Source organism: Xenorhabdus sp. Sc-CR9 (assembly GCF_963897815.1).
Classification (GTDB): Bacteria; Pseudomonadota; Gammaproteobacteria; order Enterobacterales; family Enterobacteriaceae; genus Xenorhabdus.
Genome location: NZ_CAWQTY010000164.1, coordinates 1 through 47062 on the forward strand (window position 1 = coordinate 1; position 47062 = coordinate 47062).

General features: G+C 42.1%; 32 protein-coding genes, 2 pseudogenes and 1 riboswitch. Of the genes and pseudogenes, 13 read left to right on the forward strand and 21 right to left on the reverse strand.

Going from position 1 to position 47062, the window contains the following annotated elements; all coding sequences use genetic code 11:
- Positions 1-224: 224 nt before the first annotated feature.
- From htpX to ftnA, 9 genes are all read right to left on the reverse strand, one after another.
- Positions 225-1106, reverse strand: a complete 882-nt coding sequence (gene htpX / locus AACQ81_RS07715) for a protease HtpX (RefSeq protein WP_237386882.1) — start codon at positions 1104-1106, stop codon at positions 225-227.
- Positions 1107-1389: 283 nt separating this feature from the next.
- Positions 1390-1566 carry a group II intron maturase-specific domain-containing protein gene (locus AACQ81_RS07720; RefSeq protein ID WP_336885676.1) on the reverse strand — a complete coding sequence of 59 codons (177 nt, stop codon included), beginning with the start codon at positions 1564-1566 and terminating at the stop codon, positions 1390-1392.
- Positions 1567-1952: 386 nt separating this feature from the next.
- Positions 1953-4055 carry a carboxy terminal-processing peptidase gene (gene prc / locus AACQ81_RS07725; RefSeq protein ID WP_237386883.1) on the reverse strand — a complete coding sequence of 701 codons (2103 nt, stop codon included), beginning with the start codon at positions 4053-4055 and terminating at the stop codon, positions 1953-1955.
- Positions 4056-4074: 19 nt separating this feature from the next.
- Positions 4075-4782, reverse strand: a complete 708-nt coding sequence (gene proQ, locus AACQ81_RS07730; protein WP_237386884.1) for an RNA chaperone ProQ — start codon at positions 4780-4782, stop codon at positions 4075-4077.
- Between the two features lie 95 nt (positions 4783-4877).
- Complete coding sequence (locus AACQ81_RS07735) at positions 4878-5375, reverse strand: GAF domain-containing protein (RefSeq protein ID WP_237386885.1); 498 nt, start codon at positions 5373-5375, stop codon at positions 4878-4880.
- 682 nt (positions 5376-6057) lie between these two features.
- A complete protein-coding gene (locus tag AACQ81_RS07740) occupies positions 6058-6411 on the reverse strand; it encodes a YebY family protein (protein ID WP_237386886.1) in 354 nt (117 codons plus the stop codon).
- 86 nt (positions 6412-6497) lie between these two features.
- Positions 6498-7493, reverse strand: coding sequence for a CopD family protein (locus tag AACQ81_RS07745; protein WP_237386887.1), 996 nt, complete (start codon positions 7491-7493; stop codon positions 6498-6500).
- Positions 7493-7879: a copper homeostasis periplasmic binding protein CopC gene (gene copC / locus AACQ81_RS07750; RefSeq protein WP_237386888.1), complete on the reverse strand. Its 387-nt coding sequence runs from the start codon at positions 7877-7879 to the stop codon at positions 7493-7495. Before copC ends, AACQ81_RS07745 begins: the two co-directional genes overlap by 1 nt.
- A gap of 228 nt (positions 7880-8107) precedes the next feature.
- The gene (gene ftnA / locus AACQ81_RS07755; protein ID WP_237386889.1) at positions 8108-8614 is read right to left on the reverse strand and encodes a non-heme ferritin; all 507 of its coding nucleotides are present in this window, start codon (positions 8612-8614) and stop codon (positions 8108-8110) included.
- A 326-nt stretch (positions 8615-8940) separates the two neighbouring features.
- Here ftnA and AACQ81_RS07760 point away from each other — a divergent pair, with 326 nt between their 5' ends.
- Complete coding sequence (locus AACQ81_RS07760; protein WP_237386890.1) at positions 8941-9171, forward strand: DNA polymerase III subunit theta; 231 nt, start codon at positions 8941-8943, stop codon at positions 9169-9171.
- A gap of 45 nt (positions 9172-9216) precedes the next feature.
- On the opposite strand, the gene pip is transcribed toward AACQ81_RS07760, so the two are convergent.
- The 3 genes from pip to AACQ81_RS07775 all read right to left on the reverse strand — a co-directional run bounded on the left by pip (position 9217) and on the right by AACQ81_RS07775 (position 10906).
- The gene (pip, locus tag AACQ81_RS07765; RefSeq protein WP_237386891.1) at positions 9217-10170 is read right to left on the reverse strand and encodes a prolyl aminopeptidase; all 954 of its coding nucleotides are present in this window, start codon (positions 10168-10170) and stop codon (positions 9217-9219) included.
- A 78-nt stretch (positions 10171-10248) separates the two neighbouring features.
- Positions 10249-10620 (reverse strand): protein YebF, encoded by a 372-nt coding sequence (yebF, locus tag AACQ81_RS07770; protein WP_237386892.1) that lies wholly within the window; start codon positions 10618-10620, stop codon positions 10249-10251.
- Between the two features lie 103 nt (positions 10621-10723).
- Positions 10724-10906 (reverse strand): YoaH family protein, encoded by a 183-nt coding sequence (locus AACQ81_RS07775; protein WP_092551038.1) that lies wholly within the window; start codon positions 10904-10906, stop codon positions 10724-10726.
- A gap of 145 nt (positions 10907-11051) precedes the next feature.
- Between AACQ81_RS07775 and pabB the strand changes: the two genes are divergently transcribed.
- From pabB to mntP, 8 genes are all read left to right on the forward strand, one after another.
- Positions 11052-12422 carry an aminodeoxychorismate synthase component 1 gene (gene pabB, locus AACQ81_RS07780; RefSeq protein ID WP_237386911.1) on the forward strand — a complete coding sequence of 457 codons (1371 nt, stop codon included), beginning with the start codon at positions 11052-11054 and terminating at the stop codon, positions 12420-12422.
- Positions 12419-12988, forward strand: coding sequence for a CoA pyrophosphatase (locus tag AACQ81_RS07785; protein ID WP_237386893.1), 570 nt, complete (start codon positions 12419-12421; stop codon positions 12986-12988). The genes pabB and AACQ81_RS07785 overlap by 4 nt, the downstream gene beginning before the upstream one ends.
- 169 nt (positions 12989-13157) lie before the next feature.
- On the forward strand, positions 13158-14522 hold the full coding sequence (locus AACQ81_RS07790) for an L-serine ammonia-lyase (RefSeq protein ID WP_237386894.1): 1365 nt from the start codon (positions 13158-13160) through the stop codon (positions 14520-14522).
- A gap of 540 nt (positions 14523-15062) precedes the next feature.
- Positions 15063-16028 carry a PTS mannose transporter subunit IIAB gene (manX, locus tag AACQ81_RS07795; RefSeq protein WP_237386895.1) on the forward strand — a complete coding sequence of 322 codons (966 nt, stop codon included), beginning with the start codon at positions 15063-15065 and terminating at the stop codon, positions 16026-16028.
- A gap of 82 nt (positions 16029-16110) precedes the next feature.
- Positions 16111-16911, forward strand: a complete 801-nt coding sequence (locus AACQ81_RS07800; RefSeq protein ID WP_237386896.1) for a PTS mannose/fructose/sorbose transporter subunit IIC — start codon at positions 16111-16113, stop codon at positions 16909-16911.
- A 13-nt stretch (positions 16912-16924) separates the two neighbouring features.
- Entirely contained in the window at positions 16925-17773 is an 849-nt protein-coding gene (locus AACQ81_RS07805; protein WP_443089538.1) for a PTS mannose transporter subunit IID, read from the forward strand.
- A 107-nt stretch (positions 17774-17880) separates the two neighbouring features.
- On the forward strand, positions 17881-18339 hold the full coding sequence (locus AACQ81_RS07810) for a DUF986 family protein (RefSeq protein ID WP_237386898.1): 459 nt from the start codon (positions 17881-17883) through the stop codon (positions 18337-18339).
- Positions 18340-18414: 75 nt separating this feature from the next.
- A riboswitch (yybP-ykoY riboswitch) is annotated at positions 18415-18553 on the forward strand.
- Between the two features lie 143 nt (positions 18554-18696).
- Positions 18697-19281 carry a manganese efflux pump MntP gene (gene mntP / locus AACQ81_RS07815; protein WP_237386912.1) on the forward strand — a complete coding sequence of 195 codons (585 nt, stop codon included), beginning with the start codon at positions 18697-18699 and terminating at the stop codon, positions 19279-19281.
- Positions 19282-19395: 114 nt separating this feature from the next.
- Here mntP and rlmA read toward each other — a convergent pair whose 3' ends face one another.
- The 7 genes from rlmA to AACQ81_RS07850 form a co-directional block, all read right to left on the reverse strand.
- The gene (rlmA, locus tag AACQ81_RS07820; RefSeq protein WP_237386899.1) at positions 19396-20211 is read right to left on the reverse strand and encodes a 23S rRNA (guanine(745)-N(1))-methyltransferase; all 816 of its coding nucleotides are present in this window, start codon (positions 20209-20211) and stop codon (positions 19396-19398) included.
- 691 nt (positions 20212-20902) lie between these two features.
- The gene (locus tag AACQ81_RS07825; RefSeq protein WP_237386900.1) at positions 20903-26029 is read right to left on the reverse strand and encodes a type I polyketide synthase; all 5127 of its coding nucleotides are present in this window, start codon (positions 26027-26029) and stop codon (positions 20903-20905) included.
- A 48-nt stretch (positions 26030-26077) separates the two neighbouring features.
- A complete protein-coding gene (locus AACQ81_RS07830) occupies positions 26078-28567 on the reverse strand; it encodes a pentapeptide repeat-containing protein (protein ID WP_237386901.1) in 2490 nt (829 codons plus the stop codon).
- Positions 28568-28571: 4 nt separating this feature from the next.
- The gene (locus AACQ81_RS07835) at positions 28572-29075 is read right to left on the reverse strand and encodes a hypothetical protein (protein ID WP_237386902.1); all 504 of its coding nucleotides are present in this window, start codon (positions 29073-29075) and stop codon (positions 28572-28574) included.
- A gap of 15 nt (positions 29076-29090) precedes the next feature.
- Positions 29091-30365, reverse strand: coding sequence for a hypothetical protein (locus AACQ81_RS07840; protein WP_237386903.1), 1275 nt, complete (start codon positions 30363-30365; stop codon positions 29091-29093).
- Positions 30358-30786, reverse strand: coding sequence for a hypothetical protein (locus AACQ81_RS07845; RefSeq protein ID WP_237386904.1), 429 nt, complete (start codon positions 30784-30786; stop codon positions 30358-30360). Before AACQ81_RS07845 ends, AACQ81_RS07840 begins: the two co-directional genes overlap by 8 nt.
- Before the next feature lie 9 nt (positions 30787-30795).
- Positions 30796-34806 carry a hypothetical protein gene (locus AACQ81_RS07850; RefSeq protein WP_237386905.1) on the reverse strand — a complete coding sequence of 1337 codons (4011 nt, stop codon included), beginning with the start codon at positions 34804-34806 and terminating at the stop codon, positions 30796-30798.
- 483 nt (positions 34807-35289) lie between these two features.
- Here AACQ81_RS07850 and AACQ81_RS07855 point away from each other — a divergent pair.
- A pseudogene (locus AACQ81_RS07855) lies at positions 35290-35493 on the forward strand (IS110 family transposase); the annotation flags it as partial.
- Positions 35489-35718: pseudogene (locus AACQ81_RS07860) on the forward strand (transposase); the annotation flags it as partial. The pseudogenes AACQ81_RS07855 and AACQ81_RS07860, both read left to right, overlap by 5 nt.
- A 282-nt stretch (positions 35719-36000) precedes the next feature.
- On the opposite strand, the gene AACQ81_RS07865 reads toward AACQ81_RS07860, so the two are convergent.
- Together AACQ81_RS07865 and AACQ81_RS07870 are read right to left on the reverse strand one after the other, a co-directional pair.
- Positions 36001-37614: a cyclic peptide export ABC transporter gene (locus AACQ81_RS07865; protein ID WP_237386906.1), complete on the reverse strand. Its 1614-nt coding sequence runs from the start codon at positions 37612-37614 to the stop codon at positions 36001-36003.
- Positions 37615-38187: 573 nt separating this feature from the next.
- Complete coding sequence (locus AACQ81_RS07870) at positions 38188-39549, reverse strand: aspartate aminotransferase family protein (protein ID WP_237386907.1); 1362 nt, start codon at positions 39547-39549, stop codon at positions 38188-38190.
- Positions 39550-39999: 450 nt separating this feature from the next.
- On the opposite strand from AACQ81_RS07870, the gene AACQ81_RS07875 reads away from it, so the two are divergent.
- Both AACQ81_RS07875 and AACQ81_RS07880 read left to right on the forward strand, forming a co-directional pair.
- Complete coding sequence (locus AACQ81_RS07875) at positions 40000-43269, forward strand: non-ribosomal peptide synthetase (protein ID WP_237386908.1); 3270 nt, start codon at positions 40000-40002, stop codon at positions 43267-43269.
- A gap of 26 nt (positions 43270-43295) precedes the next feature.
- On the forward strand, positions 43296-47062 hold a 3767-nt coding region (locus tag AACQ81_RS07880; protein WP_237386909.1), incomplete at its 3' end, for an amino acid adenylation domain-containing protein.

Consider the following 47062-nt stretch of genomic DNA (forward strand, 5'->3'; position numbering starts at 1 on the left):
TATTAGCTTGAACATCTATATCGTAACGGAAAGGTGTTTTTCTTGGTATAACCCTTGGTCTCCACCCGCATAGCGGGTGGTTTTATGTTTAAGAAGCTGACGCTACTTAAACTGGCTAAAGCCATAAAAAAAGCCGGAACTCATAATGAGTTCCGGCTTTTTCCCACCCGCGAATAAAATAACCGACAGTAGTTCAATCTTCTTTTAATAAGAAGACTATGGCATTACTTTATATATTCACCACTACGCAGAGCTTCAATGCGCTTATCCAATGGTGGATGAGATAAGAACAATTCACTGAAACTCTTAGACTTACCATTAATACAGAATGCCATCATGCGCCCTTCTTCCTGAGGCTCATAACTGGTTTTGAGACGCTGCAATGCTGCGATCATCTTTTCACGACCAACTAGTTTCGCTGAGCCAGCATCCGCATGGAATTCACGGTGACGAGAGAACCACATGGTAATAATACTTGCCAAAATACCAAATACGATTTCCAGTACCATAGAGAGCACCATATAAACAATTGGATTACCATTGCTGCTTTCGCTTTCATCATCATTACTGGAAAGGAAGCTTGCCGCAGCCTGCGCAATAATGCGTGAAATGAAGATAACAAATGTATTCACAATGCCCTGCAATAAGGTCATCGTTACCATATCACCATTAGCAATATGACTAATCTCATGAGCAATAACAGCTTCCGCTTCATCACGACTCATATTATTCAGTAGCCCTGTACTAACAGCAACCAGAGAAGCATTACGGCGTGCTCCTGTGGCAAATGCATTAATATCAAGGGCATCATAGATAGCCACTTGTGGCATCGTAATTCCAACCTGATCAGCCTGACGACGTACTATTTCCATCAACCAAACTTCAGTTTCATTGGAAGGTTTCTCGATAACCTGACCACCAACAGAACGCAGGGCCATCCATTTTGACATTAATAAAGAAATAAATGCACCACCAAAACCAAACAAACCAGCCATAATCATAAGGCCAGTAACACTACTCCGCTGAACTCCGGTAAGTGAAAGTATTATTCCAAACACTACCATGACAGCAAGGTTAGTGAGAAGAAACAAGGCTATTCTCATCATATAAATTTGCTTCCTTTAATTATCAAACAGTTCAATTAAGAATTAAGTCATAAGATGGGGATTTAGCCCATATTATTCAAGTTTTTTAAGATGTTAAGCGATGAAATCAACATAACTTTACAATATAATTGAGTAGGAGGCGGGATCACTCCCGCCGTCCTCTCACGCCACCATACGTACGGTTCCGTATACGGCGGCTCATGTTAACGCGGGAACTGCCGTTGCTGTTCCAACAGTGATATTAAGCCAAACCTTCTGAACCGTGCGGTCTTTATCGCCTGATTCATATGGGTGGCTCCCGAGTTCCACCATGTGCCCCGTTGGTTACATGCTGATTCCATGCTCGTTTTTCCTTTAACCCTGCCCGCATTAGCATTTTGGCTCGGGTATAAGGACGCTTCCACTGCCGCCACAACAGGCAACGCAGTTTGCGGTTGATCCAACTGTCCAGCTCTTCCAGTACATCGCGATTTTCAGTCGGCTTTGTTTATCCCGGGTCACACTGTATCCCAGGAATTTACGTTCCCAGGGACGGGCAACCGCACTTTTCTTCTCATTCACCTTCAGCTTTAACCTGTCGTTCAGGAACGCGTTGATATCGCTGAGCAGGTGTTCGCCTGCTTTCCGTTCGTCAGGCCCGCATTTTGCTTTCGGCTTCCTTCAGATTTCACCTCACGATGAACACCCTTGCCGTTCAGCTAACACTTCTCCTTGCCGGGTGTGTAGAGGACTTACACCTCCAAGTCGTCTGTTAACCACCACAGATAACAGACAGCGCCTTGCCCAACGCACACAAAAAAAGGCCAGCTATCAAGCTGGCCCTCTATTAATAACGAAGTTTAAAAACTATTTCGTTATAGCCGCTTCAGCAGGCTGATGCGCAAGATCCAGCGCAATTTTTACCGATTCATCTAAATAAGGGTCTGGCCCTTTATAGTCTTTTGGTAAATCATCAAGAGACTTGAGCTGTTTTTTTCCTTCACGTTTAAAACGCTCATTCATACGATTCAACTTAATTGTATCGTATTCCTTATTTTCTTTCTCTCTTTGAGCATAATTCAAAGAGTAAACGCCTTTACGATCTTTGATAACTTTATAGTAAGCAATATCTTGTTTGATATATTTAAATTCAGGATCATTAACCGTACGTTGATTATGCAATTTAGTCAGTAATGGAACTAATGTTGAAATCACCTTTGAGGAAGTATAATGCGCAGGTTGAATACTGTCCCATGGTAACGCATTGTCTTCTTGGCTCTCACCTATTTCAGAAGTATCTTCCCCTGTCGGCATGATGATATCAGGCGTTACACCTTTGAGCTGAGTGCTGCCGCCATTCACCCGATAAAACTTCTGAATAGTGTATTGTACAGAACCAATCTCTGGCCAATCAGGCCTTAGCATCTGATCATATATTCGATTCAGAAACCGATATTGCTGAACTGTACCTTTACCAAAAGTAGGTTCACCGATAATTAATCCACGACCATAATCTTGCATTGCAGCAGCAAAAATTTCAGACGCTGATGCACTTCTATTATCAACTAAAACAACTAATGGGCCTTTATAATATACGGCTTCATCCGTATCTGATTCTTCTTTAACTCGACCAGTATTATCCCGGATCTGAACAACCGAACCAGTAGAGATAAATAGGCCGGATAGCGATACAGCCTCTGTTAACGCCCCACCACCATTACTGCGCAAATCGATGACAATCGCGGAAATTTTTTGTTTAGTGAGCTTCTGTAATTGTACTTTTACATCATTAGTCAGACCAACATAGAAACTCGGTATGTCAAGAACACCCACTTTTTCCTTGCCGACCGTTTTTACCGACATTTTGACCGCATTGTCTTCAAGACGGATGTTTTCACGAGTTAGGGTCACAATATGATTTTTTGCCCCTTTCGTACTTGGAATGATTTCAAGACGGACTTTACTGCCTTTTGGCCCTTTGATCCGAGCGACAACATCTTCCAGACGCCACCCTACAACATCTACTATAGGCTTGCCTACCTGACCAACACCTATGATTTTATCTCCAACTTTCAGCAAATTACTCTTGGCAGCAGGGCCACCAGCAAGTAATGAGCGAATGGTGACATATTCATCTTCATATTGTAAAACAGCACCAATACCTTCGAGAGATAGGCTCATTTCTGAGTTAAACTGTTCTGTATCACGAGGAGATAGATAACTAGTATGAGGATCTATTTCACGAGCAAAAGACATCATGATCGTTTGAAAAACATCCTCACTCTTGCTCTGTGTGAGACGTTTCAGTAACATCCGATAACGTTTAGTCAGTTTTTCTTTGATTTCTTTATCATTTTTTCCAGATAATTTGAGGTTTATCCAATCAAATTTAATCTTAGCGTTCCAAAGGTTATTTAGTTCTTCAACACTCGTTGGCCACGGCACCTTAGAACGATCTGTTTCAATCGTGTCATGGCTATTCAAATCAACAGGCTGCTCTAAACGAGAGAGAACATATTGATAGCGCTCAAAACGACGCTTTTGCATTAAATTAAACAGGGCATAAGGAAGCTTTAAATCACCCTCTTCAAGCTCTTTTCCTAATACGCCTTTTTGATCTGAAAACTGTGCAATATCTGATGCCAGAAAAACATTATGCCCATAATCCAGATGATTCAGGTAACGATCAAAAATTTTCCCTGAAAAATCTGCATTCAGATAAAGTTGGCGATAGTGAGAACGAAGAAAGCGAGAAACAATCCGCTTACTCACTGTGGAATGTTGTGGTTCCGGTTTTAAATCTGGCAACTGATTCAGATTAATAGTAGCTGTATTGTTACCATTAACAACACTGTCACTAATGGCAGTACCATTACTGACCGACTTGCTACTATCACTAATAGTGTCCGCATACCCTGTACTAGAAAATGATAGACCTAAAACGAAAGCCAAAATAATGAGTTTGTTCATGCCCGAGTTGGCCTCCGTATCAGAACTTTAAGTGTTCTGCGCGTACAATCATTGCCAAGCCAGTAGGTAACTGCACTCTTACACCATCTTTGGCAATTTCTAGCACAGAAGCATCCATTATGCTTTTTCCTACATTTACTTTGATTGTCTGTCCGACTTTCAAAGAGGATACGTCTGTGACTGAGTTCAACTCAGGTTGTGCAATTTTCTTTGTGGTTTTATCTGCTGATTTAGGCGATTGTTGCAGACGGTTTTGCGAACGAGATGGACGTTTTGCGCCATCACCTGATGCTTGACGGCGAGGAGCCGCTTTTTTACTTACAGGGCGTTCACTTTTCTTGTCAGATACGTTTTCAGTTTCACGTTTCTTAGCACGTTGCTCAGCTCGTTGAGCTTGTACTCGCGCTTTTGCTTCAGCTAATTGCTGGCGTGCATGTTCAATATGTTCAACTTCCAGCTCACCACATATATTTCCATCAAGGTCAACACGCTGAGCTCCCTCTTTGACACCATAGAGGTAACGCCAACTGGAAGTATACAAGCGCAGAGCAGAACGAAGTTGTGTTTTACTTAAACCCTCTTCATTCTGAATACGTTCAACGATATCCTGGAAGATACCAATCTTCAAAGGACGTGCTTCACCTTCTGCTACGAAACAAAGCGGGAAACGCTCGGCCAAGAAAGCAATGACTTCTTTACTACTGTTCAACTTAGGTTGATTTTCCATGAAATTTCCTGATTACAACGGTTTTGCCAACCAGCGCAGGCATGAACAGGCGACATTATAATAGCCTTACTGATAAATGCCACGTTATACGTATGTTAAGTTACGTTCTGTTGTAGATATTTTGACACAACACATTGTCTTAAATGCTCACAAAACCTGATAACTAGGGCTTTCAAGCCGTTTTCATCATTCTCATCGAACCGACCAAAAACCGTACTATCAATATCCAAAACACCAATGATTTTTCCATTGATTTCCAAAGGAAGAACAATCTCAGCATTGCTGGCTGCATCACAGGCTATATGACCGGGGAAAGAATGAACATCAGAAATACGCTGTATACTTTTATTTTTAACAGCCGCCCCACATACTCCCTTTCCCAGAGGGATGCGAACACAAGCGTTCTTACCCTGAAATGGCCCTAAGACTAGGGTATCATCATCCACTAAATAAAATCCAACCCAATTAACAGTATCTAAACGTTCATATAACAATGCGCTTGTATTGGCAAGAGTAGCGATAAAGTCGTATTCACCTGACAACAGTGCAATCAAACTATTCTCTAACTCTTGATAAAATTCATTCTTGTCCATACGCCCCTATGCGATAGATTAAAATTTAACACAATTTAAACAAAAGATTCACACAAAAGATTTTTACTCTCTTTGACAAACTCTTTCCGAAAATAATTTACCACTATAATATAAACTCTTTCAGGATATCGTTTATTTATCTGAATTTAAATTTTCTTTAATTATTTTTACCAGTATTCTCTGATAAAATTCAGGTATATATCACAGCTTATATTCAAAATTAGTCTGATTTGCAGCCATAAATGCGCTTTTGTTCATACTCTTGTTCTAAAAACCTCACTGAATAGGTTCTCAAAATAGTGATACATTCAAATGATAAGGCTTCCTTACTCCTCGGTTGACGAGGAGTAAGGAAGCAATCTGCCTACAATTTTGGAATGCTATTTAGCATTCTGAATGATCATTTTAATCGCATCATTATATGCATAAGAAAATAAGATAATTTATTGAAAAAAGAGTAAAGATGTCCCTTCCTCGTGACAAACAAAAAAAGGCCGAGTTCACTCCTCTACTCGGCCTAGGGAAAATGACTCTTATTCAAAGAGACTAGAGCTAAAAATTATCATTGAGACGTAGAACAACTTACCAATTAAAGAGTAGTTGACATACTATGATTTACCAAATTTTTACTCTTATAAGGTAATGATTGCTCTTCTTTACAACAATGGAATCAACTAAGCATTTACTTTTTATCGTTTGATTGATCACATAAAGCTAATGCTGCTTTCTGAAATGGCTCAATACTCATCTTTTCAGCTGGTTGTTCAGGATTGTCTAAGAGGATCGTGTCTAGTGATGTTGCAATAACTTTATTAGATTTCATCAGTTGCGTTGCCCGATCATTCAATGGGTATTGCATCAATGTACTAGGATTTATAACAAACAATGCCCCACCCGAACGACAATCAAGCATAACTTCTTCACGGGTGAATGCCCATTGTTTACCAAATTGTAGTTTACTGACAGTTTGTATCGGGGCAGCAATCCCCTGAAAAGAAAGAAGAAAAAAAGGCAGAGCCCACAATACTCGTTTCATTACCATTCCCCCTGATAAACACATGCTGTAATTTTATCGCTAATTCATCTGTTTATATACCCAGATTTACATCAATCATCCAAGAATCACGCAGGAGGTTGTGTTGCAAAAACAGCCACACATAATAGTGCTGATGTTCCTAAGATAATTTCCAGCCAACTATTGATTATTAATAGCTGGTAACACCTTTGCTGCCTCAATTTAGGAACTAACATGTAGCGGTTGAGCAGTGCTAAAAGTACCATACCAGCGACCAGAACTATCTTCAGCCATAACATGGATTGATATTCAGAAAGGGCACGACTGAAAGTCGGCCATCCGGGAATTAAGATAACACTACTCACAATTCCTGTTATTATCACCAGAAAAACAGCGAAATGCCCATAAAAGGAAAACTTCCTCATCGCCGCGATGCTTTCCGAATATAATCTAATTTCCGAATATTGATCAACAGCGATATTCTCACTATTATCTGCATTCCCTGCGCTTGTCTTGTCTGCATATGCACCATCGCGATATTGATTTGATTCTGATGCCTTTTTAATACGAAAAAACTGTAGACACAGTAAAAACGGCCATAATCCACCAAACCAATAACCCGCACTCAGCAAATGAACAATCTGATTAGCTTGCAGTAGTAACCCTAAATGACCTTCATGCATAGCTGCATGGCCGATAAAAGCATGGCTGGATAATAAAATGACTGAACAACCCAGCAACAAGAGATTTTTGATTCTGGCATCGGAGAGGAACAACGCCCCAGCAGCAAGTATTGCAACCAATAGCTGCCATTTCCAAACCTGCCCAAAAGAGGTATTCAATACAGCTAACCAAATTTCAGGCATATAAACATCTTGCCAGCCATCTCCCATCAGCCCAGCTTGAACGATAAACCAGACGATTGAAGTTATTAAAGCCAACACAGTGCTGATTAAAATAACAACTTTTAACCACTCCCTTATCAGCGTTGAAAAATGGCCTGAAACAAGCATCATCGTGAATAAGCTAAGGCCAAACATCAGCATGACAACGACAAAATGAGAGAAACGGCAAAATAGGTACAGAGCTTCTAAAGAGATCATTATTTTACAGTAAAGTTGTAAACACCTTTAGTTTTATGACCATCGACAGAAAGTACACTCCAGTCAACTCTATATTCTCCGGAGGTAAGTTTACCTTCAACTGGCAGGATTAATTTAGTTTTGGTTTCAGGATCAAGTTCCAGCTTACCGGTTTTAACCTCTGCCTTTTCTGGACCAATTAATTTTATCTTACTGAATCCAAGTTCAATACGCTCTGAAAAACTTAGGGTTATAGCTTGTGGAACAGCTTCAACAGTTGTGTTTTCTGCAGGAATCTGATCTTTCAAATGTGCATGAGCCAAAGCCTGTTGACAGGACATACCGACAAACAGAACCACAAGAGTAGATAATTTGGCCCAGAATGAACGGATGTTAAGAATAGACATATAGATAACCCTTTAATATGTACATGAATTTTTATAGTTACACGAAGGGATTCTATATCAAAAAATCGCTTTAATCTGCGATCATTGATGAACAATGTCTTGACCTGTGAAGCACTACGCAAAAATGGGGACAAAAAATGAAAAGAACCGTAATTTTTGCTTCAACGATACACGTAAAACAAGAATTACGGTTAAAAAACAGTGCTAATTAACTTAATTGACTATTCATCAGGCATGTGCCGGTGCCATAGATAAACTTTTCAGATCTTTATCAAGTAAGAACAACGCCTTGCCGCCTTCCCCCACCATATCCAATTTATCCAGAATAGATTTGAACAGTTTTTCTTCTTCATGCTGTTCAGCGACATACCATTGCAAGAAATTAAACGTAGAATAATCCTGAGTCATCATCGCTACATGAGCAAGTTTATTGATCTCTTCTGTGATCAATTTTTCATGCTCATAAGTTTGATTGAACACATCAGAAATAGAGTTAAACTCAACAGGAGGAGCTTGAATAGCTCCCAGGACAGGCATTGAACCAGTATCACCCAAATAATCAAACAAACGCTGCATATGCTGCATTTCTTCCTGAGAATGAGTTTTTAAAAATGCCGCTGCACCTTCATACCCTTTGTCACTGCACCATGCACTCATTTGCAGATATAAATTTGCAGAGTAAAATTCCAAATTTAATTGCTCATTCAATTTTTTGATCATTTCTTGTTTTAACATCAGCCAACCCTCCTAATAGTTCATTAAACTCAGGCTATTATGCCAATTAAAAACATATAAGACAAAAACAAAATAATAATATTTAATTAGTTGATAATTAATGTTTTTATTAAATTCATTAACAAGAATAAATCTCATTAAATATAAGAAAATAAGAATCAGTTTTATTTATTTAACTCCCCATTAAAAAATCCTTTTAATAAAAATGAGAATTGATATTATTTATATTTACCCGATTTTTTTTAAACTTTTTTAAATCACTTGCTAAACAAAAAAGAGTTGATTAATTTTCTACTTTGAGAAGTAAGTTTTCAGAGAGGCCATAAATGGGACATAATTTAGCCGAGCTATCTAAAAATGAGATGGATAAGGTCAATGTTGATTTAGCAGCATCCGGTGTTGCTTTTAAAGAACGCTATAACATGCCTGTCATTCCTGATACTGTAGAGCAATCACAACCGCCACATTTGCGAGAATATTTTCGGCAGCGCTTGCAACACTATCGCCAGCAATCACGATTTATGTCGCGCTTACCTTATGAACCCAGAAGCCGCTGAGGGAATATGGGAAAGATAACCACCACCCAATGGTGGTTATCTCAGTTATTTTCCAACAAATTTGTCCGTTGCCTTAATTAACTGATGTAAAATACCCGCTTCATCGAACGAATGGCCTGCACCTTCCACAACATGCAATTCAGCCTCCGGCCACGCTTTTGCCAGATCCCACGCATTCTGTACCAGACATGCGATATCATAGCGACCATGTATAATAACGGCAGGGATATGTCTGATAACGTCAATATGATCCAATAATTGCTGAGTTTCATCCATAAAACCGTTATTGATAAAGTAATGATTTTCTATGCGGGCAAATGCTAAAGCAAATTTATCTTCTGCAAATGAATCCGCATTATCAGAAGGTAGTAACGTTACCGTTTCACCTTCCCAAAGACTCCATAAACGTGCAGCTTCCAGCTGTACTTGTAGGTCATCACTTGTCAGCCGTTTGTTATAAGCCGAGATCACATCTTTGCGTTCTTCTTCAGAGAGGATAGATAGTGTACGTTCCCATTTCTCTGGAAAAAAATGAGAAGCCCCTTCCTGATAATACCAATGTAACTCTTGTGGCCGAAGCAGGAAGATCCCCCTTAACACTAATTCAGAGACACGCTCAGGATGTTTTTCAGCATAAACCAAAGAAAGTGTCGAACCCCAGGAGCCACCGAACACCAACCACTTTTCAACACCCATTAGATTACGCAACCGCTCAATATCATCTACCAGATGCCAAGTCGTATTATTTTCCAGACTAGCATGAGGTTTAGATTGTCCGCAGCCACGCTGATCGAACAACATAATATGATAACGTTCAGGATCGAATAATTGCCGATGATAACTTGAAATACCACCGCCGGGGCCACCATGAATGAATATTGCTGGCTTACCTTTTGGATTACCACATAATTCCCAATAAATCTGGTGCCCATCCTCTGTATCTAAATACCCTGTTTGATACGCATCATAAGCAGGATAAAGTTTCCGTTGTTCCGTCATAAGTCCCTCTCACAGTTTAACCAAAACGGGATACTTCCTAGTATCCCGTACGTATTTAAAGATAATATGACAAGCTATTTACTTTATTTCACGATAACTAATAGTTTCTTTTTGACAATCAACAGTGACATTGTAACTTTTATCCTTTTTTGAACCTCGGACGATAAGTGGAACCCGCAATGCATTTTTATCGCCAGTAATATCGTTGACATTTATCCATGCAATCGGTTTTGCAGTCCCTAACTGCTTTTTGTCTGTATCCCAATGTACTATACGATGTTGCAAAAAATCTTGCTTAACTTGCGCTGCAATTTGATCGTTGGTTAAATTTTTACAAGAAATAAACTTTGCCACTCGCTCATTCTCAGCAGCTGTCGTAACAAATGAAACAGACAACAAAAACCCTGCACCCAATAACCCGATGCAGTGAATAAACTGACTTGCCTTCATATTAATTACTCCTATTACCATCCAAATCATATGGACTCTAAGTCGCGATAAATTAACATGTAGTAGAAAGTAATTATGTGAGTCTGTTAAAAATACGTTACAACTATTTTTCATCATCCTCAAATAAAACATGGATATGCTCATTATCCCGATGTTTTTCACGCAATTCTTGAGCAACGATAGCAATAGCTTCTCCACTTCCCATTCCTTCTGAAATGAGCTGATGAATCCTTTCTACAGCAAGTTGCTGTTCTTCATGGGATAATGCTGGCATACCTGAAAACATAGTTATAACCTCAAACGTAATAATTTAATGGCAGGCTGCGATTATAGTATTTTTTATCTTAAGTCAGGAGTGAGATTCTATGTTAATCTCCACGCAGAGATACATTATTTACTGCGAACTGCCAAACGCCAACACTGATTCCATCATGAATATTGCATTACAGAAAAAACAGCTCCCTTATTCACCTGATCTTGCTACCCAATATTTTGCCCCTATTTCTACTTTTTCCTGGGCAATGTTATTGCACTCCGGAGCCGCAAATCACCTGCATAACCGATTTGATATTCTTGTCGCCGATCCTATAACAACGCTTGTTACTTGTGGCGAATCGACTGAGATTCATCATGGTGATGATACGTATCTTTCTCATGAAGATCCTTTCCTGCTATTGAAAAAGTATCTTCATAACTTTGATATTAATCCGCAATTTGATCCCGAACTGCCTTTTCAGGGAGGAGCATTGGGTATATGGGGCTACGATCTTGGAAGACGGGTTGAAAAATTACCTCAAATAGCTGCGAATGGGCTGGACTTTCCTGATATGGCTATCGGGATCTACAATTGGGGACTGGTTATTGACCACCAGCAACAGAAGGCCACCTTGCTGAGCTATCAAAATATTGATGAAAGACTGATATGGTTAGAGTCACTGCGGGAAAGCAATAAAAAAGACTTTTCCCTGAAAAATCAGTGGCAGTCCAACATAACAGAACAGCAATATCACGAAAAAATCGCTCAGATCCATCGTTATCTTCGGGATGGTGACTGTTATCAAATTAATTTGGCACAGCGTTTTCAGGCTGATTATCAAGGGGATGAATGGCAGGCGTTTACCCAGCTCAATGAAAGTAATCGAGCACCCTTTTCTGCCTTTATTCGTTTACCTGAACACTGCATTATCAGTGTTTCACCTGAACGCTTTATTCTGCTGGAAGATCAGAAAATCCAGACCCGTCCAATCAAAGGAACACTGCCCCGGCTGCAAGATCCTATAGAAGATCAATTGCAGGCAGGAAAATTAGCAAACTCACGCAAAGATCGCGCTGAGAATCTGATGATTGTTGACCTGTTAAGAAATGATATTGGCCGGGTCGCCACGCCGGGTTCTGTTAAAGTTCCTGAATTATTTGTCGTGGAACCGTTTCCAGCCGTGCACCATCTAGTCAGTACCATTACAGCAACCTTACCTGATAAATATCATGCCGCTGATTTACTTCGTGCCTGTTTTCCCGGCGGTTCAATCACTGGGGCACCCAAAATTCGCGCCATGGAAATTATTGAAGAATTAGAACCCCATCGCAGACATGGCTATTGCGGGTCTATTGGCTATATTAGTTTCTGCGGTACAATGGACAGCAACATCACCATCCGCACTTTACTGACAGAAAAAGGAAAAATTTACTGTTGGGCGGGAGGTGGTATCGTTGCAGATAGCATTGCTGAGAAAGAGTATCAGGAAACATTTGATAAACTCGGGCGAATCTTACCTCTATTAGGAGAACTTCAGACACAATGACATCACTTTCTGACTTCATTCATCGGTTTCAATTCCAGCTTCCTGCACAACCAACGAATTTGGCGAGCAATCAGCGGAATGCAGCAGTATTACTGCCGATTATATGTAAGCCAGAGCCGTCACTGCTGCTGACACAACGTTCTCAAAGCCTCCGCTCTCATGCAGGTCAAATTGCTTTTCCGGGCGGAGTCACTGATCCTGACGATAACTCATTGATTGCCACAGCGTTACGTGAGGCAGAAGAAGAAGTCAATATCCCACAAGACAAAGTACAAATTCTGGGTCAATTAGCTCCTTTGGATAGCAGTGGGGGTTATCGTGTCACGCCGATCATTGGTCTGATTCCGCCTCTAATACCTTTTCGGACAAATCCGACAGAGGTAGCCAGAATTTTTGAAGTCCCATTGTTTGATGCACTCTCCCTCCGCCATTATCGCTATCTAGATATAAAACGTCGTAACCAGCAGCATCGGGTCTATTTTTACTGGCATCAAGAACAAATGATCTGGGGATTAACCGCAGCGATTATTTATCAGCTGGCACAACAAGTTCAAAAATCGCCCTAGATTGGATGTAAAACAACACAAATATGCTCATTAATTATTCAAGATCATATCAATTGCTATTATAATTAAAAAAAAACTGTAAACTCCTTTATCAACACTACTAAATAACAGTAAAGTAGCGCGCTTTAATATAAATAACTATATCTCTTTCTTCTTAAAGGAGTCTGGCGTGATTAGCGTTTTCGACATGTTTAAGGTGGGTATTGGCCCATCCAGCTCTCATACTGTTGGTCCTATGAAAGCAGGCAAACAATTTGTCGATGATCTTGTAAACCAAGGAGTAATGTCCTCTATCACGCGTGTAGCTGTTGATGTATACGGCTCACTTTCATTAACCGGGAAAGGTCACCATACGGATATCGCTATCATCATGGGTCTGGCGGGTAATATGCCAGCCACTGTTGATATCGACTCAATCCCAGGTTTTATTCGTGATGTTGAGCACACTCAACGTTTGCCGCTGGCAAATGGTTTACATGAAGTCGATTTTCCTCGCGATGGTGGTATGAACTTCCGTAGCGATAATCTGTCACTGCACGAAAATGGTATGCAAATTCATGCATTCGCAGGTGACGAAAAAATTTACAGTAAAACTTACTATTCTATCGGCGGTGGTTTTATTGTCGATGAAGAACATTTTGGCAAGCCATCCCAAAATACCAAACCTGTATCTTATCCATATAGCTCCGCTGCTGAGCTACTGATGAACTGTAAAAAAACAGGTTTATCCATTTCTGGCCTGATGATGAAAAACGAGCTGGATTTACACAGCAACGAAGAAATTGCTGAGTATTTTGAAGATGTGTGGGCAACCATGCAAGCTTGTATTGAGCGTGGCCTGAACACAGAAGGTGTATTGCCTGGCCCATTGCGTGTTCCCCGCCGTGCAGCAGCATTACACCGTATGCTGACATCATCCAGCAATTTATCCAATGACCCAATGAATGTTGTTGATTTAATCAACATGTTTGCATTAGCCGTCAATGAAGAAAATGCTGCCGGTGGCCGTGTTGTTACAGCACCGACCAATGGTGCATGTGGTATCGTTCCTGCTGTTTTGGCCTATTACAATCACTGTATCGAGCCAGTAACACCGGAATTATACATTCGCTATTTTCTGGCTTCTGGCGCTATCGGTATCTTGTATAAGATGAATGCCTCTATTTCTGGTGCAGAAGTCGGCTGTCAGGGTGAAGTTGGTGTTGCCTGTTCAATGGCAGCCGCAGGTCTTGCTGAATTACTTGGCGCAAGCCCTGAACAGGTTTGTATCGCCGCAGAAATTGGCATGGAACACAATCTCGGCCTGACTTGTGACCCTGTTGCAGGTCAAGTACAGGTTCCATGCATTGAGCGTAACGCGATTGCTTCAGTCAAAGCGATCAACGCATCTCGCATGGCACTTCGCCGTACCAGCGAACCGCGTGTTTCTCTCGATAAAGTGATTGAGACCATGTATGAAACAGGTAAGGATATGAACGCGAAATACCGTGAAACCTCGCGCGGTGGTTTGGCGATAAAAGTCCAATGTGACTAATATTAGCTATCATTCACTCTCACTATAATGAGTGATACTGTTACCTATTTTCGCTACAACAAATCTTATCTGAAAAAAATATCCCTCCCACTTAGGAGGGATATTTTTTGGCTGAAACGGATCAATAAAGTATATTATTTTTCTTTTTTCGATAAACACATTACTATTTTTTTACATAAAAATTAAGAAAATGTTACCGAAAACAGTTTAAAAGATCTAATAAACCAAAAAATAACGCATAATAAATCAATAATTGACCAAATGACAGTTTTAAATCTCGTTTTAATCTCTCAAAACAGTCTGGCTTAATTTTTCTGACTGATAGCAATTTTCTTGAAGGCTTCAAATGATAATCTAACGACATATTTTCTTATGTAACGAAATATCAAACCATAAGGAATGAAATATTGAGATAGATTCTCGATAAGACTTTATGTTTGCAACTATCATATTTATTGATAAGAGATGCAATACATTAGAAATATTGAGCATGATCTTGCAGTAAGCCTGAATTCAATTGTTATAAAAAGGGGAAAACAAGTGAGTATAGCCATTATTATTGGCACACATGGGGCTGCGGCAGAACAATTGCTTTATACCGCAGAAATGTTGATTGGTGAACAAGAGAACGTTTCTTACATCGACTTCGTACCCGGTGAAAATGCTGATACATTATTTGATAAGTACAACAAAAAACTGGAATTACTTGATACAAATCAAGGGGTTTTGTTTTTCGTTGATACTTGGGGTGGTAGCCCATTCAATGCTGCAAACCGTATCGCAGTTGACAAAGATAACTACGAGATTATTACTGGTGTAAACGTCCCAATGCTGGTTGAAGCCTTTATGTGTCGTGACGATGATCCATCCATGGAAGAACTGGTTTCAGTCGCATTAGAAGCAGGCAAAGAAGGTATCCGCGCCCTGAAAACGGAACAAGACGAAGAACCGACAAAACCAGAACCACTCAAACCAGCAACACCTGCCACCGCACCTATATCAGCCCCTTCTGCGGGCGGCCATATGAAGATAGCCCTTGCACGTATAGATGATCGCCTTATACACGGCCAAGTTGCTACTCGTTGGACGAAAGAAACTAATGTCAGACGCATTATTGTAGTCAGTGATGAAGTTGCTCAAGATACCGTGCGTTCTACTCTATTAAAACAAGTTGCACCTCCTGGTGTCAGTGCGCACGTTGTAGACGTTGCTAAATGCGTTCGCGTTTACAACAACCCTAAATATGCGGGTGAACGGGTCATGTTGTTGTTCACCAATCCAACAGATGTTCTGCGTATTGTAGAAGATGGAGTTACTCTCGAATCTGTAAATATCGGTGGCATGGCTTTCCGCCAAGGAAAAACCCAGATTAACAATGCTATTTCCGTTGACAATTCTGATATTGAAGCCTTCGGAAAACTAAATTCTCGTGGCATAGAACTTGAAGCTCGCAAAGTCGCCAGCGATACTCGTCTGAACATGATGGATCTACTCAAAAAAGCTTAAAAAAACAGATACTATTTTTTACTAACCATTACTCAATAACAAAATTCTTACCAAATTACAATTTGGTTACAGGAGAAAAACAATGGAAATTACCGTTGTTCAGCTTGTGTTGATATTCATCGTTGCCTGTATCGCAGGTATGGGTTCCATTCTTGATGAATTTCAATTTCACCGTCCATTAGTTGCTTGTACATTCATCGGTTTGGTACTTGGTGATATGAAAACCGGCATCATCATTGGTGGTACACTGGAAATGATTGCGCTTGGCTGGATGAATATCGGCGCCGCAATCGCACCCGATGCTGCATTGGCTTCTATCATTTCAACCATTCTGGTTATCGCTGGCGGACAAGACGTTGGCGCGGGCATCGCTCTGGCTATCCCTCTGGCTGCTGCCGGTCAGGTTCTGACCATTATCGTCCGTACCCTAACCGTTGGTTTCCAGCATGCAGCGGATAAGGCGGCAGAAAACGGTAATCTTCGGGCAATCAGTGCCATTCATATTGCAGCCCTGATGCTACAAGCTATGCGAATTGCCATCCCTGCACTAATTGTTGCTATCTCTGTAGGAACTTCAGAAGTTCAGCACATGTTGAACTCCATTCCACAAGTTGTTACCAGCGGCCTAAATATCGCTGGTGGCATGATCGTGGTTGTTGGTTATGCAATGGTGATTAACATGATGCGCGCAGGTTATCTGATGCCATTCTTCTACCTTGGCTTCGTAACTGCCGCTTTCACCGACTTCAACCTTGTTGCATTAGGTGTCATTGGTATCGTTATGGCAATTCTGTATATCCAGCTTAGCCCTAAATACAACCAATCACAGACAGCCGCTACTGCTGGCAATACCTCAAACAACCTTGATAACGAATTAGATTAAGAGGATGAACAACATGTCAGAGACAACAAAGATCGGTCAGAAAAAACTGACACAAAGTGATATCCGTGGTGTTTTCCTCCGCTCCAACCTATTTCAAGGATCATGGAACTTTGAACGTATGCAGGCGCTTGGTTTCTGTTTCTCAATGATACCAGCTATTCGCCGCCTGTATCCTGAAAATACAGAAGAAAGAAAACAGGCACTGAAACGACATATGGAGTTCTTTAATACTCATCCTTATGTTGCAGCACCTATTCTCGGTGTCACGATGGCAATGGAAGAACAACGTGCCAACGGAGCCGACATTGATGACGGAGCAATCAACGGTATCAAAGTTGGTTTAATGGGTCCTTTAGCAGGTGTCGGCGATCCAATATTCTGGGGAACAGTACGCCCAGTATTTGCTGCCCTTGGTGCTGGAATCGCCATGAGTGGTAGCCCTATGGGACCTATCATGTTTTTCATCTTGTTTAATTTAGTTCGATTACTCACCCGTTACTTTGGTGTAGCATATGGCTATAAAAAAGGATTGGATATTGTTAAGGATATGGGTGGTGGCTTCTTGCAAAAAATGACAGAAGGAGCGTCAATTCTCGGCCTGTTTGTCATGGGAGCCTTGGTCAATAAATGGACCAAGGTAAATATCCCGCTGGTAGTTTCTGAAGTCCCTGATCCAATCACAGGCGAAATGAAAGTGACTACAGTTCAAACCATTTTGGATCAATTAATGCCCGGCTTGATGCCATTATTGCTCACATTCGGTTGCATGTGGTTGTTGCGTAAGAAAGTCAACCCTCTCTGGATAATCGTAGGCTTTTTCATCCTTGGAATTGTTGGTTTCCGTTTTGGTTTCCTCGGCTAAATCTGATTTTCCAGCATAACTCAAATAATTGGGGAGGTTTTTTCTCCCCAACTATTACAACAAAAGTATGATAAAACATCCATCTACTATGAAAATAGGGATTAAAAATGAGTTTGAATGATTTCATCTTATTAATTTTAATTGTGTTAATGCTCGCTTTTGCGATTTATGATGAATTTATTATCATCCAGCTCAAAGGGAAAACGCTGTTAAATATAAAATTGAAAAGAAAGCAGCGAACTGATGCATTAATTTTTATTATTTTAATTGCAATTATTATTTATAATAACATTTCGTCACACGGCAGTCAGTTCACTACCTATTTGTTATCATTTATCATTTTGATAACATTATATCTGGGTTATATTCGCTCACCAAAATTACTTTTCAAAAAATACGGCTTTTACCATGCCAATCGTTTTTTTTCATATGAAAATATCAAAGCAATGAATTTATCTGAAGATGGTATTCTTATGATGGATTTAGAACATCATAAAATATATATCTCCGTAATAAAACTGGATGATTTAGAGAGAATCTATCAATTTCTCATAAGCAACAGATAATGATAACTATTATCAATTTCATATTAGAAATATAACAAATATTTTTTGCCTTTCACTCTGGATATGGTAGAGTCCATTTCAGTCATTGGGGAGTAGCCTGTTCCAGAAAATTTCTGGAAAATTCGTATCAACATACTCGTTTTAAAATAAAACGTGGTACGAATACCTGAAGCGTCTAATTAATGTATATCCAATAAATTTCTAATTACAGCGTAGCTAACAAAGCTGTAACCTGAAAGACAACGGATATAGATATAGAGGCTCTAAATCGGTTGGCAAGACCATAGACACATAACAACACCATTAGGTTGGGGGTGAGTTATGTGTATATGGAATCACCCAACCGAGGCTGTTTTGATGAATTTATATGCTACATTTATTCTCGCACTGGCACTTTCTATGGATGCTTTTGCTGCTGCAGTAAGCAAAGGCGCTACTCTTCACCGCCCACATTTTCGGGAAGCCATTCGTACAGGCATTATCTTTGGTTTGGTTGAAGCCTGCACCCCACTAATCGGTTGGTCATTAGGATTATATGCCAGCCAATATATTATGGAATGGGATCACTGGATTGCCTTTTCATTATTATTTCTTCTGGGCTGTCGGATGATTATCGAGAGTTTCAGGAATGAGCCAGATGTTCCTCAGAAAACCTCTCCTCAGCGACATAGCTCGGTAACATTAGTTCTCACTGCTATTGCTACCAGTCTGGATGCTATGGCAATTGGTGTCGGCCTTGCCTTTCTACAAGTAAATATTTTACATACCGCAATGGCGATCGGACTAATGACAATGGTTATGGCTACACTAGGAATGTTAATCGGCCGCTACATTGGCCCTCTGTTGGGTAAAAGAGCTGAATTAATGGGTGGATTGGTATTAATTATTATAGGTTTCAATATATTATTTGAGCATCTCGAACTATTTATGTATGCACAATAATTTTATCACCCAATAAACCTGGGGAGGTTCATATTTCTATCCCACTCTGGGGTAAGCCATAATTAATCTACTCCAGATTTATTGTTTAATAATCTAATTACAAGATTACTACTATCAAATACGTCGATACATCTTCAACGTAAAATCTGCTTCGCAATTAAATTGCTTTTTCAACATCAAATGCGTTTTAACTTCTTCTGATGCCCGCCAAGCAAATGGAGTCATCTGCAATAAATCATGGGCTTGTTCGCCATTCAATGACATTTCATAAGCTAATGTTTCCGTGGAAATTAATTCGAATCCATCCCATTGTTCACAATTATCGGGATGCAGATGTACTTCCTGATAAATCAATTCTTTCAATTGATACAAATGACGTGAGCCTGGTGTCACCGTCAGAACGATCCCATGCTGTTTCACAACACGAGCTAATTCTGTTGCTTTACAGGGAGCATAAATCCGTAAAACACCATCCAAAGAGTTATCAGCAAATGGCAGGCGATGACTGGATGCCACACAGAAATTAACATTGGGATACCGTTTAGCACCATAACGAACGGCAACTTTTGCCACATCTAATCCATACACCACCAGATTTCGATGAAAATTTAACTGTTCCTGTACCGCAGCCGTGTAATAACCTTCACCACAACCAATATCCAGTAATATTTCCGCATTTTCCGGTAGATACTCATTAAGTAGAGCAATAGATTTTTGTTGTAATGCACGATAATGACCAGAATGCAAAAATGCCCTTCTCGCCTGCATCATCTCTATACTATCACCCGGCTCTTTCGAGCGCTTATGCTGAACAGGCAGTAAATTAACATACCCTTCTTTTGCGCAATCAAACTGGTGGTTGTTTTCGCAGCGCCATTGACGGTGAGCAAACAGTAATGGTAAATGACATAAAGGACATTGGTAAGACATAACATTCCGATGGGATAGGAAAAAATCAGGGTGTACTATATCATGTTTTTGGACCCATGTTTTTTTGATCCCATGTGTTCTAAGCCCCTGTTTTACTAAATTTAGTGTCTTTGGTTATCACAAAATAACATTTGCTTAACAAATGGAGTAATAGACACCTTATTTCTTAATATATACCCTTCGTTTTTCAAGTTGCCTCTTTAGTTGGCTGCGCTCATTCATCCCAGTCATCGTTTTTGCAAATATACGGTTATCTATACTCCCGGAGATTAATGAGAGGCTCCTGCCTCTCACCAGGGACCAACCTCTGGCTGGGCAAATTCGTTCCCGACGAATTTGTCGCTCCGTTGCCACCGCGACGCATCTTGAAATCCATTGGGTATAAACAATCCACTACAAAAAATTACTTTAAATACAGATAATAGTACAGATATTATCTATTAGATTACCTATTCCCATTTTATTGCATTAGTGTTGTAATCCTTGTCCAGGAAACTGAGCTTGCAAGAATGGAAGCAATAACAGGCCTATCATTACTGCACAGACAGAAATAGTAATAAACAATGTCACTTGGTAAAACTCGTTCAAAGGGAATGGGCACTAATCCCCTAGTCCGATAAGTTTCCTATTGAAACTTATCGTAACTACGTATCTCTGAATTGGCTGTTCTTAAACAATTCGAAGGTTATTCCTACTTCGCAATTGCCTTAACTTGCAATCGATATGTAATCAATGATGCAAGTTCAGCCAGCGGCTTATCACTTAACAACAATTCCAGCGGAATATCCAAACGTAATTGTTTGTTGATTTTTTGTACCAACATTAAACCATTCAATGAATCAATACCGTTGTTAGTCAAAGGTAGATCGGGATGGAATACTTCTGCTGACGTCCCAACAATCTCACCACAAAAGGTTTGTAGCAAGCTAACGACATCGTCCAGATCACTCACTGCAAGCGCCGCTTCTATGGGTAAAGTCTGAACCACATTTTCTTGCTGAATATCACGCAATAGCGGTAGGTGACGCATCTGGCTGGACAGTAAATTTGTCCAATTCGTCAAGAACGGCACCAGTTGCGGCTCAATCCGAGCAAACAAGCGTTCTAAAACAGCTAATCCTTCCTCTGAACCAAATGGCTGTAAGCCACTATTTTCCAGTATTGGCAGCGTTCGACTATCCCGCAAAGCGATCCCCGCTTCCCATGGCCCCCAATTAAGGCTTAACGCAGGTAAACCTTGCTGACGCCGTAAACAGGCCAGACTATCCAACATAGCGTTAGCCGCTGCGTAAGATGCCATACCCGGTAAAGCCAATAATGCCCCCAACGAGGAAAACATAACAAAATGCTCTAAAGGTGCATCAGCCAACGCTTGATGCAATGTCCAGGCAGCTAATGCTTTAGCGACAAATACTCTATCAAACGCCTCGGGGCTGAGTTCACGATATCCCTGATCTTCAACATGCGCAGCACAATGAATCACCCCACGCAGCGGCTGGCTGGCTTGTTGTCGATACTCAGCCAAACCAATGTTGGTCATTTCCACATCACCGAGATCAATCGGCAGATAATTAGCCTCGATCCCTTGTTGATGCAGAATTTTCAATAACTCTTGATCAGCCGTATCAAGGGCACGACGACGCCCGATCAATAACAAATGTCGAGCACCATGCTGTACCATCCAGGGGATCAATTGACGCCCCATATCACCAAAAGCACCAGTCAGCAGATAGCAGCCATCTGGACGAAAACGCACTGGTGGTAGCACGGGTATTTCAGGTAATGGCACAAGGCGTAGCACATAACGCTGATCATGGCGCAGAGCTAATTGATCCTCGCCATCATCTATCAATAGCGCGTCCCACCATTTGGCTGGAGCCGTGGTACTGTCAATATCCAGTAATCCACCCCATAATGCAGTTGCTTCCTGTTGACCAATAACGCGCATCATTCCCCATAATGCGGCGGCAAATGGATCGGGCTGATCCTGCTCAGTGATTTGATGAGCACATTGAGTCACTATCCACAAACGTGGTTTTATCGACCGTTCGGCCAGCGCCGCACACAAATGGATCAACGAATGATAAGCCATCCGCGGAGCCTGCAACGGCCAGAGGATCAGGATCCTTTCGGTTTCAACAGGAAGAGTATCAACTAACTCTTGAGTTTTCTGATAACTGTCAGGCAGACCAGAATACAACGAGGCACACCCACCACGGCGTTGCAACTCATCAACTAACTCTTCTGCCAGAGCGTTTTCACCCCCAAGGATAGCCCATTGCGTCACAGACTCTGTTGGTGGCTGAGCGGGCAGTTTACGCCACTGTGGTTGGCCGACAACCAGATTTTGCAGTTTGGCAGACAAACTGTTTTTTCTATTACCAACAAGCTGAACGCAAAACCCGCTGATCTGACAAAGCAACATACCGCTATCAGTATAGACGTCAATATCCCCAAGCCATTGTTGTTGTGTCTGCTTAGTATTTCGGGCATGGGCATGAACCCGACCTGACAATTTACCATTGATACGCAAATGCTGAATACTGACCGGGATACGGAACTCGTTGGCAGGAATTGGCGCGTGAATATCAGCAGACTGAATCGCCAACAATGATTGGAAGATGCCATCCAAAGCCGCTGGGTGAAAATTCATTCCCTCCGGTGCAGGTGGTAATTCAATCTCACAGATTGTTTCTTCTTTACCAACAAACGCATGGCGCAGAGTACAAAAAACACCACTATAACTGAAATGCAGATGTTGAAATGCCTGATACAACATCTCTTGGTTCCACATGCAAGGATAGCGATCATTTACCGCTAATGGAGGAATAGCACAAGCAGTAGCACCCGGTACAACGATGTCCACCTGTGCACTGGCTGCAAGTTGGTAATGTACACTCTCATCCAGATTACGGGTAATGTGTACTTGCACTTCCATTCGCTGGCGATCTAGCTGTGTCTTTAACCTGAATTCTATGCCTGGCTCTAGCAGTAAAGCCGATTGCAACACAATATTATCAAGCGCTAATCCAACGTCAGGAAAACAGATACGAGCCGCCGCCAACATGATTTCAATATAGCCCGCAGCCGGAAACATTGCATTTCCCATGACAACATGATCGAGTAACCAAGGCACTTGTTCTACAGCCAACTCAGCTTGCCAACTCTCGCTGCCCGGCTGAGCTTCGCCCAATAATACACCGCTCAATATACGTAATCGGCGGCGACGGCTAATCTCTGGCTCATACCAATAAGATTGCTGATGCCAGGAGTAAGTGGGTAGATCAATTGGGCAAGCGGTAGGCATCAGAGTCCGCCAGTCCGGTTCAACCCCAGCTTCAAACAGCTGTCCTAACAGTTGTGGCCAGTTTTGCCCTGAGCGACAAGCAAACACCTGTCCTCGATAAGGCTGGCTCCAATCCTTTAATCCTGCACTCAGTAGGGATTTAGGTGAAATTTCCAGAAAATGGTGGAAACCCGCTTTGAGCATGTTTTCTATCGCATCGTCAAAATGGAATAGCGAGACGACATTGTCAGCCCAATGCTCGGGACTCAACTTCCCATTAATCAACTCCCCAGTGACTGATGAAAACACTGGCAGCAAAGGTTCTGCCGCGGGAACGGTTGCTGCATCCGCAGTCAACCCAGCCCTGATTGACTCTATATAATGGGAATGAGAAGCAATTCTATAATTGAGCCAACTACTGGCGATACGCTGCTGCTTTAAGCGCTCAGCAACCGCGGTTAATTCACTTATAGGCCCGGACAATAAGCAACGGTCGATACTATTACGCCCAGCTATCACCACGGCAGGCTCGGCACCGGGAGCTGACAAATGAGGTAATATCTGCTCAACTGTCGCTGCTACGATTAATAATCCGCCGCCTTTATTCAACACACGTTCCAGATAATGATAACGCTGATGTAACAGTGTCAGCGCCTGCGTCAGATCATAAATTCCCGCCAGATAACAAGCCGCCATTTCACCGGAACTATGACCAAGTAATGCTGCTGGTTTGAATCCCCACTTCTGCAACTGCGCAGCCATTGATATCTGCACGGCAAACTGCATTGGCGGCTCTGTCAATTCATCGGCAGAGATCAATGCCGCATATAAGGAAGGTGCAGAAAATCCTGTCCAAATTGCCTCACAACGCTCGAATTGTTCAGTAAACTCAGGAAATTGCTGAAACCAGGCTATAGAATCTTTCCAATCTTCACTGCCAATACCCGCAAATATCCAAGCCAGACGATCAACTTTTTTATGATTCTGCTTCGACGACACATTCAGATTAGTCAACTGCTGCTGTAACTGTTCTCGGTTACTGAATGCTACCCCCTTACGTAACGGAAAGCGGTGACGAGTCGTCGCCAGGCTATAACATAAATCATCAAGGGCAATCTCCGGCTGCCGTTGCAGCAAATCAGCAATGCACTGCGCTTGTTGCTTCAGAGAAAACTCAGACTGCGCAGACAATGGCAGCATGAAAGCTTGCCCTTGCGTCGTCCGAAGTTGTGCGGAGGATTCTGCATGATTACTTAGTACCACATGAACATTCGTTCCGCCAAAACCAAAGGAATTCACCCCAGCTATCACTTTTCCTTCAGGCAATAGGGTTAACTGCTGTGGAACTTGCAATCCCAATTCAGTAAAACGAATGTTGCGGTTAGGGGGATCAGCATGTAAATTGCCCGGCACTTGCCCTCGTTGTAAACACAATACCGCTTTAATTAATCCAGCAATACCTGCTGCGGCTTCCGTATGACCAATCACCGATTTACACGCGCCAATTAATAATGGGCGATCTATTGGATCTGGCCGACACACCAGCCCCAGTGCTTCTGCTTCTATCGGATCGCCTACCGCGGTCCCAGTACCATGAGCTTCAATATAATCAATCTCTGCTGGAGAAATCCCCGCCTGAGCACAGGCCATCCGAATTACTCGTTGTTGTGCCGCACTACTTGGCTGGGTAATCGTGGGAGTATGACCATCTTGATTTGCTGCCGAACCGTGGATTACCGCCAGAACGGGATCGCCATCCTGTAAAGCTGCGTTTAACGGTTTCAGCAAAACAGCGCCTACCCCTTCACTACGCACATAACCATCAGCATTAGCCGAAAAGCTATGACAGCGGTTGGTGAGTGATAAAAAACCGGTACGACTTTCCACTACGGAAAAATCAGGCATCAGCATTAACTGGCTGCCACCCGCTAGCGCCAGTTGTGATTCTCCGCGCCGCAAACTTTCACAAGCCAAATGTACTGCCAACAAGGACGATGAACAGGCGCTATCAATAGTCAGAGACGGACCTCGAAAATCAAACATATGGGATATCCGATTCGACAACATGGTTCCCATCGCACCGGTTGAGGTATAACCGGTAGTCTGACGCAAATCAGTAAATTGCAAGTGCATATAATCATGAGTGAAAGCGCCGATATAAACACCAACCTCCTGACCCGCCAACGACTTTGGCGCTATTCTCGCCCGTTCCAGCGTTTCCCATGTCACCTGCAACATCAGACGATGCTGTGGATCGAGAAAAGGCGCTTCTGTATTACTGATATCAAACACCGCCGCATCAAAACCAGCAACATCAGCGATAAATCCGCCTTCTCGCGCTACCATTCTCCCTGGCAAATTGCGATCCCGGGCACTATAAGCCTGAGTTGACCAACGTTCAGGGGGAACTGGGGTAATCGCGTCACTTGAACCACATAACAGCTGCCAGAATTCCTCTGGGGAGCTAACACCCCCCGGAAAACGGCAACCCATACCGATAACAGCAATCGGCATATTTTCGCTTCTCATCATATTGATATCCATAGTGGTATTCTTTACTCCGATTAGTCGTTTGCCAGATCATTGTTTTACTTGTCGACACCAAGCCCCTGGGCTGGGAATACATCCCGGTGGATGAGGGGGCAATCCCGGTGTCATCAATGATTGATAACTAATACCCGTATTGGGTAACTGATAACGCAAACCACTTGGGCAGGTGGTGGCACCATCCATCGCCTGAGTGATATCAATTGTCACCCCAAAAGCGACATTAACCGGTTGTAATGTATTGTCAGCCTCAATGCGAATGATACGTAATGGCGATCCACCACAAACTTGCAGATGGTTATTGCCGACCCCACTCACCCGAATCACAATAAAGTTACAATATCCTCGGTAACTCAGATCGGTGTTCTGCGGCTGGTTGGAGATAACCCAATATTGATCATTTTGTTTTTCGCTGATTTTAGCATTAGGCAGCAGGCTATAGCCGTTATCAGTAAATACCTGCCGCAATTCCGTTGATATCACGCCACTATCTAATGAACTCATCAGCTCAAGCGCCGCACTGAACAAGGGAACGCCGGTAAACTTCTTACCAGCTTCCTCAAGCGGCAAAGCTACCGCGCCATTAGTCAGATTAGCGCCGGTCAATTTAGCTTCAGTAAAGATAGTGCCCTGAATTGAAGCAAAGGCCAGAGATGCCGGTTTAAGACCTTGAGTTGGTTCCAACATTGCCTTGCTGAAGTTGGTATTCACCAGATTAGCATAGGCCAAATTTGCACCATATAACCGTGCCTGAGTGAAATTCATTGTCGCTAAATTAGCATTCGACAAATTGACTTGTTCCAGATTGGCGTTATCGGCTCTGGCATCGCTGCCGTACCAATGCGCACCGGACATATCAACCGCATACAGATTAGCGCCCGTCAGGATAGCATTAGGCATAAATGTGTTGGCAAGAATTGCCGCATTACCACCATTATCTTGAGCAACGTTTAATTGCCCGTTCTGATAGTGAATAAATAACGGTCTACCCTCATGTTCAACCAACCAGTTTTGGCCCGGCTGACGAACCAACACCTCTGCCTGACCGTTGATCAACATCTTTCCCTGATACAGCATTTGACGTAATTGTTCGGGCAGTTGCTGATGATCCAGCGATTGAGCATCAGCTTCATCCAAATGTGTCACTGTGGATAAAGCGCCAAATTGAGCGCCAGTTAAATTAACATTCTTCAGACTCGCATTGGACAAATTCGCCCCTACTAAGGAGACATTCCCCAAGACAGTGGCACCAGCCAGATTGGCACCGACCAGAACGGCACCATTAAGTGACGTATTATCCAGATTTACTTTCTGCATCGACGCCATCAGGAATATGACTTGATCCAACTTTTGACCGCTCAGATTAACTCCATCCATCTGCGCCTGAGTAAAATCAGTTTTGGCGGTAATCGTGGCATCAACCAGATCCATCCCTGTCAGCACCGTTGCTAATAAGGTACTGTCGCTAAGGTTAAGCTGACTATAACCGGTGGTTAACGATAACCGGGCGTTGGTCAGATTAGCGCCACTGAAATTAACATGATTGATATTCGCCCCAGTAAAATCCGTCCCTACTAATGTGGCTTGACTAAAATTCGAAGTCTGCAAAGTGGTATTTTGTAAATTTACCAGCGTCATGATCGCCTCGGTAAAGTTGCAGGAAGCCAGACTGGCACCGTTTAGATCAACATTGACCAGATTCGCCTGCGATAAATCAGCATTCTCCATTATCACCGAAGGTAACAACGCACCAGAGAAATCCGCCCCCGGCGCTTTTAGACGATTCAATACCGGTTGACCGCCACTGCTTTTACAGCCGCGAAAAATGGCATTTGGCAGCTCAGCATTAGGCATATTGGTATCGCTACCCACTATACACTTTTCAAAAAGCGCATTTTTACCATGAACATGCGTTAGATCAGTCTTACTTAAATCACAACCACTCAAATTGCAATCATCAACTTTGACATTAGTTAAATCAGCGCCAAGCAATGTGGAGCCACGCAGATCGGCATTGGACAAATCGACAGCCATCATCACCATTTCATTTAAATTCTCTCCGGCGAGATAGGCAAAACGCAGATCTGATCCCATTGCCCCCCATTCTTTGAGGAATTCCAAGTCCTTTGTCACGATAGTACGAGTAAATTGGGCTGACAGAGGCGGACTGCTAGTGACTGCCTGCCAAATCAGCCCAGATTGTTGCGCCACCAAATAGCTGTCACCACTGCTACTAATACGGCGCAGGCGAAATCCAGATCCTCCTACCTCTTCTAACCGGATCTCAGCAACCGTACCATCGCGCGGTTGATTAGCTTGAGGAGTATTACCGCTCGCAGCCAAATATCGACCATTGCCCGCCTGTAACCAAAAGCCAGTAACGCCATAAGCATTAATTATTTGATTAATCGCCCCTGATTGCTTGGCTGACAGCCCAAGCGTACCATCCGCCTGAACAGTAATCAGTTGGCCAGAAGCCGCTGCAAATTGCCATTTGCCAGCAAAAGATCTGGATTCGCTCATGTCATTATCCTCGCAGCAAGTGATTTACAGAAACCTTTCCAACTCTCCCAGCCTGACCACCACTGGCGCTAATCCCTCCAATACCATATCCTCCATCGGGTGCATGTGAACCATCTCCATTTACCCCACCACGCCCGGCGATCCCTCCTGCACCACTAGGCTGACCGAGTCCTCCACTCCCGCCATTAGAAGTGGCAGATACCGGTTTTGGTAAGCTAGTCTGGTTATATCTGACCCAAACATTACCGCCATCACCGCCATTATTGCTAATGCGTGCTACGCTCTGTACGTCAAAACGGGTACAACGCAGGGCAAACCACCAGCTAGAACCGGATTGACCATTCAGGCCACTCTGACCAGATTGACCATCTCCACCAGGGCTACCGGCAGTGGGTGGCTTACGACGAGAAGCATTCTGGCCATCAGCACCTCGTTGACCATCAACGCCATTGGCTCCATCGGCACCATTCACACCGTTAGTACCCAAAATTTGAATATCTGCGACCATAACTCCTCCTTACGGTTATTGTTTTTTGCCTTTGACATAAATTGCACCAATAGCACCGGCTTTTCCGTCAGCTCCTGTGGAGCCCGATGAACCACTACTACCTGGGGCACCACCGGTACTACCTGTACCACCACCACCGCCAGCACCACCAGAGCCACCAGTGCCGCCTTTACCACCAGTGCCGCCAATCGCTCTGGACTGGAACGTCGCACTTCCGCCTTCCTGGTAATTAAAATAGATGTTACCGCCGTCACCCGCATTACCACCATTACCACTGTTACCACCGTTGCCGCCATTACCCCCTTTGCCACCCTTTCCAGCGCTACATTCGCTGGTAGAAGCACCGCCATTCCCTCCTTTTCCACCACTACCACCATTACCGCCGTTACCGCCATTACCACCATCACCGCCTTGTGTCAGCATATTCACAAAGCCGCTAAGAGTCCTTGTATTAAAATAAACATCATCCGCATCCTCACCTTTTCCGCCATCACTTCCTCTGGCGCCATCAGTGCCATCGCTACCAGCGGTACCGTTCGTAGCCTGCATTGCGCAAGAGTTTTTATTATCTTTGCCAGCACTGCCATTGCTGCCGTCTCTTCCACCAGAACCATCGTTTCCCTTCCCACCATTGCTTCCGTTACCTCCAATAACTATAAGGTGTGGGTCATCATTATCATCTGGAGTTGGATCGGGGTTTGGGGAATTAACTATGACGGCTTCGTCCGCTATAACGGTACCATTGGTCCGATAAATAATCTTACCTCCGGGTTCAATCGTTATCTTATTAAACGTCAAAACAACAGGTTCACCATGGCTATTTTCATCTCCAGTAATCAATGGGTTACTAGCGGCAACAACAATATCTTTACCACTGTATAACGCGACTTTCATCGGAAAACGTTTAGCGTTCAGAATATCCTCATAATCTTTGACTAAAGGAGAATATCCATAGATATAAGCACGGAAAGCTTTACATATATCAACATGATTACCGGTGACATTCGCCAACCGTTCAGCTGAATAGGGTTCAGGTAGCGGATGATGGGGTTCCATTCCGCCCGGGCCATACTCACTGTCAGGCACCCCGCCAAGCTCCTTCAACTCCTGTATGGTTTGTACGGTAAAAAACGCGGGTGGCACCGTGGCTATTTTCGGATCGTGAGAAAATATTACCGGCCCGTCAAAGTCCGAAGTTTTCAATTGTTTTGGCTGCCGCTCTGCATCGGTCAAATGATAATGTTCACGCAACATAGCCAAAGTTTCGTCAACAGATTTCATTTTATTCATGGGTATTCTCCTGAGTTTGGGGATAAGTTTGCACATTTAAGATCACATTAGCGTCACATCTCAGTTGTCCACCCTGTTCAAGCACCAGCGTGTCTACCGCTACCACAATCGGCTGTGAATTTGAGCTGCTAATTTCCAAAATCCCACCATTAGCAATCACCAATTTTCCAATCACAAAAACATCAACGGTTGCCGGAAATGCTATCGGCGCTTCAACAGGGGGGATACCAGAAAGGATCAACAGCTCTGCTGCTGACGACACATTTGACTGATGAGATGGGGCCAGTGGCTGCGGATCATCTAGCCGTAAAGAGCCTTGCGACGAAGATTGAATAACGACTGTCTCCGTTACATCGCTCTCTGAGAGACCTAATAATTGCAAGACCGCTTTAAATCCTGAACTATAACTTTTTAATAACATATTTTTCTCCTAGAAACTGTAGACAGAAATAATCTGCAAATTATCGCCATCTACTGTAGAAATGACCGGGTAACGGGTATCAACATCGGTAATGATGAAATAACCATTGTTATTGATAGTTTCGATAGTCGCCTGATGACTAAGAGGGTGTTTGTTCTCAGCAAAAACTGCACGGATTTTGTCCATATCGGGTTGCTGGAATATCGGTAATTGATCGATACCTAAATAAAATATCGGTGTGGTTGGTTTCCATTGGCTGATCTGTGGTTGAGTACGTTGATTTTCCCCCAGGAACTTGCCGTAATTCATCGCCACCAAGGTACGGAATGGATCTATCGCCAAATGTGCCGCCACAATATGCTGGCGTTTAGTCGGATCAGGTACCAATGTCGAATCAGGGACAGTGACCAAGAACTTACCGTCAGGCTCATAGATATCAAGGATATAATCCGTTGGATCACGCCCTTGATTACGGTACGACAAGACATAAATATATCCTTTAGACTCGACCGCCACATCCAAATAAGTTATTCCGTCTGGCTTATTCAGCGGCATGTAGGACAGATAATCAGCGACTATAATTTCAGCCGGATTGGTTACATCAAGGGTTAACAACCAAGAGCGGGCACCAGCAAGATCATCAATTTGCCATTTGACACCTTGACCGATAGCAATGACCCGCACGTTACTCAAATCGTTATATACAGATACCGTTGGCCCTTGAGCAGTCAACGTGTAAGTTGCAGGTTTCTGCGGATCATATACCAACCAACTCTGCCCTTGCTGTATCACATCAACCGTTGTGCTTCCAACTGGGTCAATATTACCGTCTGCGGTCTGGTTATAACTCAGATAGATCCCGTCCTCAGCAAAGGCAGCAATAATCTGCTCATCCAGCACTCCGGCATCCAGTGAATGAATAAAGCTCGGATCACTGTTACTAAACAAGAATGTCAGCCCTTGTTCACGAAATGCTTGTTGTAATGCTGGAGAGAACACCTGAGCATCCAGTGTTGCCTGGTACTCAGCAGTAGGCAGTTTAAACAGTGTTGCCCCTGGAAAACTTGGGAATGGGTTCCCTTTAGTATCGAACGCCTGAATACGGGTATTGATTGTTTCCAATAATAAGATGCGACCATCTGGCGTGACAGTCAGGGCAATTGGCCCATGCATTAGCCCTTGTAGAATCCCCTCGCCAGAGACAATCTGGGCCGCAGGTGCTTGAGCATCCTGGTAACCCTGATCACCCAACGGCAGGATCTGCATCTTGCTGTATTGCCAACTGACTGCAATAACATAACCGCTCGGATGAACCACCATTGCATCCAGATGAGGAATCGTAAACGATCCCCAAGACAGCGGATTATCCGTCAAACTAAAATCATGTTTGCCGTCGCGCAGGTCCACTCGACGCAAGTGATATTCGCCGAATCGTGAGTCAATAATAAAGTTATAAGGGGTGATGGTTTTGTCGTCCGGCCCTTCGCCAAAACTGTTATAGCTGATCAGGGGTTGTACTTTGAAACCCACTTCAGATAATTTCAAACGCTCATTCAGCGTGTCGTTGCTCAAAGTGGAAATGTTTTGCAACACATACATCTGACCGCTATTTGGAGGGCTTGATGGATCTTCCAGTGGGATATTCTGACCGGAAGCCTGGTAGCAATAACCCACCTGATAATCGGAATTCAGTATTGTCATATTGACCAGCTTGCAGATGTTATTACCTACATTGCTGCAATTGGTTGAAGACTGGGTTTCCAACGGCACACTGCCTTCAATCCACTGATACTCTTTTTTATCGCTATCGTAAGACAGCTGTTCCCAATATTCGTATTGCGTCACCTCAGTCAGAGGCACCAACATCTCTTTTATATTGCCACTGACGTGCATAATGCCTTCATTAGGATCGTCTGGTTGCGCATTCAGCAGCTCACTGACGTAGCTCCCCGCTAACCAACCAGTAGCAGAATAAACATTAGCCTTAATTTTCAGGGTTCCACCCCAACCAACCGAATTGAAATTAAAAATTAGCGGCGTATTGGAACCAGTTGTAGGTAATGGAATAGTCTGGGTATAGTAGGTGCCGTTGGTATATTCGACTGTCACCTGACACTGTACTCCCACCGGCGGCCAGATTGCGGTTTCCGGACGCCCCTTTTCACCATGAGCCGGATCGGGATACAGGGTAAAAGCCAACGTCATCTGGCGCTTGATATCCACTTCCAAAGTGGCTGGCGTAGAGAGCAATTCCCCTGTAGTCACTGCAATCTGAGCCAAATCTAGCGCAATTGCAGCAATCCTAAACGCCCAACCCACCACAGGAACCGCCTGAGCCGCTGCACTGGCTGCTATCTGAGCTGTCACATAAGTGGCTAACGCTTCCAGTCCTTTTTTAGCCAAAATACCAATGGTAATACTGGCTAAACTGGTGAGTACTTTTTTAGTATTGAATAACGCTGAACCGACAGCGGCACCACCGCCAATCAATGGGAAAGCAATACCTGCTAATATGGCAACGTTATCTTTATTAGAAATAAAATCTTTATACCACTGAGTATTGGTCACTGCGGCGCCAGCCAACATCATCAGAGACGGAATACCGTACTGGAACATACCGGTTAAAATCACACCCGGCCAAACAATTGGGTTATCCCAACGGGAAGTTCCCAAACCGCCAAACAAGAACTTAGCGGCTTGGGCTTCAGCCGGCCAAGGCAAACCAAAATTAGTGGGATCAGTAGGCATCGGAATTCCCATGATCGTATTGACATTAGGCAACACCCCAAGGGCTTTTTGTGATGACGTTTCGAATAATGCCGCCAATTCTTTAGGGAAATAAAACGGCCAATCACCATCAACTGTTGGATTATCGATCGGCTGTTTCATTTCAGTGTCTTTAAAGAATTGAATATAAACACCAAGCTGACGTAAATATTTATTTTTAAAATCAACGGAAAAATAGCTCTGGCCGGGATCGTAACGGATGCTGTCAGGATACACATCCATACCATGATTAGGTGTGCGGTTAGTGGCTGTCCAAATTTGGCTGGTATTTTGCGGAGCACTCGATGCTGAAGCTTGATCTTTGAATTCGGTAACGTCGAGAGACGCACTTTGGCTGACACTCCAGTTATGATTTTGCAAACGGGTATCATTATGTGAAGTTTTCAGCGCATTAGAGGCCGGCGATCCTGAATAATTCTCTGTTTCATCCGATAGATTATATTGCATCACCGGATCACCTTCGGCGAAAATCACCTGCCCATCTTCACCAACCCAGTCAAATTCGTAAACCATCTTGTTGCCATCAGGGTCAACCAATTGGCCATAAGTAGCAAAACCGCTTGTCTCTGTCGCAGGTCCCTGACTCGATATTGATATAGACAATTCATAAACCCGGTTATATTGTTGTGGGTCTATTTCCTGCGGTGGGGTAATATGTGCATTCATCACAATTGATGCTGCATAAGCCTGACTGTTAGACAATTCCGGGTGGGAAAACACAATAGAACAGGCAACCTCCCATGGTGTTTTCACTTCATTAGCCGCAACCAACAAATCGCTACAATGAATAGGGTTTCGTGCTAAATGTTGGCTATTAACACCGAGAGCGCTAAGTTTACCTGGCAAAGCCGCCGCTATATTATTTACGGCCAGTTTTTCTATGTTACGTTTGGCATAACGACGTAAATGAGCATTAGGGATATGGTAAGAAAGATGGTAAAGAACCGGTAACGAAGAACGATAAGGCCCGGATTTATCACCAACCACTTTAATTAGCGTAACGTGATGAGGTAAAAAATAGTGTTCAGGTACCTCCGCGAAATGGCTAATATTGTGTGAACCGTAACGCAGAACCATATCTATTGCAGGATTTTCTCCAGCTGCTCTGGCTAAACTTGACTCATCATGTTCTTGTAACGGTATATTATATTCACCAACCCAAAGGTTTAATTGACTGGATTGAGTACGTAAATGGCCTTGAGCTAGGTCAAAATGTAGAATATGTGTTTTCATTTGGATTTTATCTCTCTAAATGACTATTTTTGTTATCACAATAAATACCCAATAACCGTATACCCCGAAAAAATAATCCCCATGAGAATGAACACATCCTCCTATAAACTTATTTTTTAAATGAGGAATACCTAAAAATAAGTAGAAAAAGATTTATCTATTTTACAAAAATCAATTGAATGTGACATTTAAGCTATACAATTAATAATATTAATACGATTTCAAGCTTTTTTCATCACTTAAAAAAGATGTTCATCAGTTAAAAAAGATATTCATGTGGCGCATAGCTAGCTTTCAATGTTAGCTAATTAATGGTTTCAATTTTAAATCTTTATTTTCCGATGTTATTAGTATGAATTAAATTAAGAGTAAAAATAATCATCTAAAATTATAAAACCTATCTTCAATAATAAAGCCAACCTTTAAATAAATTACTCTTATAAATTAAGAGGGCGTTCATAATTCTGTGTCACGTTAATTTAGCGGTTACCTGCATATCTGATAACTCTGCTTAATGAATAATATCAGCGCCTTGCCGATCTTGATACTTATATTGGTGGTATTGAAAAACAACTGACAGCAGTCGCTAAAGAGAACGAAATCTGTAAGCAATTACTGGAAATACCCGGCATTGGACCGTTAACTGCCACAGCGACGGCCACCACGATGGAGGAAGCCTCGGCGTTTACCTGCTCGTGAATTATCACAAGAATTGACGGGTTCTCTTTACGGTGACAGTAAGAATATCTCTGTCAGGCACTGGCCGACGATTTAGCCCAGAATGGTATCACTTTCATCACGAAAAGGCGCCGTAACATGAAAGCACAGAAACAAGTGGAGTGGGATAGTATAATGTTATTAAAACGGTTTATCCTCGAAATCATTAATGGACAATTGAAACTTATTTCTCAAAGACGATTTCCCCGTGGCGGCTTAAAACGAAATTCGGGTTAACTTAGTATATCTGTGGCTGAAAATTTGCAACAGTGCCAGTGCCCGAAACCGCACGGAAGCCTACCATCAGCTCTACCGTACCCCTAATAGGATTCAGAGTCTTTTAATAAAGACTCTGAACAAGCTCTAAAATAATCACAAGAACAGCATCGTACCGCACTACAAACTCATGGATGGATAAGGCCCAATATACAAAAGCGACATATCATCCACTCATCGCTTAATGTAGCAGAACCCCAATTAGTCATTAATTTTCCCATCTTCTAACCTGATAACACGATCAGCAACATAGAAATAAAAGTCATCATGGCTAATAACAATTACAGTTTTACTACGAGCTTTTAGTTCAGGTAAAAGTTCAGTGTAGAATAATTTTTTAAACACAGGGTCTTGATCCGCAGCCCATTCATCAAATAGATATACTGGACGATCTTCTAAATAGGCGGAAACTAAAGCTAACCTTTTTCTTTGTCCTGTCGAGAGTTCAGTGGTGGAAAATTTACCATCAATAATTTTGACCTTATGACTCATATTTAATGCGTCAATATAATAAATTGCTTTTTTTGCAGTATCTTTATCTGCATTTAATAATTGATCAAATAAGTGGTAATTGGAAAAAACGACAGAGAAATATTGACGATAGTATTCATTATTAGATTCATTCACCTTCACACCATTAAGCAATATAGAACCAGATTCTTGCTCAAATAAACCAACTAACAGCATGGCAAGAGTAGTTTTACCACTGCCATTACCACCGACAATAAAAATAATATCACCTTGATTTATTTTTAAATTTAAAGGACCAAGTTTGAATTGACGATCTTCTTTATCTGTAATGTAGTGGTGTATAACATCTTTTAGATCAATCGTTAAAGGCTTTTCACTCAGGAATGGGTCTGGTGTGTTAAGTTCAAAATTTTTGTGCTTTAATTCATCCAACTGACTGCCAAGTTGATTCATTTTATTTAATGAAATTTCAGCTTCTCTGATTTCTGGAATTGCTCCGATAACCTCGCTAATTGGACCAGTTAAGAATAAAACAATAAGTGCTACTGTCACCAAACTGGCTGGTTCCTGAGGTAACCAGATAGGAACAACAAACACAATAATACCAATAATGATATAGAAAGCCACAGAACTTCCATTCAGTACCCAAGCATAGCTATTGGTGGCTTTAATACAAATATCTTTGAACTTTCGTGCGTCCTCCGATATGACGTTATCGACAAACATATTTCCTTTTTGTTTATTCAATTTCAGTTCTTTACTTCCATCAATTAAACCCTGGAAATTTAAATATAACTTATCTACCTGATCACGCATTTGACTCATTAGACGTATAGGGCGCTTTTCAAGCATATAAAAAATATACATTGAAAATAAAGAAAGGATAGTCAAAATAATAAATAATTGCCAGGAAATAAACGCCAGATAACCCAGACATGCAATGATCAATGTTATATTTCCGATCGCTGTTGGCGCTAACATAAAAGATTGCACAAAGACATCAACATCTTTAGTTAAAACTGCCAATAAACCATGCCTGCCGAATTTTTGAGTCTTTTTAAAAGATGCTTTTAATATTTTACGACTCAAATCTAAACGTAATGAATAAATTGCTGATTGAGTTAAATGGGATAGCGTGACTTGTGATAAAGTTTTAGTGAAAAAAAAGATAATACACGCACAAAAAAAATCCCAGATTAGAAGTTGAAAACTAACGATTTCTGTAACTCCTTTACTTATTATACCAACAACAGCCGCACCAGAAAAACCACTAACTAGAGCACTTATGGTTGATAATAAAAATAAAATCCAAGATTGACGATACAGATAAGATATTAGAGTCATAATAAAACCATTAAAAAAATTGTAGTTGAAGTAAATTACATCCTTATTGAGTAACTTGCAATACTATTTATTTTTATGATAAAGTAAAATTGGGAACATTAAATTAAAAAATAAATTAATACAATAGTAATGTTCAGGGCAGGATTCTAATTTGCGTAAAAATTATCCATTTCGCACATATTGATAATTTCTTACATTCAATACGATTTTATTGATAGGTTTTGATATCTGGATTGTGTATTTATCGAGTTTTAAGAGTATTATTTTTATCCATAATAACCATATAAAAAATGTCTGATTCCGCCCTGTAGTAATGTTCTATGATATTTTCTTTTCTATACTAATTTAACTGCAAAACGCGTGTGGTAGCTTCCCGCTGTACGAGAAAATATCAGGCATTAGTTAATTCTCGCATAGCGTAAAAATCATCATTAGCAGGTGGTATTACAGTTATTACAGAATTACTCATGATATATGATTTCTCGATAATAGAAAATCGTGCGTATACGATATAATGATGTATCGTTGAAATTTTATATCGTTACGCATATCAAATAGTTTATCTAAAAAAGATTAACATGATTTTTCGTTAATTAAATTCTCATAGCAAGTAAATACTTTTTCAAGAATTAAAAGTGATTCATTTACTGTTTCAATGCCTACGTTTAATGGAGGCAATAATCGAATGACGGTATCATTTCGGCCTCCAACTTCTATAATTAACCCATTTTGCAATGTTAATTCCTGTATTTTTTTTGCTCCTTTTTCATCGGCATCTTTACATTCGGGATCCAATATCTCTACCCCTAACATAAGCCCTTTCCCTCGAATTTCGCCAAGAAATGGAAATTTAATTTTCAATGTATTCAGTTTATCAACTATTATTTGAGACATTTTTACTACATTATCCAATATTCTTTCTTCTTTAATTATTTTTATGGCATTAACCCCTGCACTAAAAGCAAGTTGATTTCCTCTAAATGTGCCAATATGATTTCCTGCCATCCAGTTCTTTAGCTCTTTTTTATAAAACATTAATGATGAAGGAAGTCCTATTCCACTGGTGCCTTTTGATGTGATAAAAATATCAGGTTCTATATCATACTGTTCGAATGCATACCAAGTCCCAGTTCTACCACAACCCGTTTGAATTTCATCAATAATGAGAGGAATGTTGAATTCTCTTGATAATCGATAAACTTTAGAGACAAAAGATTTTTCAGCAACATAAAGTCCGCCTTCTCCTTGTACTAACTCAAGAATAATTGCGGCAATGTTTCCAAGACCTGAATTTGCATCTCTTAATGCAGATTCTAAAAACATTCCAGCATCAAGTTGCTGTGAATTCATAACCCAGCTAGTTTGGGAGTGTGATTCTGAACCAAATGGAAAAAAATGAACGCCTGGCATTAGCCCCAAAAAATTTTTTTTCATTTGGCGATTGCCTGTTACTGATAAAGCGCCGTTAGTACATCCATGATACCCACCTCTAAAGCTAATAATTTCCTGATGTCCTGTTGATATTTTGGCTAATTTAATCGCAGCTTCCACTGCATCAGCTCCCGTAGGGCCGCAAAAATGAAGTTTGTAAGAGTTACGAAGATTTTCAGGCAACATATTGATATGAGCTTCAGTAAATGCTTCTTTTATTGGTGTAGGAAAATCTAAACCGAGAGTTAATTTTTTTGCTTGTTTGTATACTTCATCAACTAACTCAGGGTGGGAATGCCCCAATGGTAATGAACCTGCTCCGAGTAAAAAATCGATAAATATATTGCCATCGATATCTTGTACATAAGAGCCATATGCCTTGTCTAAGGCTATTGGTAATCTTTTCGGATAAGATATTGCATCGGATTCCCATTGAATTTGTTTCTGTAAAGCGGCTTTTGATTTTGGTCCAGGAATTGCTGTTTTAATTATTGATTTATCCATTATCCACTCTTATTAAAATTTAAGTTTTCAATCATTCATGCTAGTACTGGATTAACGCAATACATCTATTTTATTTTTCACTACTATGTTGTAAATAATTTAATTTATTAACTAATTAGTTAATTTATTAGTCAATTGATTCATAAAAAATATTTTAACCTTTAATTGTTACGCGTTAATCAAATAATATGACTATGTGTTTTTGTTATTAATTATTGCTAATAAATGCTTTTGTGTTATCTGTTTTAACTTGCTTTGAAATTAAATTCAAAATAGCATCTTTCTTTACAACATGTTTTTCCTGAAAATTATTAATTTTACTCACCATAATAATATGTAAGGAGAAATTATTAATAACTAATTCATCTAATTATTTCTCTATATAACTATGAGTGGAGGTTATAGTTTTATTATGTCAGTTATTATGAACATGAAAAACGGAGCTACAAAGTGAACCATCCTGAAAATATGAAACCATTTTCCTTATCTGAAGCTCAGAATAGTCGTTGGTTTCAATATCAAATTAATCCAACCCAACGCGGAAAAAATAATAGTGCATTTTGTGCGCGGGTTAAGGATTTAACTGTTGAACGTTTAGAAACTGCAATCAATCATCTGATAAAACGGCATCCTATGTTACGGTCTAGCTTTGGGTTATATGATGGCAAGTTAGGATACCGTATTGCAGAGCATGTTGAGATACAGATCCAACGACATGATGCTAAACATCTAGACGAAAATACTCTTCAACAGCAAGTACGCCAAGATTGCTGGCATCCTTTCGATTTGGAATATCCATTACGGGTTTATGTCAGTTGGTATCAATGCCATCCCCAAGAAAGCATCATGGTACTCACTTTTGACCATCTGGCAGTTGATGGTTGGTCTTATTGGTTATTATTAGAGGAATTAGGCAATATATTATCTTCACAAGCCTTAGAGCCAATATCAGAGCATAGTTTTCAAGACTATGTTACATGGCAGCAGCAATGGCTGAATAGTGACAGAGCAAAAAAACAACAAAGTTTCTGGTGTAATAATTTAGCGGGCCATCTGAATACACTACAGTGGCCAAACATTAAATGGCCAACAGAAAACGACACGCTTAAAAATACCCCTGCACCATTGACGGATAAGATCACAATTTCCCGTCTAATTCCAGATATATTAGCCAATAAACTCCATGCTATGGCTTCTAAATATGGGAACAGTTTATTTGCTGTTTTTCTGGCTGCGTACCAAATCTTATTGAATCGCTATACAGAGCAGGACGATATTATTATAGGCTCAATGATGCCCGGGCGAAGTCGTGCACATTGGGGAAAATTGGTCGGTGAATTTGTTAATCCAGTCGCATTACGTGGTCAAATTAACGGTGATATGAACGTTCGTGAGCTTATTCTGCAAGCACAGAAAAGCATTCGTCAGGCCATTGAGAATCAAAAATATCCCTTTGCTAAGATACTGGAACAACTCAAGTTACAACGCCATGCAGAAACGCACCCCGTTTTCCAGACTTTGATAACTTTTCAACAGCCTCGATATATTGGTGACCTATTATTGTTATGGATGGACGAAGATAATAATACGACGGTACATTGGGGAGGTGCAGAATTACAGCCTTTCTCTTATCCCCTTTATGCTGATACCCCCGTTTCTTTGATGCTTAATATATTGGAGGTTAATACACAAATTCGGTGTTATTTCCATTACGATCCTCAGTTGTTCGATACTGAGTTAGTCCATCAACTCATGACAAATTTCTTCGTTTTACTTACTGCAATGGCTGATAACGAACAACAGAAAATTGACCATTTGCCACTGATGGATGAACAGGAACGTAAACAAATTCTTTGTAATTTCAATACAACAAATAAAGCTTTTCCTCAACAAGCATTGATTCACCAATTAGTGGAACAGCAAGTCACACATAAGCCAGACGCAATTGCCCTGATGTATGAAAACCACCAATTAAGTTATGCTGAATTGAACCGGCAAGCCAATCAATTAGCTCATGCTTTAGTTGAATTTGGTGTTTGCCCAGATGACCGTATCGCCATTTGTATGGAACGTAGCCCAGATATGGTGGTTGGTTTGTTAGGCATACTCAAAGCCGGTGCCGCCTATGTACCACTTGATCCTGAATATCCCATAGATCGCCTGAATCACATACTCGCGGATAGCAACCCCATACTCGTACTGACGCATCAAGATCTGAAAAGGGACTTACCAAAAACAACTATTCCTGTATGGCGCTGGGGCAGCGACGAATTTCAAACACAAATGGCCGTTCAGGCGGAAAATAATTTGTCAGCCACCGAATTAGGACTGACATCTCACCATTTGGCCTATGTACTCTATACGTCAGGTTCAACCGGTCTACCCAAAGGGGTTATGAATGAGCATCGTGGTGTTGTAAATCGTTTGCTATGGGCTAAAGATGAATACCAGTTGAATCAATATGATCGTGTATTGCAAAAAACGCCGTTTAGTTTCGATGTTTCAGTATGGGAATTTTTCCTGCCTTTGCTCTCTGGCGCTCAGTTAGTTATAGCGCGCCCTGATGGCCATAAAGACCCCGGCTATTTGCTGGAAGAAATTGAACTCCGTGGTATTACAACGATTCACTTTGTTCCTTCTATGCTGCACAGTTTCATTCATCATACTCCAGCAAAGCGTTGTCCTTCTTTGCGTCAAATTTTATGCAGCGGAGAAGCCTTGTCATACTCTCTGCAACAGAAATGTTTGTCTCATTTACCTCATACTGAGCTGCATAACTTATATGGCCCGACTGAAGCCGCTATCGACGTAACATCCTGGCGTTGTAGATCAGAAAAATATTCTACTTTAGTACCAATTGGTTACCCTATTGCCAATACAAAAATCTATATTCTCGATAAATATGGACAACCAGTGCCCATCGGCATTGCCGGTGAAATCTATATCGGTGGTATTGGTGTTGCCCGTGGCTATTTAAATCGTCCTAAGTTGACAACAGAACGTTTTATTCCTGATCCATTTAGCAACAACAAAGGAGCAAGAGTCTACAAGACAGGAGACTTAGGACGTTGGTTGCCTGATGGCAGTATCGATTATTTGGGGCGTAATGATTTCCAGGTCAAGATACGCGGAAACCGGATTGAATTAGGCGAAATTGAAACCTGTCTGACTCAATGTGCCGGTGTTCAACACGCTATTATTAGCGTACATGAATACGACGCTACAGATAAACGCTTAGTTGCTTATCTTATACCCGAACCGGATATCACCTTAAGCATTCCCAAGCTGCGGGAACAACTGAGCACTCATCTGCCTGATTATATGATCCCCAGTGCATTTGTCATGTTGGATGCTTTTCCATTGACCCCGAATGGTAAGCTGGATCGCCGGGCACTGCCAGTTCCCGACCATTCATCAGTGATCACACAAGAATATGCCGCACCACAAGGTGAGATTGAGGAACAATTAGCCAATGTTTGGCAAATGCTGCTGAAAATTAAGCGTATAGGACGCCATGATAATTTCTTCGAACTTGGCGGAAATTCATTATTAGTCCTACAGCAACAGTCAAGAATATGGGAAATATTTGGTGTAGAACTTTCTGTTCAACAACTATTTTCACATACCTCTCTTAGCCAACTTAAAGCGTGTATTGTCGACGCTCAATTGCTGCAATTTGACGCTGAATTACTAAAAAGTATTTATAAATCGATGAATTAAATTTCAATCTTAAATGGTACTTAAGTATGAATAATAACGAATTAAATTCTTTATCATTAGCGGAACGTGAAAAATTACTTGAATCAGCTAAAGCAGCAAAACTAACTCGTCAATATACGCAAAGAACATCAATTACTGTGCAGCCTCGTGAGGGAAATATTCCATTATCTTGGGCACAACAACGCCTTTGGTTTTTAACTCAACTCGATTCTGCGGCACAAACTGCCTATCATATGTCAACAGGGCTTCATCTACAGGGGCTAATAAATCATCATGCGCTTAAAGCCGCGTTGGATAGAATTGTAGCCCGTCATGAAATCCTGCGAACAACCTTTGAATCTATTGAAGGCATTGCCCGGCAAGTTATCGGGGATGCCAACTGTGATTTTGCTTTAACAACTGAAGATATCAGCCATTTACCTGAGTTAGAAAAACAGACTGCGATAGAAAAATGCACCCAGCGTGAGGCTATAACTTCTTTCGATTTGACTCAAGGGCCGTTGTTCAGGGGGCATTTGCTTCGTTTAGCAGAAGATGAGCATATTCTTCTGTTAACTCAACACCATATTATCTCGGATGGCTGGTCAGTTAATGTATTGATATATGAGCTATCCACTCTTTATCACGCTTTCTGTCAGGGACTTGCTGATCCATTATCTGAATTATCGCTTCAGTATACGGATTACACCCTTTGGCAGCATCAGTGGTTACAAGGGAACGTTCTGGAAAATTTGTTGAATTACTGGCGAGGTGAATTGCAAGATGCACCAGTAATTCTTGAATTACCGACGGACAAGCCACGTCCGATAAAACAGAGCTATATAGGCAACCGGGTTAATGTTGCCTTTTCCCCGGCTTTAAGCTCTGCATTAAAAGCATTGAGTCAACGTCACGGTACAACTTTATTTATGACTCTACTGGCAGGGTTGTCAGTGTTACTTTCCCGCCTCAGTGGTCAGCATGATATCGTGATCGGCACTCCCATTGCCAATCGGCAACAGCATGAACTGGAACCATTAATCGGGTTCTTCGTTAATACGTTAGCTTTACGAATTCAATTAAGTGACAACCCCTGTGTCAGTGAATTATTGCATCAGGTGAAACATAAATCTTTGAGTGCTTATGCACATCAAGATTTGCCATTCGAACAGTTGGTTGAAGTGTTAAAACCGACACGTAATCTAAGTCATAGTCCTATCTTTCAGGTCATGCTGTCTCTGGACAATACGCCCGGACCGCAAAATTTCGAGCTATCTGGGTTACATGTGAAGGAACTTCCACTTATCAGAAATAGCACATATTTTGACCTCACCTTATCTCTGAATGATACGGTTCAAGGCTTAGTCGGTGATTTGGAATATGCCAGTGATATTTTTGAGCACGCAAGTATTGAACGCATGGTCGGTCACCTACAGACGCTATTAGAAGCGATGATCGCTGATGACAGCCAGCAAATAGAAACGCTTCCATTGATGACACCATCACAACGTTCCCAATTACTGACTAATTTTAATCTCACGGCGCAAGACTACCAGCAAGATAGTATTATCCATCAATTATTTGAACAGCAGGCAGCATCCAGACCAGATGCGATTGCCCTTATCGGGGAAGAAGGCCAACTCAGTTATGCAGAATTAAACCGGCAGGCTAATCAACTCGCACATGCCATCAGAGCAACGGGAGTGCGCCCGGATGAACGAATAGCCATTTGCGTCGAACGCAGCCTGGACATGATCATCGGCCTGCTGGGAATCTTGAAAGCCGGTGCCAGTTACGTGCCGCTTGATCCCGACTATCCCACCGACCGCTTAGCCTATATGCTGACAGACAGTCAGCCGGTATTGATATTGACCCAGCGTCATTTGAGTGCTCGTCTGGCTAATACTGACCTGCCCATCTGGGTGCTGGACAGTACCGACCATTACACGCATATCGCCAGTCAGCCTCAAGACAATATTTCAGTCACAGACCTCACACCCTCTAATCTGGCGTATGTACTGTATACTTCCGGCTCCACCGGATTGCCGAAAGGCGTCATGATTGAACATCGGCATGTCGTCAATTTTATTCAGGCGCAAATCCAGACAACCGCGTTGATATCACATGACCGGGTGCTGCAATTCGCTTCCTTTGGGTTTGATAATTCCGTGGCGGAAATTTTCCCCACGCTGGCAGTGGGGGCTACCTTAGTCTTACGTCCGAACCACCTCAAAGTGCCGGATAGCGATTTTATGACCTTTCTGCAAGAAAATCATATCACGGTGGTTGATTTGCCCACCGCGTTTTGGCACTTATGGGCGCAAGAGGTCAAGGCAGGACACAGCTGGCCGCCCCCATGCTTGCGATCCGTGGCCGCCAGCGGAGAAAAGGCGGAATCGCGCCACCTGAAGGCTTGGTTAGCCAGCCCGGGCACACAAACGTGCCGTTGGATTAATTTCTATGGCCCGACCGAAACCACTGTCAATGCCACTGCCTGCATTTATGAACCCGGCCATCCTTATCCTATTGAAGATATCCCCATCGGTCGGCCGATGGTCAATACCAAAGCCTATATTCTGGATACTCAGGGGCAACCTGTACCGATCGGAGTTACCGGTGAGCTTTATATCGGCGGCATAGGGGTCGCTCGTGGCTACCTGAATCGTCCGGAACTGACGGCGGAACGGTTTATCCACGATCCCTTCAGCAATCAACCGGCTGCCCGTCTGTACCGCACCGGAGATTTGTGTCGCTGGCTGCCGGATGGCAATATTCGTTATCTGGGGCGCAATGATTTTCAGGTCAAACTCCGTGGGTTCCGTATTGAACTGGGCGAAATCGAAACACATCTGGTGGCGTGTCCCGGGGTGAAGGACGCTCTGGTTATCGTCCGGGAAGATGACCTTGGGGATAAACGACTGGTTGCGTATTTAGTGCCTGAAATCCCTGAATCGCTGAATACGGCCAGCCTACGTGAACAACTCAGTAATCATCTCGCCAGCTATATGATCCCCGGCGCCTTTGTTACCCTTGAAGCCTTCCCATTAAATCAGAGCGGTAAAGTAGACCGAGCCGCTTTGCCCGCTCCTAATCGCTCCGCCAGTGTTAATCATGAATACGCCGCACCACAGGGAGAAATAGAGCAGCAACTGGCAGAAATTTGGCAAAATTTATTGGGTCTGGAACAAGTCGGACGGCATGATAATTTCTTTGAGTTAGGCGGACACTCTTTATTGACCGTACAGGTAGCGTCTCGCTTACGTCAGACCCTGAATATTAATGTCACACTGCAAAATCTGTTTCTTCAGCCAATATTGTCTGATTTAGCACAAACTTTGGCAGTGGAAACTCAATCAATTCAACCCGACATCGTGCCTGTCAGCCGTCAAGAGCCGTTGCCACTCTCCTGGGCACAACAGCGCTTATGGTTTTTGGCACAACTGGACCCTGCGGCACAAACCGCCTATTACGTATCAGGCGGTTTACAATTGCGCGGCACCCTTGATCTGCCGGCCCTCACCGCCACATTAGATCGCATTGTTGCCCGGCATGAGATCTTACGCACCACCTTCCGGCTGGTCGACGGGCAAGCCCGGCAAATCATCGGTAAGCCGGACAGCAGTTTCGCCCTGACGATCCACGATTTCAGTCAATTATCCGCCGCCGACCAGCACGTGGCCATTGAAGCCGCCGCGGACTGGGAAGCCAGCCAGCCCTTCGATTTTAGCACCGGGCCGCTGATACGCGCGCAATTACTGAAGCTCGCCGACCATCAACACCACCTGCTGTTAACCCAGCACCACATTATTACCGA

What these genes read in the sequence shown, in the direction of transcription:
- htpX (WP_237386882.1), bottom strand. Translation starts at nt 1,106, where the DNA reads ATGATGAGAATAGCCTTGTTTCTTCTCACTAACCTTGCTGTCATGGTA.
- prc (WP_237386883.1), bottom strand. Translation starts at nt 4,055, where the DNA reads ATGAACAAACTCATTATTTTGGCTTTCGTTTTAGGTCTATCATTTTCT.
- proQ (WP_237386884.1), bottom strand. Translation starts at nt 4,782, where the DNA reads ATGGAAAATCAACCTAAGTTGAACAGTAGTAAAGAAGTCATTGCTTTC.
- AACQ81_RS07735 (WP_237386885.1), bottom strand. Translation starts at nt 5,375, where the DNA reads ATGGACAAGAATGAATTTTATCAAGAGTTAGAGAATAGTTTGATTGCA.
- AACQ81_RS07740 (WP_237386886.1), bottom strand. Translation starts at nt 6,411, where the DNA reads ATGAAACGAGTATTGTGGGCTCTGCCTTTTTTTCTTCTTTCTTTTCAG.
- AACQ81_RS07745 (WP_237386887.1), bottom strand. Translation starts at nt 7,493, where the DNA reads ATGATCTCTTTAGAAGCTCTGTACCTATTTTGCCGTTTCTCTCATTTT.
- copC (WP_237386888.1), bottom strand. Translation starts at nt 7,879, where the DNA reads ATGTCTATTCTTAACATCCGTTCATTCTGGGCCAAATTATCTACTCTT.
- ftnA (WP_237386889.1), bottom strand. Translation starts at nt 8,614, where the DNA reads ATGTTAAAACAAGAAATGATCAAAAAATTGAATGAGCAATTAAATTTG.
- AACQ81_RS07760 (WP_237386890.1), top strand. Translation starts at nt 8,941, where the DNA reads ATGGGACATAATTTAGCCGAGCTATCTAAAAATGAGATGGATAAGGTC.
- pip (WP_237386891.1), bottom strand. Translation starts at nt 10,170, where the DNA reads ATGACGGAACAACGGAAACTTTATCCTGCTTATGATGCGTATCAAACA.
- yebF (WP_237386892.1), bottom strand. Translation starts at nt 10,620, where the DNA reads ATGAAGGCAAGTCAGTTTATTCACTGCATCGGGTTATTGGGTGCAGGG.
- AACQ81_RS07775 (WP_092551038.1), bottom strand. Translation starts at nt 10,906, where the DNA reads ATGTTTTCAGGTATGCCAGCATTATCCCATGAAGAACAGCAACTTGCT.
- pabB (WP_237386911.1), top strand. Translation starts at nt 11,052, where the DNA reads ATGAATATTGCATTACAGAAAAAACAGCTCCCTTATTCACCTGATCTT.
- AACQ81_RS07785 (WP_237386893.1), top strand. Translation starts at nt 12,419, where the DNA reads ATGACATCACTTTCTGACTTCATTCATCGGTTTCAATTCCAGCTTCCT.
- AACQ81_RS07800 (WP_237386896.1), top strand. Translation starts at nt 16,111, where the DNA reads ATGGAAATTACCGTTGTTCAGCTTGTGTTGATATTCATCGTTGCCTGT.
- AACQ81_RS07805 (WP_443089538.1), top strand. Translation starts at nt 16,925, where the DNA reads ATGTCAGAGACAACAAAGATCGGTCAGAAAAAACTGACACAAAGTGAT.
- AACQ81_RS07810 (WP_237386898.1), top strand. Translation starts at nt 17,881, where the DNA reads ATGAGTTTGAATGATTTCATCTTATTAATTTTAATTGTGTTAATGCTC.
- mntP (WP_237386912.1), top strand. Translation starts at nt 18,697, where the DNA reads ATGAATTTATATGCTACATTTATTCTCGCACTGGCACTTTCTATGGAT.
- rlmA (WP_237386899.1), bottom strand. Translation starts at nt 20,211, where the DNA reads ATGTCTTACCAATGTCCTTTATGTCATTTACCATTACTGTTTGCTCAC.
- AACQ81_RS07825 (WP_237386900.1), bottom strand. Translation starts at nt 26,029, where the DNA reads ATGATGAGAAGCGAAAATATGCCGATTGCTGTTATCGGTATGGGTTGC.
- AACQ81_RS07830 (WP_237386901.1), bottom strand. Translation starts at nt 28,567, where the DNA reads ATGAGCGAATCCAGATCTTTTGCTGGCAAATGGCAATTTGCAGCGGCT.
- AACQ81_RS07835 (WP_237386902.1), bottom strand. Translation starts at nt 29,075, where the DNA reads ATGGTCGCAGATATTCAAATTTTGGGTACTAACGGTGTGAATGGTGCC.
- AACQ81_RS07840 (WP_237386903.1), bottom strand. Translation starts at nt 30,365, where the DNA reads ATGAATAAAATGAAATCTGTTGACGAAACTTTGGCTATGTTGCGTGAA.
- AACQ81_RS07845 (WP_237386904.1), bottom strand. Translation starts at nt 30,786, where the DNA reads ATGTTATTAAAAAGTTATAGTTCAGGATTTAAAGCGGTCTTGCAATTA.
- AACQ81_RS07850 (WP_237386905.1), bottom strand. Translation starts at nt 34,806, where the DNA reads ATGAAAACACATATTCTACATTTTGACCTAGCTCAAGGCCATTTACGT.
- AACQ81_RS07865 (WP_237386906.1), bottom strand. Translation starts at nt 37,614, where the DNA reads ATGACTCTAATATCTTATCTGTATCGTCAATCTTGGATTTTATTTTTA.
- AACQ81_RS07870 (WP_237386907.1), bottom strand. Translation starts at nt 39,549, where the DNA reads ATGGATAAATCAATAATTAAAACAGCAATTCCTGGACCAAAATCAAAA.